The sequence below is a fragment of the Asanoa ferruginea genome (genome assembly GCF_003387075.1).
Taxonomy (GTDB): domain Bacteria; phylum Actinomycetota; class Actinomycetes; order Mycobacteriales; family Micromonosporaceae; genus Asanoa; species Asanoa ferruginea.
The window spans coordinates 1,744,551-1,801,732 of sequence record NZ_QUMQ01000001.1 but is presented as its reverse complement, the minus strand read 5'-3'; the positions used below and the strand labels follow the sequence as shown (position 1 = coordinate 1,801,732).

The following is a 57,182-nucleotide window of genomic DNA, read 5'->3' as shown; positions in this document are numbered from 1 at the left end:
CCGGTCGCTGTTCCTCTACGGGCTCTGCAACGGCTGGATCGGCCCGCGCACCACGGTCGTCGAGGCGTCGTCCGGGTCGACCGCGGTCTCCGAGGCATATTTCGCCCGGATGCTGGGGCTCCCGTTCATCGCGGTGATGCCGGCGTCGACCTCGGCCGAGAAGATCGCGCTGATCGAGTTCCAGGGCGGCAAGTGCCATCTCGTCGACGATCCGTCCGCCGTCGTCGACACGGCCCGGGCCCTCGCCGGCGACCTCGGTGGGCACTTCATGGACCAGTTCACCTACGCCGAGCGGGCCACCGACTGGCGCGGCAACAACAACATCGCCGAGTCGATCTTCAGTCAGATGTCCCGGGAACGGCATCCCGTGCCCGCCTGGGTGGTCATCGGCGCGGGCACCGGCGGCACCAGCGCGACGATCGGCCGCTACGTCCGTTATCAGCGGCATCCCACCAAGATCTGTGTGGTCGACCCGGAGAACTCGGCGTTCTACCCGGCCTACCGCACCGGCGACTGGGCGCACACCACCGGCCGCGGCTCGCGGATCGAGGGGATCGGCCGGCCGCTCGTCGAGGCGTCGTTCCAGCCGCACGTCGTCGACCGGATGGTCGCGGTGCCAGACGCCGCGTCGCTCGCCGCGATGCGCGCGGCCTCCGCGGTGCTCGGCCGCCGCGTCGGAGGCTCCACGGGTACGAACGTGTGGGGCGCTTTCGCCCTGATCGCGGAGATGCGGGCGGCCGGCGTACGCGGATCGGTGGTGACCCTGCTCTGCGACGGCGGCGAACGCTATGCCGACACCTACTACGCCGACGACTGGGTGCGCGCCGCCGGCCTCGACCTGACGCCGCACCGGGCGGTGCTCGACCGCTTCCTGGCCACCGGCGACTGGCGCGGCTGAGAGCTAGCCCCGTTTCGCCAGACCCGGGTAGTCGATCACGAAGCCCTGGTCGTCGACCTTGATCTCGGCGCGGAAGGTGTCGCTCTCGTAGCGGATCTTGTTGCCGCCCAGCGGCGTGTAGGTGTGCTCGGCCGCGATGATCTCCAGGCTGGGCAGCAGCACCCAGGCGGTCATCACGGTGGTTGGCCGGTCGGGCGTGGCGTTGAGCAGCCCGAGCCGGCGGATGACCAGTGTGTTGGTCAGCGGCGAGCCGCCGAGGTCGACGTCGAGGGCCTGTTCGAGCCGCGCGGCGTCTTCGATCCCGGGGAAGCCGACCCGGCGCTGACCGGCCGCGACCAGCGCGGCGTCGAGGTCACCCTGCTCGCCGGTGGTGGCGCGCCACCGCCCGGCGGCGCGCTGCATCCGGACCGTTCGCATCCAACCGGCACCCTCCGCGCTCACGTCGAGCCGCGCGGTCTGCCAGTTGTCGTCGACGATCAGCTCGTAGCGCGCCAGGTAGGGGATCGGATCCACCGCCTGCTGGGTGCCGCGCGCCACGAGCCCTCGCCGGTCGTCGAAGACCACAGTCTCCGCACCGGGCACATCGGTGCGGGTCCACAACAGAACCTTCGGCAACGTCGCCATGCGATCAACGTTACCGGTGATCCGTTAGTTAGTGCGTCCGGCGCGGTCCGCTGCGCGGGCCGCGGAAGCCCTGCCGGTGCCCGCCGCCGTTGGCGGGGCGGTGCGGGCGGCGCGGCTCCTCGGGGGCGATGACCACCGGAACGCCGCTGGGCTCGCGCGCGCCGGTCAGCTCGGCCAGGGCGGCGTCGCCGACCCGGACCCGGGTCTCGGCCGGCTCGACGCCGGCCTTGCCCAGCATCGCGAGCGTGCTGCGGCGCTGCTTGGGCAGCACCAACGTGGCCACCGAGCCGGACTCACCGGCCCGGGCGGTGCGCCCGGCACGGTGCAGGTAGTCCTTGGCGTCGCGCGGCGGGTCGATGTGCACGACCAGCGAGACGTTGTCGACGTGGATGCCGCGGGCGGCCACGTCGGTCGCCACCAGCACCTTCACGCGGCCTTCCTTGAACTCGGCCAGGGTGCGGGTGCGGGCGCGCTGGGTCTTGCCGCCGTGCAGGCCGCCGGCCCTGACGCCGACCGCCGCGAGCTGCTCGACCAGCCGGTCGACGCCCATCTGGGTGCGCGCGAACATCATCGTGCGACCTTCGCGGGCGGCGATCGAGGCCGCGACGCCGAACTTGTCGTGCGGCGGGATCAGCAGCAGGTGGTGGTCCATGGTCGTGACGCTGGCGACGGCCGCCTCGGTGGCGTGCGTGACCGGGTCGTTCATGAAGCGCTTGACCAGCGCGTCGACGTCGCCGTCGAGGGTCGCCGAGAACAGCAGCCGCTGGCTGCCCTCCGGGGTCTTCGCCAGGAGCTCGGTGACCTCGGGCAGGAAGCCCAGGTCGGCCATCTGGTCGGCCTCGTCGAGGACGGTGATCTCGATTTCGTCGAGCACGCAGACGCGGCGCTCGATCAGGTCCTTGAGCCGGCCCGGTGTCGCGACGATGACCTCGACGCCCCGGTCGAGCGCCTCGATCTGCCGGTCGTAGGGCACGCCGCCGACGGCGGTCTTCAGGTAGACACCGACGGCCTTGCCAAGCGGCAGCAGCGCGTCGTTGACCTGCATCGCCAGCTCGCGGGTCGGCACCAGGATCAGTGCGCGCGGGTGCCGCGGGCGGGCCTTGCCACCCTTCGCGATGCGGGCCAGCAGCGGCAGGCCGAACGCGAGGGTCTTGCCGGAGCCGGTCTGGCCACGGCCGAGCACGTCACGGCCGGCGAGCGCGTCCGGGACGGTGGCTTTCTGGATCTCGAACGGGGTGACGATGCCCTCGCGGGCCAGCGTGCGAACGAGCTGGTGGGGCAGGCCCAGGGCGTCGAAGCCCTCGGCGGGTGCGGCGTCGGCCGTGTCGGCGGGCGCCTCAAAGATGGACGGAAACGTGCTGGGGTCAGCAAACGCGGTCAAGTGGGGCCTCTCAGTAAACCCAAGTCCTCAGAAGTCTCAACGCTGTCGCGTCGACACTCCTTCCGGGCATGGCGGGCCATCTCGCGCGTCGACATTCGGGGTGCACACGCTTCGCAAGATCGCCCATGGGGCGCGGAAAAGCGCCGGTCGATGAACTTAGCGAGTGTACGGTGCGTGGCCGCCCGATGCCGCATCGAGGCGTTCCTCCGTGTGCGGCATCACGCGCACGTGTCAGTCGAGCAGCCCGGTGAGTGAGTTGCTGACGAAGAGCACGACGAGCACCCCGATGCCGACCAGCACGCCCAGGCCGATGGCCAGGACCAGCCCGACCTTGGCATAGCTCCGCCGCACCTGGGCCGCCTCGGCGTGCCCCTGGGCCAGGATGTGGCCGGTCAGCGAGCCGGAGTTCTCCAGCGTGGCCTGCGGAAAGGCCGTGGTCATCGGCGCGGGGTCCTCCTGGTTGCCGTAGAGGCGCCCGGAGCGTTTCCCCTGCGCCCACCGGTGATAGTCGGTCGCCGCCCCTGAGGAGCCCGGCGCGGTCGGATTGACCGACTCAGGCCAACTCGGCAGCGCGGGCGCCGGCGCCGGCGCAGGCTGGTGCCCGACCCCGACCGGCGGCCCGGCGGGCGGCCCGATCGCGGGCGGCGGCGGGAACGGCGGCGCGGGTGCCGGGCCGGGCGGCGGGCCCGGCGGTGGGATCGGTGGGCCGGGTGGTGTCGGCGGTTGCGGCTCGGGAATCGGCGGCATCGGCGAGGGCGGCGGCTGCGGCACCGGCGAGGGCGGCACCGGCGGCGGTCCCGGTGGCACCGGACCATGCCCTGGTCCAGGCCCCGGCCCAGGCCCAGGCCCAGGTGGGGTCGGGCTGGGGAACGGTGACGGCGCCGGCTCCGGGCCCGGGAACGGCGGCTGCGGGCGCAGCGGCGGCTCCGGTCGCGGCTCCACCGGCGGCGTGGGCCGCCGCGGCGGTCCCGGCCGCCCAGGCTCGCCCGGCTCAGGTTGCGGCTCGCCGGGCTTCGGCTCGTCCGGCCGAGGCTCGTCGGGCCTGGGCTCGCCCGGCCTCGGCTCGCCCGGCCTCGGCTCGTCGGGCCTGGGCTCGCCCGGCCTGGGCTCGCTCGGCCTCGGCTGGTCGGGCCTGGGCTCGCCCGGCCTCGGCTCGCCCGGCCTCGGCTCGCCCGGCCTGGGCTCGCCCGGCCGCGGCTCGCCCGGCCTCGGCCGGTCCGGCTCGGGCTCGTCGGGTGGCCGCGGTGGCTCCGGCTCGGGTCGCTCCGGCGCCGGCGGCTCGGCCGGCTCGGTCGTGGTGCGCCCGTAGACCCGGGCGCTGCCACTGCTCGCGGCCGGGACCCCGACCGCCAGCTCAGCGGCCGAGGGGCGACGCGCCCCGGGCACGGTCGCCCGGGCCTTGGCGATCGCGGGCGGCTCGCTGCCCCCGGTGAGCGCCGCGATCGAGGCCGGCGTCGCCGCCGACCAGGTCGCGCGCTGGGCGGGAATCGCCGCCGCGGCCGGCTCCTCCGGCTCGGGCGCGGAAGAGGCGGGTGCAGGCGACGCAGGCGCAGGGGGCGACGGCGGCTCGGGCCGCACGTACGCCGGCGGCTCCTCGACCGGCTCCTTGTGGAACGGCACGGAAAAGCCCGACCAGGCCGATTCGTCGGCGACCGGAACCTTGGGCACCCGCCGGTCCAACGGCGGCACGGGCCCCTTGGCCGGCACGGGCGTGATCGGTGGTGGTGCCGGGGTGGGCGGGGCCACCGCGGGCTCGCCAGCGGCCCGGTAGGTGCCCGGAACGCCCGGCGCGGCGACGTGCTCGCCCCCGGGCGGTGCGGTGCTGTTGCGCACCGACGCCCGGCCGACCACCGAGGTGGGTGTGCCGCCGGGCGGCGGGGTCGGGATGTGCGAGATCTCCGACGCCGGGGTGGGCCGGGTCCAGGCGGGCGAGGCCGGCCAGAGCGCACCCTCAGCCGCCGGGGGCGGCGGCGCCTCGTAGGCCGCGGGCAGCTCGTCGTCGGCCGGCTCGGGCAGCGGCGTGCCGACCGGCGGAGGTAGCGGCAACGGCGGCAGCTCGTCGGGTCGTGCGTCGTCGGACTGCCGCGGCTTCTCGTCCATCGCTGCCCTCCCTGCCCGACCCGGGGTCGTGCATGCCCGCCCGGCGCGGCGTGCCAATGTCACATCGTGGCACAACCGCACACCCCGGTATGTCGGTAAGCCGCCCTCAGCCCCCTGACGTGCCGGTCGGCGTGGCGACGGAGTTCGTCGCGGCCGGGTTGGTCGGCGGCACGGCCTCGTGGGTCGAGGTCGCCGGCGGGTCGTCGTCGGCCGGTGGATCGGTCGGCTCTTCCGGGTCGTTGGTCGGCGGGTCGTTGGTGGGCGGCGGCTCCGTCGGCGGCTCGGTGGTCGGCGGCGGGTCCGTCGGCTCCTGCGTCGGCGGCTTGGTCGGTGGCTTCGTCGGCGGCTTGGTCGGCGGCCGCGTCGTCTCGACCGGCGGCGTCGGCGGCTTGGTCGTTGGCGGCTTCGTCGTCGGCGGGGTGGTCGGCCCCGTCGGCACGGCCGGGAAGACCCGGGTCGCCGCGTAGAACCGCGACCACCACACCGTCGACACCTTCACCACATCGCCGGTGGTCGGCGCGTGCACCATCTTGCCGTTGCCGAGGTACATCCCGACGTGGTGCACGGTCTGCCAGCTCGACCCCGAGGCGAAGAAGAGCAGGTCGCCGGGGAGCAGCGCCGACTGCGGCACGCTCTGCATCCGGGTCGCGTAGTACTGGTCGCGGGCGACCCGGGGCAACTGGTAGTAGCCGGCCGACCGGTAGGACGCCCACATCAGGCCCGAGCAGTCGAACGAGTTGGGACCCTCGGCCGCCCACACGTAGGGGTCGCCGAGCTGGGCCAGCGCGTAGCGGACCGCCTTCATCGCCTTGTCGTTGGCCTTCATCCCGGCGACGCTCTCGCCGGAGATGTAGCGGCCGCCGAGCTTCTGCTCCTCGGCCTCCTGGTCACGCTCGTAGGCCTCGACCGCGTCGATGTTGTCGGCCCGCAGCGCGCGCAGCGCGTCTTCCTTGGTCTTGCGGGTCTTCTCCAGCGTGCCGACCTGGTCGGCGAGCTGCTGGTGCTTGGTCTGCATCGCGGCGTAGTAGGCGGTGGCGTTCTGCTCGGCGACCCGGGCCTGCTCGACCGCGTCACCGGCGACCTCCGGGTGCGGCACGGCCGAGCGGCCGGTCAGCAACCGGTTGAGGGTGTCGAAATCCTGCATGTCGCGGTCGTAGACGCCGGGCGGCAGTGCCGCCGCGGCCTTGAGCGCGTCGCCGGCCGCGCTGTCGGCGCTGCGCTGCGCCGCGGCCAACTCGTCGCGCATCTGCCGCAGGTTGGTGTCGGCCAGGTCGAGGTCGGTGGCGGCCTGGTCACGCTGCTGCTGGAGCTCGAGCACCTGCTCGCCGAGCAGCGAGACCTCGGTGGCGCTGGCGTTGATCCGGGCCGCCAGCGGACCGCTCGCCGCGGGCGACGGCACCTGCGGCAGGCTGGTCACCGGCTGCTGGCCGGGGAGTTGCACGACGCCGGCCGGCACCGGTCGGGCGCCCGAGTCGGGCACGGTGTTGGGCAACGGGGGGTCGGCGACCCGAAGGTCGGCGAACGCGGGGCTGCCGAAGCCGGCGGCCGCGGCCGCGGTCGCCGTCAGCAGCGCGGCCCACGCCACCGGTCTGAGCACCCGCAACTGGTTGCTCTGCGGGTTGCCGTGGCGGTTGGGCTGCGGGCGGGTCATGATCCTCCCCGGTTGTCGCGTTGTGACGACCGATCACCGTGCGGGGACGTTACGCATCGGCTGGGTGCCGAGCGACCCTCTGGTGTAACTCGTCACACTCGTTACTACCGCAAAACTGTGGCGACTGTCGATGGCAGCAGCGGTAACGAGACGCTGAGAGCCGGTGAACGGTTGTGGCCCAGCGGTGATCATTCGTCGGCTACACGTACGCTCGCCTGCATGGACGAGGCACGTAAGCACGAGCTTGAGGAAAAGGTCTACGCCGGGATCCGACTTTCCAGGCAGGACGGTGTGGATCTCTACGAGTCCGACGATCTGGCCTGGCTCGGTCGGCTGGCGCACCACAAGCGCACGGAGCTCAACGGCGACCGGGTGATGTTCAACATCAACCGGCACCTCAACCTGACCAACGTCTGTTCGGCAAGCTGCGCCTACTGCTCGTTCCAGCGCAAGCCGGGCGAGAAAGACGCCTACACGATGCGCATCGACGAGGCCGTCCGCAAGGCCAAGGAGATGGAGAACGAGCAGCTCACCGAGCTGCACATCGTCAACGGCCTGCACCCGACGCTGCCCTGGCGCTACTACCCCAAGGTGCTGCGCGAGCTGAAGGCGGCGCTGCCCAACGTCAACCTCAAGTGCTTCACGGCGACCGAGGTGCAGTGGTTCGAGAAGATCAGCGGGCTGACCGCCGACGCGATCCTCGACGAGCTGATGGACGCCGGCCTCGAGTCGCTCACCGGCGGCGGCGCGGAGATCTTCGACTGGGAGGTCCGCCAGCACATCGTCGACCACGAGTGCCACTGGGAAGACTGGTCGCGGATCCACAAGCTGGCACACAGCAAGGGCATGAAGACCCCCGCCACCATGTTGTACGGACACATCGAGGAGCCGCGGCACCGCGTCGACCACGTCATGCGGCTGCGTGAGCTCCAGGACGAGACCGGCGGTTTCGCAGTCTTCATCCCGTTGCGCTACCAGCACGACTTCGTCGACGCCAAAGACGGCAAGATCCGCAACAAGCTGCAAGCGCGCACCACGATGGCCGCGCCGGCCGAGTCGCTCAAGACGTTCGCGGTGTCCCGGCTGATGTTCGACAACGTGCCGCACGTGAAGTGCTTCTGGGTGATGCACGGCCTGTCGGTCGCGCAACTCTCGCTCAACTTCGGCGTCGACGACCTCGACGGCTCGGTCGTCGAATACAAGATCACGCACGACGCCGACTCCTACGGCACGCCCAACACCATGCACCGCGAAGACCTGCTCAACCTGATCTGGGACGCCGGCTTCCAGCCGGTCGAGCGGGACACCCGCTACAACGTCGTCCGCGAATACGACGGCCCGCCGTCGCTCGCCGACCGCCGCGCCCACCCGCAGGACGTGATGTCGTGACCCCCGCCGTCAAATACACGCTGGCCCGGCTCGGGCTCTTCGTCGTCGTCTTCGCGGCGCTGATCCCGGTGCCGATGGACATCTTCTTGAAGCTGATCGTGGCGCTGGTCTTCTCGGCCGGTGTCTCGTTCTTCTTCCTGCGGGCCTGGCGCGACCAGATGGCGCAGCAGTTGGCCGACAAGGTCGACAAGCGTCGCACCGAGAAGGCCAAGCTGCGCACCGCGTTGGCCGGCGACGAAGAGCCGACCCAGAGCTGAAGTTAGTAAGGGCCCCTTTTGCCGCGAAAAGCGGTAATAAGGGGCCCTTCCTTTCACCAGCTAGAAGCGGAGTCGGGCGATCCGACCCTGCTCGCCGGAGGCGTAACAGACCGCGAGGCCGGCACATTCGACGGCGTCGAAGCTGCCGGAGTCGAAGAGCGACCAATGCCGGCCGCCGTCGTAGCTGACGTCGCTGCCGGTCGGGCCGACCGCGAGCACCGGGCCGAGGCGGGTCATCCAGGCCGCGCCGGAGCGGTATTCGCCGGGCTCGCGAGAGGCCGGCCGCCAGGTGCGGCCGCCGTCGCCGGTGATCGCGGCGCCCGACGGAGCCGCGTCGGGGACCGCGTAGTCGCCGCCGACCGCCACGCCGTGGTCACGGTCGCGGAACGCCAGCGAGTAGATCCCCGCCGACGGGCCGCTCGGGATCGGGCTGTCGGTGGCCTTCCAGGTGCGGCCGAGATCGTCGCTGCGGAACACCCGTGCGGTCGCGCCGCCGCCGGTGGCGAAGTAGGCACGGCCGCCGGCCGAGACCAGGCAGGTGCCGCTGGCCGCGAACGCGAATTCGCCGGGCAGCGCGGCCGGCATGCCGGCCGGTGAGACGACCGACCAGGAGCGGCCGGCGTCGTTGGTGGCCAGGATGCGGAACTTGCCGTCGACCGGGTCGGACAGGGCCAGCCCGTGCCGCTCGTCGAGGAACGTCAGGCAGTCGTAGAACGCGGCCGGGTCGGTGTTGCGGAAGGCCTCCGTCCACGTGCGACCCCCGTCGGCGGTGCGGTAGACACGCGAGTCTTCACCGGTGCCGATCGACAGCGCCACCGCGCGGCGGGCGTCGAACGCCTCGATGTCGCGAAACTCGAGGGTCGCCGTGTCGGGCGGCCCGACCGACTCCCACGTGCGGCCGCCGTTGACGGTGCGCAGCACGGTGCCCTGGCTGCCGCTGGCCCAGACCGTGCCGGCGCTGACCACCGACAGGCCGCGGAGCCGGGCGGTGCTGCCGGTCGGCGAGAGGTCCCAGGACGGCGACGGGGTTGCCGTGAAGCCGGCCGAGACGGCGAGCACGCCCAGTGAGACGGCGGCCATCGACGCTTTTCGCATCCACATGTCGATCGAACTTACTCTCGATCAGCGCCCGTGGATATATACCGTTACCTCCACGCCCGGTCGGCCAGGCCGCTGAGCCGGGCCAGCGCTTTGCCCCGCGATCCGAGCGCGCAGAGGCTGCCGAGGAGCAGGTTCTTGTCGCGGTCAGCGGGTTGCAGGTCGCCCAGGATCCGCTTGGAGCCGTCGGCGCCGGAGCCCCGGGTCCAGCCGTTGTTGTCGAAGAAGTGGATCCGCTCGATGGCCTCTTTGAGGGCCGCACTGCGGGTGTCGGCGGTGACCTCGCCGGTCGTCAGGTTGACGGCCCGGGTCTGCATCGCCCACCCGAGCAGCGGGGTCGCCTCCGACTCGATCGCGGCGAAGACGCCGTGCCGAAGCGAGGTGTGTACGTCGTCGTAGTCGGGCAGGAAGGCGAGCACGGCGTGTTCGCGTCCGGGGTTGGGACCGGTGGTGAACTGGCCCCGGAGCGCGAACACGATGCTGTCACCCAGGCCGCCGCGCAGGACGGGCTGGAGGGCGTGGGTGCCGGCCTGTTGGATCACCCACGCGGCCGCCATTTCGGCGGCGTCGTGCAGAGGGGTGTGGTCGTCGATAGGCACCCATGCGGTGCGGTGCGGAAAAACGCTCACAGACTCAGACGGTAACCACGAAACCGGTCGAACTTCATGAATAACCACTAACCATCTTGGACAATTTCGGCTGACCGGATGGACTACCTCGGTGCGACCCGGACGGGAACCACGAGGGGGCCGTCCTCGCCGTCGATGACCTTGACCCGGGCCTTGTAGAAGCGCGACAGGATCTCCTCGGTCAGCACCTCGCGCGCGGTGCCGGCGGCGACCACCGCACCGTCGGCGAGCAACACCAGGCGGTCGGCGTAACCGCCGGCGATCGACAGGTCGTGCATCGTGGCCAGCACGGTCAGCCCCTGGTCGCGGCGCAGCGTGTCGACCAACTCCAGCACCTCCTGCTGGTGGCCGATGTCGAGGGCGCTGGTCGGCTCGTCGAGCAGCAGCAGCGACGGCTCCTGCGCGAGCGCCCGGGCCAGGAACACCCGCTGCCGCTCGCCGCCGGAGAGGGTGTCGAGTTCGCGGTCGCCGAAACCGGCGAGGTCGAGGCGGTCGAGCAGCGCGGTCACGGCGGCGAGGTCGGCGGCCGACTCGCGGCCGAGCAACGAGACGAAGGGGGTACGCCCGAGCAGCACGTAGTCGAACACCGACATTCCGGGCGGGACCACCGGCGTCTGCGCGACGGTGGCCACCATGCGGGCCCGGGTGCGGCGGCGCAGCCGCTCGAGCGGGGTACCCATGAGGGAGACCGCGCCGCCCGTGGGTAGCAGGCCGCCGATCGCGCGCAGCAGCGTCGACTTGCCGGCGCCGTTGGGCCCGATCACCGCCACCCACGAACCGGCCTCGACGGTGAGGTCGACGCCGCGCAGGATGGCCGCCTTACCGAGCGTGACGTGCAGGTCCCGCACCTCGATCGCCGGTGTCATGTGATCACCCGTTTCGCGGTGCGCAGCACCAGCACGAAGAACGGGCCGCCGACGAACGCGGTGACCACACCGATCGGGATCTCGGCCGGCGCCGCGAATGTGCGGCCGGCCAGGTCGGCCAGGGCCAGGAAAGCGGCGCCGAATAGCATCGACAGCGGCAGGATGGCCCGGTAGCTGGTGCCGGTGAGCATCCGCACGATGTGCGGCACGACGATGCCGACGAAACCGATCAGGCCCGACACCGAGACCGCGGCCGCGGTGCCCAGCGAGGCGGCGGCGATCAGGATGTAGCGCGACCGTTGCGGGTGCAGGCCCAGGCCGCTCGCCTCGTCGTCGCCGACCGACAGCACGTCGAGTTCGCGCCGCAGGGCGAGCACCACGACGGTGGTGACGATGGCGTAGGGCAGCAGCAACCGCACCTCGTGCCAGCCGTTGGTGGCCAGCCGCCCGAGCAACCACGAGTAGATCGCCCGGATGTCGTCGGCGTTGCGCTGCATCAGATAGGTCTGCCCGGCGGCCAGGAACGCCGACACCGCGACGCCGGCCAGGATCAGCGACGCGGGCGTCCGGTCGCGCCCGGCCACCCCGAGCAGATAGGTCAGCGCGACCGCGATGAGCGCACCACCAAACGCCGCCAGGGGTACGCTCGGCGGCAGCGCGCCAATGTCCATATCGGAGCCGCGCAGCGCCACGACCGCGGTGACCGCGAGCCCGGCACCGGCCGCCGCGCCCAGCAGGTAGGGATCGGCCAGCGGGTTGCGGAACGCGCCCTGATAGCAACCGCCGGCCAGGGCCAGCATCGCGCCGGCGAGCAGCCCGAGCACCACCCGCGGCAGCCTTAGCTGCAACAGGATCGCGGCGTCGCGCTCCGACAGACCACTGTGGATGTTGACGCCCGGGATCAGGTCGACCAGCTCGGCGGCGACCCCGCCGGGCGGCAGCGAGACCGGGCCGAACGCGAGCCCGGCGATGGCCGCGACCACCACGGCGACGACGCCGCAGAGCAGCCACGGCCACCGTACGCCAGGAAGTCTCCGGGTTTTCAGGCCGGCACCTTCGACACCGCGTCGACGATCTGGCGGAGCAGGTCGACGGTGCGCGGACCCCAGCGGGAGGCGATGTCGTCGTTGAGCCCGACGATTTGCCCCGACTTAACGGCCGTGATGCCCGACCAGCCGGGCCGCGCCTTGACGCTGTCGGCGTTCTGCTGGCAGCACACCGTGTCGGCCAGGAAGATCAGGTCGGGGTCGGCCTTGACCAGTGACTCGGCCGAGAGCTGCGGGTAGCCGCCCTTGCTGCCGTCGGCGTCGGCCGGGTCGGCGATGTTCTCGAGGCCGAGCTGCGCGAACAGCGAGCCGACGAAGGTCTTCGAGGTCAGCGAGTAGAGCTCGGGGCCGAGCTCGTAGTAGTAGGTCAGCTTCGTGCTGCGCTGCGGCACGTCCTTGACCAACTTGTCCACGTCGGTCCGCATCTGCTTCGCGAGATCCTCGGCGGCCGGCCGGTTGCCGGTGAGCGCCCCGATGTCGGTGATCTGCCGATACGTGTCGTCGAGCGTCTTGCCGGCCGGCGCGACGTACACCGGAATCTTGAGTTGGCGCAGTTGCGCGACGACGTTGTTCATGTCGTTGGACAGCACCACCAGGTCGGGCGACTTCCCGGCGATCGCCTCGGCGTTGGGCTGGAACGCCGACAGGTCGCTCTTCGGCGCGTTGGCCGGGAAGTTCGACTGGTCGTCGACCGCGACCACCTGCGGGCCGGCGCCGATCGCGAAGAGCACCTCGGTCGCGGTCGGCGACAGCGCGACGATCTTCGTGGGCTTGGTGGCGACGGTGAGATCACCGACGGTGACCGGGAAGTCGGGGGTGGCGCTGACGTTGGTGTCCGGCGGGGTGCCGCCGTTCTCGGTGCTGCCACCGTCGCCGCAGCCGGCGAGGAGCAGGGCCGCGCCAAGGGCGGCGGCGACGATTCGGGCCTGATATCGCATGGGGTGCCTCCTGTCGGTCGAGGTCTGGTGCTTCGCCGACAGGGGTTGCGCCCGCCCGCGAGGCGCCCTTCCTCGAGAGCGCTGGTTCGCGACCTGGGCAGGCGACCTGGCTCGTCCCCGTCTCGTCGCGGGGCATCGCAGTTGCGGGACAGCGCCGGAGTCACACCGGCTTCGCTGCGGTCGGTCGCGAGCACGGTAACCCACTGGTCACCATGGTCGGGAGGGCGATCGATCGGCCGTTAGCTACGACACCGGCGCCCCGCGGTTGCCCACGGGACGCCGGTGCCCTGCGAAAACGTCAGCTCTGGGTGATCAGGACGTCGTCGACGCCCGCCTCGACCAGGCTGGCGGTCGACGCGTCGGCCGCCTCGATCAGGATCCGCACCGACTGGCCGGCATACGCCGACAGGTTGGCGCTGGCCGTCGCCCACGCGCCGTTGCGGTTGGTGGCCGCACCGGCCTGGCTGAACACGGCCGTCGTGCCGCCGTTGTGCACGACGCTGACCCGGAAGAAGTCAGCCGACGACGCGTTGGTGCCGTGCGCGAGATACCACGACAGGCTCAGCGTCAGCGTTCCGCTGGCGGGGAGGGTGATCGGCCCCGAGCGGATGCTGGTCGTGCCGCCGTCGACGTCGAAGTCGCCCGCTGCGGTGCCGGCCGACGCGCCGGTGACCAGGTCGTTGGTGCCGCTGACGGTGGTGCCGAGTTGCTTGGTGCCGCTCGACGTGGTCGCGGCCGGGTCGCCGCGGACCCACTGGCCGCTGGTGGCGGTGTCGGTGGCCGACGGGTTGGTGGTCCAGCCGTTGGCCGCCTCGAAGGTGTCGGAGTAGACCGTCGTGCCGCCGCCTCCGCCACCGCAGTACTGCGCCTGCTTGTTGATCGCCCGGTAGGGGCAGTCCGCGTACTCGGAGAGCAGCAGGACCGCTTCCCGGTTGCGGCTGGTCTGCGCCGGGATCACCTCGTCGGGCGGGTAGAAGCCGCCGCCGCTGGCCGAACCGGGATACATCTCGAAGGTGTAGGCCCAGATCTTGTGGGTCGCCCACAGCCAGTCGAGGCTGTCACCGTCGGTGATGTAGAGGTCCGACGACTGCTCCGGCGTGTAGCCGTTGGTCGCCGCCATCTGCTGACCGATGGTGGCGAACGTGTTGTAGTCGTCGGTGGTCATGCCGGTCGCCGTGTTGGCGGTGGTGTAGCCGTAGGGCCAGAGCACGAGCTGTGAGTAGGTGTGGAAGTCGATGTTGGCCTTGATCTGCTGCTGGCCACCGACCACCCGGCTGTTGACGAAGTCGCGCAGGGCCCGGGTCTCCGGCGCGCTGAACGCCGACGGGCCGCGGTAGGTCTCCGAGCTGGTGGTCCCGGACGAGCCGCCGCAGCAACCGAAGTTGTAGCCCCAGTTGCGGTTGAGGTCGGTGCCCACATTGGACGAACCGGCGTTCGGCTGCCGGTTCTTCCGCCAGCTCCGGTAGGACCCGGTGGCGATGTCGTACTCGCTGCCGTCGGGGTTGACCGTCGGGACGACCCAGATCTCCCGGCTGTTGACCAGGTTGGTGATCCGGGAGTCGGTGCCGTAGTTGTCGGTGAAGAGGTTGAGCACGTAGATCGCCATCTCGACGGTCAGGTGCTCGCGGGCGTGCTGCTGCGCGTTGAACAGGATCTCCGGCTCGGCCTCGTCGGTGTTGACGTTGTCGGAGATCTTCACGGCCATCAGGTCGCGGCCTTCGTACGAGCTACCGATCGACAGCTTGCGCGCGATCGTCGGGTGGTCGGCGACGACCTGGTTGACCACGGCGGTCAGTTCCGCGTAGTCGTGGTAGGCCGAGTCGGCGGGCGGGAACGCCTGCGCCGTCGGCCCGCCGCTGACCGCGGGCGGCGCCGCCGCCTTCTCCAGGGTGAAGCCGAGCCGTTGGATGGCGCTGGCTTCGGCTCCAGTGGCGGTGACGTTGAGGACGCCGTGCTCGACGTAGTCGATCGAGGCACCGGTGCCGGCGACCGCGTTGCGGTCGGCGAGGGTCTTCGGGCCGAGCACGCGGTATTCGGCCGAGGCCGGTGCCGCTGCGTCGCCACCGGGCGGCGGTTTGGCCGCGACCGGGTTGGCCGAGGCGACGAGCAGGCCGACGACCGCGGTGCCGACCAGAGCGGCCAGGGTGCGTCGTCGACCCAGACGGATGGCCATGCATGACCTCCAGGGGGTTGGTGGAGGAACGTTGGACGAACCTCACCACCCGACCCATGGTCATATCAATATGGGTCTTTGTGCTGGCCCATGCCAACGGGATCATCCCGCCGGCAATGAACTTCAGCGAAACGAACTCTGGTGAAACTTCCTTTCGGCAGCGATAGTGACAGCCATGAACGCATCAGCGCGGGCGGCCGTCGCGGTTTTCGGCGCGGTTGCCTTGATTGCCGGGTTCTCGGCACCGGCCGGAGCCGCCACCTCGACGCCCGTCCATGACGAGCAGATCACCTACCAGGGCTGGTCGACCTATCGCGACTGGCGCACCGGCACGCACCAGGGCACCCTGGCGCTGCCGGGCATTCCGGGCGTTCCCGGCCTACAGGGCGGCGTGACCATCCTGCGTCCACAGGGGACCACCGACTACACCGATCCGCACACCGGGGTGACCCGGAGCTGGAACTACGCGACGTGGACCTCGCCGAAACGCGACGTCGGCTTCGACGCGAGCGAGCTGGTCGCGTCATGGAACGCCGAGACACCGCGCGGCACCTGGATCCAGATCGAGATGCAGGGCACCTATAACACCGGAAACCTGACGCCTTGGTACGTGATGGGCCGCTGGGCCTCCGGTGACGAGGACATCCGCCGCACGTCGGTCAACCGGCAGGGCGACCCGTACTCGACGATCTGGACCGACACGTTCTCCATCGACGACGTAGCCAACGGCGTGATGCTGAGCGGCTACCAGCTCCGGCTGACCCTCTACCGGGCGCCGGGCCAGCTCGCGTCGCCGCGGGTCTGGGCGCTCGGCGCGATGTCGTCCTACGTGCCCGACCGGTTCACCGTGCCGGCCAGCGCCGGGCACATCGCCTGGGGCAAGGAACTGAAGGTACCGGCCTATTCCCAGAACATCCACGAGGGCCATTACCCGGAGTACGACGGTGGCGGCGAGGCCTGGTGCTCGCCCACCTCGACCGAAATGGTCGTCGAATACTGGGGCAAGAAGCCGTCGGCGGCCGACACGGCGTGGGTCGACCCGACCTACCCCGACCCGTCGGTCAACCACGCCGCCCGGATGACCTACGACTACGCCTACGACGGCGCCGGCAACTGGCCGTTCAACACGGCCTACGCGGCGTCCTACCCTGGCCTCGAAGCGAAGGTCACCCGGCTGCACTCGCTCGACGAGGCGGAGCGCTTCATCGCCGCCGGCATCCCGGTGGTCACCTCGCAGTCGTTCCTGGCCAGCGAACTCGACGGCGCCAACTACGGCACCTCGGGCCACCTGTTCGTCATCGTCGGCTTCACCAAAGACGGCGACGTCATCATCAACGACCCGGCCTCGTCCTCCAACGACGTGGTCCGCAACGTCTACAAGCGCAGCCAGTTCGAGCAGGTCTGGCTGCGCACGAAGCGCATCAACGCGACCGGCGGCGTCTCCGGCGGCAGCGGCGGCATCGCCTATTTGATCAAGCCGTGGTGGAAGCCCTGGCCGAAGGTGGCCGGCTCGACCAACTGGTAGTTCTCGCACGTCAAGGGGAGGGTCGCCGGCCGGCGGCCCTCCCTCAGCTCGTCAGGGGTGCCGGGAGCGGGAGCGTGTGCAGCACGGCCAGGCGGCTGACGGCCCGGGTCAGCACCACGTAGAGGCGGTGCAGGCCGCGCGGTTCGGCGGCGACGATCGCGGCCGGTTCGACGACCACCACGTGGTCGTACTCCAGACCCTTGACGACCGAAGCCGGCACGACCGTGACCCGCTCCGCGGACTCGACGTCGTCAGCGGTCGCGCTCTGGATGCCGGCGGCGGCCAGGGCTGCGCGGATGCTTTCGACGGCCGTGTCGGCGGCGATCACGCCGACCGAGCCGTCGTGCGCCAGCGCGGCCCGCACCTGCGCCACCGTCGCGGCGTCGAGGTCGGTGACCTCGTCGATGGTCAGCCAGCCGTCGTTACGCAGCGAGCGGGCCGGCGGCACGTCGACCGCCAGCGCCGGGAGCAGCCGGTTGGCGAACGCGACCACTGCGGCCGGCACCCGGAAGCCGATCGTCAGCGGCACCACCGCGGCGTCGGGCTTGCCCAGGTGGCGCAGGGTCTCCCGCCAGTCGACGGCGGCCCACGGCGCGGTGCCCTGCGCGAGGTCGCCGAGCAGCGTGATCGAGCCGTGTTCGCTGCGCCGGGCGATCGCGCGGGCCTGCATCGCCGACAGGTCCTGGGCCTCGTCGACGACCACGTGGCCGAAGCTGGCCGCGCGCTCGATCAGGCCGGCGGCCTCGTCGAGCAGCACCAGGTCGGCGGCCGTCCACTTGGCCGACTTGAGCGACCTCGGCTGGGTCGACCAGCGGATCAGCTCGCGCTCGTCGTCGGTCAGCACGCCGGCCGGCGGCTCGGTGAGGATCTCGGCGACCAGCGCCTCCGGGGTCAGCGCCGGCCAGACGCTGTCGAGGAACTCGGTGACCGGCTTGGCCTTGCCCATCCGGCGCAGCCAGGCGTCGCCCGGCGAGTCACCCCGGCGCGCCTCGGACTGGCGTTGCAGCAGGCTGACCACCCGGGCCCGGACCCGTTCGCGGGCGGTGGCGTAGGGGAGGTGCTCCTGGCGTACGTCGTCGATGATCCGGCGCAGCACCTCGACGCCGATCCGCCACCGGTAGGAGCCGTCGGGCACGGTCATCGGCTCCTCGGGGGCACCGATGTGCGCGTTGAGGGCGGCGGCGAGCACGGTCGCCATCCGGGCGTCGTGCTTGATCACCGCGACGGCCGGGTCTTCCTGGGCCCGGACCGGGGCGCGGGCGATCAGGTCGTCGACCGTCGCCTGCTCGACCTCGATCTCGCCCAGGGCCGGCAGCACCGCGGAGATGTAGGACAGGAACGCCCGGTTGGGCCCGACCACCAGCACGCCGGACCGGCGCAGCCGCTCGCGGTGCAGGTAGAGCAGGAAGGCGGCACGGTGCAGGCCGACGGCGGTCTTGCCGGTGCCGGGCGCGCCCTGCACGCAGATCGAGGTCTCGAGGTCGGCCCGGACGAGCTCGTCCTGCTCGGGCTGGATGGTGGCGACGATGTCGCGCATCGGCCCGACGCGCGGCCGCTCGATCTCGGCGGTCAGGATCCGGCTGGCGGTCCCGAGCTCCTCACCGCGGTCGAGATGCTCGTCTTCGAAGCTGGTCAGCAGCCCGCCGTTGAACCCGAACCGGCGGCGGACGGCGATGCCCTGGGGGTCGCGGGCGCTGGCCCGGTAGAAGGCCCGGGACACCGGCGCCCGCCAGTCGAGCACCATCGGCTCGCCCACGTCATCGGTCACGTGCCGGCGCCCGACGTGATAGCGGTGCCCGGCGTGGTCTTCGGCCTCTGCTGACCGGCCGAAGTCGAGCCGCCCGAAGAACAGCGGGGTGTCGGGGTCGTCGGCGAGCTCGGCGACGCGGCGAGCGAGCGTACGCCCGAGGGTCTCGGCGGTGTAGGAGTCACCGGCGACGTTGCCGCCGGCGCTGAACAGGGACTCGGCCCGCTCCCGCATCCGGCCCAGGGCGGCGCGCGAGGCGGTCAGGTGGGTGCGCTCGGCGCCGAGGTCGGTTTCCAGATCGGTGGCGGGCTCGGTGGCATCGGTGTTGACGACATGATCGGCGGGCAGGGTCATCCGAGGAAACCTTCCGGAGTGTGGCTCGGGAGACCTGGGCCGCCCGGAACTCCGAGGGGCGAAAACCCCACCCGGTGCCGGCAGTGCCCGGTAACCACGCATCAGCGCGGCGGCGCTCCAGGTTACGCCCGGTTCGTCCACACCTCCACTGAATATCGGCCGGTGCCAGCGCCCGACCCCCTGGTGGGACGATGAGGGAATGGCGGAGGTCGGGCAGGAGCCGCGGCGGATCACGGATCCGAAGATGATGCGGGCGTTGGCGCATCCGGCGCGGCTGGCGATTCTCGAGCATCTCAATACGACCGGGGAGGCGACGACCGCGACCGAGTTCGCGGAGATTGTCGGGTTGTCGCCGAGTGCGACCAGTTATCACCTGCGCGAGTTGGCCAAGGCCGGCATGATCCAGGAGGCGCCGAGCCGCGGTGACGGGCGCGAGCGGGTCTGGCAGAGTCCGGCCGCCTCGTGGGGCCTCGACATGGAGGCCGACGCCGACCCGGAGACCCGGGCCGCCGAAGAGGCGTTGCTGGCCACCTACCTCGATCGCGACCAGGCGCGGCTGCGCGCCTACCTGGCCCGGGCGCGGGAAGAGCCCCCCGAATGGAACGACGCCGCCGGGCTGACCACGTCGACGATCTACGTCACGCCCGATGAGCTGAAGGCCTTCTTCGAAGCGGTACGCGCCCAGATCGAGCCGCTGATGCAGAGAAACCGCAAGGACGCTCCGCCCGAAGGAGCGCGCACGGTTCGCGTCCACTTTGCCGCTTTCCCCGACGACTGACGGGACCTGGGCTTGCGCGCCCAGATGTGAAGGATTATTTTCGAAGCATGTCCTTCGCATCTGGCGCCCCTTCGCGCTGGAGTGACGTCTACGTCACCTCCGGAGCGCGCGCACTCTCCATGGCCGGCGACGCCCTCGCGGCCACCACGCTCGCGCTCGCCCTGCAAGACCGGGGTGCCGGCGGGCTCGCCGTCTCCGGGCTCTGGATCGCCGCGACCCTCCCGCTGGTCGTGCTCGTGCCGCTCACCGGGCGGCTGGTCGACCGCTACGACAGCCGGGTGCTGCTGGTCGCCACCGGCCTCGCCCAGGCCGCCGTCTGCCTCGCCCTGGCCTTCGTCACCGCGCCGATCGCGCTGATCGGGCTGGTCGCGGTGCTGGCCACCGGGCTCGCGATCACCAACCCGACCTTCTCCGCACTGGTGCCGTCGATGGTCAGCCGCGACGACCTGCCCAAGGCCAGCGCGCTCGGGCAGACCGCGTCGATGATCGGCTCGCTGCTCGGCCCAGCCGCCGCCGGCTTCCTGGTCGCCGGGTTCGGCACCCGCCCGCCGCTGCTCATCGACGCGGCCACCTACCTCGCCGTCGCCGTGGCCGGACTGCTCCTGCGCACCCGGCGGGGCGGCGCTCCGGCGCCGACAACAAACCGGGAAGCGGCCGGACCGTGGCGGCTGCGCACCGACGGGCTGCTGCTCACGACGTTCCTCGCCTTCGGCGCGGTGGTCGCCGGCGTCGGCGGCGTCAACGTCATCGAGGTCTTCTTCGTCCGCGACACGCTGGGTGCCTCCACATCGGCCTTCGGCCTGGTCACCGCGGCCTGGACGGGTGGCATGGCCGCCGGGGCCTGGGTGTTCGTCCGGGTCGTCCGCCGCTACGACGACGACTCGGGGCTGGTCCGCGCCATGCTGACCCTGCTCGGCGCGACCTGCGTGCCGGTCCTGCTCAGTGCCGCGGCCACGGAGGCCTGGCAGGTGGCGGTGCTCTGGCTGGTCGGCGGGCTGCTCAACGGCGGCCTCGGGGTGTTCAGCACGATCCTGGTCGCCCGCCGGGTTCGCGAGGCTGACCGCGGCCGGGCGTTCTCGGTGCTCAACGCCGCCGCCAACGGTGGGGCGATGTGCGGCTACGTGCTGGCCGGCGCCCTGCTCGGCCCCTTCTCGCCGCGCACCCTCATCTTCACCTTCGGCCTGGCCGGCGTGCTGGTCGTGCTCGCCGCGGCGGCTCCGGTCGCGCGTGCCATCCGGCAGGAACGGGTCACATCCGCGGCGGTCGCCTGAGCGCCGTCCCACTTCGCGGGATACGGTGAAGCCACCATGAGTGAGATCCGCAGACCCCGTGTCGGTCACATCCAGTTCCTGAACTGTCTTCCGATCTACTGGGGCCTGATGCGCTCGGGTGCCCTGCTCGACGTCGACCTGCACAAGGACACGCCCGACAAGCTCAACGCGGCCCTGGTCGCCGGCGACCTCGACATCGGGCCGATCTCGCTGGTCGAATACCTGCGCCACGCCGACGACCTGGTGCTGCTGCCCGACCTCGCGGTCGGCAGCGACGGGCCGGTGTTGTCGGTCAACATGGTCTCGACCAAGCCGCTGGCTGACCTGGCCGGCGCCCGCGTCGCACTCGGCTCGACCTCACGCACCGGCGTGCTGCTCGCGCAGATGCTGCTGTCCCAGCGCTACGGCGTGACGCCCGAATACTTCCGGTGCCCGCCCGAGCTGACCCAGATGCTGCTGGAGGCCGACGCCGCCGTGCTGATCGGCGACGCGGCGCTGCGCGCGCTCTACGAGGCGCCCGGGCGCGGGCTCACCGTCACCGACCTCGGCCAGGCGTGGCGCGAGTGGACCGGGCTGCCGATGGTCTTCGCGGTCTGGGCGGCCCGGCGCGACTTCGCCGCCGCCAACCCGGGGCAGGTCAAGGAGGTGCACGAGGCGTTCCTCCGGTCGCGCGAGCTGTGCCTGTCGGAACTCGACGAGGTCGCGACCGCCGCCGCCCGCTGGGAGCCGTTCGACGCCAAGACGCTGGCGTCCTATTTCCGGGTGCTCGACTTCTCGCTCGGTGACCGGCAGATCGCCGGGCTCCGCGAGTTCGCCCGCCGCGCCGCGATAGCCGGCGAGGCACCGAGCCTCCCCCCGACCGGCCCCGTCTTCTACAACAGCTAGCCGCCCGCCGCGGTGCGGAGTTGCTGGCCGACCAGCTCGCAGATCTTGGCGCCGTACTCGTAGCCTTTGTCGATTTCGTATCTGGTCATCACGCCGACTACCCAGCCGTCGCCGATGGCCATGCAGCTCACGTGGTATTCCTGCTCTTCGTCGCGGTCGACCCAACCGTTCTTGATGGCGATCTTGGGTTGTTCCTCTTCCGGGAACGCCTTGCGGATGCCGAAGTCGCCCATGCCGGTGACCGCTCGCATCTGCTCGAGCAGGAAGCCGGTCCAGGCCGGGCCGGCCGCGCGCCCGTCGGCGATGCATGCGCCGAGCCGGGTGATGTCCGCCGAGGAGAGCAGGGTGCGGCTCCAGCCGCCGTCGTCGGAGACCCGGCTGTCCTCGAGCCCGCAGGTGGAGATCAACCGCCTGATCGACTCGTCTCGGCCGTTTTCGATGTAGAGCGTCTCCGCCGCCTCGTTGTCGCTGTCCCGGATCATCGACTCGATCAGTTCGAGCGCGTCTTCGGTCGGGGTCAGGCCCTGCTCGGCGGTGCGGCGCAGGAAGTCGGCGGCGATCCACGGCTTGATCAGCGACGCGGTCGTGCTCAGGGTGCTGCGGTCAGCGGAACCGGACATTTTTCCGGTACGGGTCTCCAGCAGCGCCCAGGAATACCAGCCGCTCTGATTGATCCTGATTTCAGTCGCCTTCACCGGGAGCTCGGATTTCGGCTTGGGCGGAAGCAGGCCCGACGATTCGAGCGCGCCGCCGACGACCGGGGCGCTGCGCCAGCGCGCGGCCACCCGGGCGGCGATCGACGAACCGGGCAACAGGCCCAGGCCGGCGACGCACAGGACGGCGAGGACGCCGACGATGACGATCGTTGTCGTGGCGCGGCTGCTCCGGCGCCGCTTATGGCTCGTGCTCAAGGTCAGCCCTAAGTGCCGCCGGACGGGGGAACCTGCTCCGTCAGGCTATCGAGCCGGCCCGGCGCGTACCCCGGACTTTCGTGAACCGAGTTCCTAACTGGACGCCGCGGCGCGGAGCTGCTCGCCTACCTGCTCGCAGATGTTGGCGCCGTACTCGTACCCCTTGTTGATCTCGTATTTGGCCATCACGCCGATCACCCAGCCGTCGCCGATGGCCATGCAGCTCACGTGGTATTCCTGCTCGGCCTGCCGGTCGACCCAGCCGTTCTTGATGGCGATCTTCTTCTGCTCGGCCGCCGGGAACGCCTTGCGCATGCCGAAGTCGCCCGTGCCGCGCACGGCGCGCATCTGGTCGAGCAGGTAGTTGGTCCATTTCGGGCCGGCCGCGGTGCCGTTGGCGATGCAGGCGCCGAGCCGGGTGATGTCGGCGGGGGAGAGCAGCGTGCGGCTCCAGCCGCCGTCGGCCGCGACCTTGCTGTCCTTCAGCTTGCACATCGAGATCAGCCGCTTGATCGCCGGAGCACCGCCGTCGGCCTCGTAGAGCGACTGCGCGGCCTCGTTGTTGCTGTCCCGGATCATCGTCTCGACCTGGGCCATCCGCGCCGCGCTGGGTTCCTTGCCCTGCTCGGCCGAGCGGCGCAGGTAGTCGGCGCCGATCCACGACTTGATCAGCGAGGCGGTGGTGCTCAGGTCGCTGCGGTCGGCCGGACCGGACATTTTTCCGGTACGGGTGTCCAGCAGCGCCCACGAGTACCAGCCGGTGTGGTCGATCTGCACGTCGGTGGCCGCGACCGGGAGCGGCTTGAGCGCCGGCTTCGGCTTGGCCGCCGGCGGGGTGGTCGGCGTTGAGCCGTCGCCGTCGGCGTCGGGATCTCCGGTGGCGCCGGTCAGACCGGGCTGGCTCTCCCAGCGCGCCGCGGCCTTGGCGGCCAGCGGCGAACCGGGCCACAGCCGCAGGCCCGCGACGCCCAGGGCGGCGATAACGACGATGAATGCGATCAGCGTGGTGGCGCGCCGGGCTCGGCGCCGCCTGGGTGGGTTAGTCAAAGCTCAGCCTTGGGTGCTGCCGGAGGAGGGGACGCGCAGCGCTGCGCCGACCTTGGGGGTGACCAACTGCGTCGCCGTGTCCTGGCACACCTTGGCGCCGACGGACAGTGGCTGCGAAGAGGGGTAACGGGTCTGCACGGCGAGGATCCACGACTTGCTGATCGCCATGCAACTGATGTGCCAGTCGCCGTCGTAGACAAGCTGGGTCCAGCCGTTCTTGATGCTGATGGGGCCCTGCTTGGCGGTGATCTCCTTGGGCAGGCCGTCGATGATCCCCCAGCGGCCGCCGCCGTAGGTGGTGTGCTGGTCCCCGACGGAGCCGCGCACCTTGCTCATCTCGCTCAGCACCAGCGGCGTGTATTTCTTGCCGGCCGCCTTGCCGGACTGGATGCAGTTGCCGAGCCGGGTCACGTCTTGCGCGGACATCTCGGTGAAGCTCCACCAGCCGACATACCCGGGGACCTTGCCGAGGTGCGTGTTCTTCAGCCCGCAAACGCTGATCATGCGTTTGGTCTGCGCGGTCCCGCCGCCCATTTTGTTGATCATGCCGGCGTCGTCGTCGTTGCTGTCGCGGATCGCCCGCTGGATCGATGCCTGCACGGTCTTGCTGAGGGGCTGGCCCTCCTCGTCGATCTGGCGCAGATAGTCGGAGACGATCCAGGTCTTGATCATTGACTCGGTCGAGCTGGTCTGGGTCGCGCTGTTCTTCGAGCCGGAGATCTTGCCGGTCTTGAGATCCATCAGGGCCCACGAGTAAAAGCCGTCGACCTTGACGGAGACCGGAGCCGCGGCGAGCGTCGGCTGGGGTGGTTCGACCACCTTTGGGGGGATCGTCGGTGCGGTGCCGGCCGCTGCGGCGGTGGCTTCACTGCTGGCGCCGCCACTGCTGTCGCTGAGCTTGGCGTATGCGGCAGGCACCAGGAGCACGCCGCCGAGAAGCAGAGCGGCGAGGGCGAGCACCATAACCACGCGAGGACGCATGAGGGGTGATCTCCGGTTGTTTTCAGGCCGGGGGTGGCTCTCGGTAATGGATCGCAGGGGTGGCGATCTACCGCTTCGAAGTCTACGGCGCTCGGTAACGCGATAGCACGGGTGGAATTTCCGGAAGCAGCCCGAGATCGTCCGGTTTTCGCCCCATTCCCCGTTCCAGTTAAGGAAATCTTAGGTCTGCGCGTGACGCAGTTCATTGTCCATAGTGGATGTCTTTATGAGCGGACGGCATAGATCCGATTACTCAGCGTTAAGCCGCGCCACGGGTTTGTTACAGATGCTGGCTTGTGTGTCGAGAAGCTGTAACACTGTGGGGGTGTACGGGAATGACTTCGCCGGCCCGGATGCCGGGTCCGACGGTGGTCTCCTCGGACAGGTCGAGGCCGCCGAAGCGGCGCTGCGCGCCGCCGCGCTCCATGGTCGGGTCGAAGGCGACCCGGCAGCCCTCCAGGACTACTTCGACGCGGTGATCGCGGCCGACCAGAAGATCGAGCCACGCGACTGGATGCCCGACGCCTACCGGCGCGGGCTGGTCCGGCAGATCGCGCAGCACGCCCACTCCGAGATCATCGGAATGCAGCCGGAAGGAAGCTGGATCACCCGCGCGCCCTCGCTCAAACGCAAGGCGATCCTGCTCGCCAAGGTGCAAGACGAGGCGGGGCACGGCCTTTATCTCTACGCGGCCGCCGAGACCCTCGGCGTGACCCGCGAAGAGCTGGTCGGGCTGCTCCTCGACGGCCGGCAGAAATACAGCTCGATCTTCAACTACCCGACGCTGACCTGGGCCGACATCGGCGCGATCGGCTGGCTCGTCGACGGCGCGGCGATCGTCAACCAGGTGCCGCTCTGCCGCTGCTCCTACGGCCCCTACGCTCGCGCGATGATCAGGATCTGCAAGGAGGAGTCCTTCCACCAGCGGCAGGGCTACGAGATCCTGCACACGCTGTCGCACGGCACCGCGGCCCAACACGAGATGGCCCAGGACGCGATCGACCGCTGGTGGTACCCGTCGCTGGCCATGTTCGGCCCGCCGGACACCGACTCCACCCACTCCGAGCAGTCGATGGCCTGGAAGATCAAGCGGTTCTCCAACGACGAGTTGCGGCAGCGCTTCGTCGACATGTGCGTCCAGCAGGCCGGCGTGCTCGGCCTGCGGATCCCCGACCCCGACCTGCGCTGGAACGACGAGCGCCAGGCACACGACTTCAGCGCGCCTGACTTCGACGAGCTGATGCGAGTGATCAAGGGTGACGGCCCCTGCAACACCGAACGGATGGCCTACCGCCGCCGGGCCCACACCGAAGGCGCCTGGGTACGCGAGGCGGCCGCGGCCTATGCCGCCAAGCGACGGGAAGCGGTGGTGGCCGTATGAGCGGAGAGCCGTTGTTCGAGGTGTTCGTGCGCCCCAGGCGGGGTTTGTCGCACACCCACGTGGGCAGCCTGCACGCGCCAGACGCCGAGTTGGCCCTGCGCAACGCCCGCGACCTCTACACCCGGCGGGAAGAAGGCGTCTCGATCTGGGTGGTCCCGGCCACCGCGATCACCGCGTCGAGCCCCGACGAGAAGGACGCCTTCTTCGACCCGGCCGCCGACAAGGTCTACCGCCACCCCACCTTCTACGACGTCCCCGACGGAGCGAAGCACCTGTGACCACGGTCGACTACGTCCTTCGACTCGGCGATGACGCTCTCGTCACCGCCCAGCGGTTCGGTGCCTGGTATGCCGCCGGACCGGAGATGGAGGAAGACGTCGCGCTCGCCAACATCGCGCTCGACCAACTCGGCGCGGCGCGACTGCTGCTCACCTACGCGGGCGAGCTCGAGGGCGCGGGCCGCGACGAAGACGCGCTGGCCTACCAGCGCGACGCCGCCGCGTTCCGCAACTGCCGGCTGGTCGAGCAGCCCGAGCCCGACTTCGGCGTGGTGATCGCCAAGCTGCTGCTGCTCTCGGCGTTCCAGCTCCCGCTCTACGACGCCCTCGCGGGCGCCGGCGACGAACGGCTCGCCGCCATCGCCGGCAAGGCGCGCAAAGAGTCCGCCTACCACCTCGACCACAGCACTCTGTGGACACTGCGGCTGGGCGACGGCACCGGCGAGTCACACCAACGCATGCAGGCGGCGATCGACGGCCTCTGGCCCTACACCGGCGGCCTGTTCGTGGGCGAGGGCGGCCCGGTCGCGTTCGCCGACCTGCGCACGCACTGGTCGTCCACTGTGGAAGAGGTGCTGACGCGGGCCACACTGACCGTGCCGGAGACGGTCGCCGAGCCGACCGGCGAGCGCAAGCACCTGGTCGAGCTGCTCGCCGAGATGCAGGAGCTGCACCGGGCCCATCCAGGAGCCCGCTGGTGACCGCGCGCGAGGCGGTGGCCACGGTCGTCGACCCGGAGCTGCGCGTCGTCACCATCGCCGAGCTGGGCATCCTGCGCGACGTCGAGACCGACGACCGCGGGCACGTCACAGTGACCATCACGCCGACCTACACCGGCTGCCCGGCGATGGACGTGATCCGGGAGGACATCGGCGCCGCACTGCGGGCCGCCGGGCACGCCGACCACAATGTACAGACGGTGTTCGCACCAGCTTGGTCCACGGACTGGATCTCGCCCGAAGGGAGGGCTAAGCTGGCCGCAGCCGGCATCGCCCCACCCGGCCCGAGCAAGTCCGTCACTCTCACCATCGCGGTGCGGTGCACGCACTGCGGCTCGCCCGAAACCGAGCAGCTCAGCCGTTTCGGCTCCACGGCGTGCAAGGCGCTGTGGCGCTGTCGCACGTGCGGCGAGCCGTTCGACGCGATCAAGGCCTACTGACGTGAGCGTCACGATCAGCCGGCCGACGCGCCGGCGCCCGGTGTTCCATCCGCTTGCTGTCACAGCGATCGACCGGCTCACCGACGACGCCGTCGCGATTACCTTCGCCGTGCCCGTCGAGCTGCGCGAGCAGTTCGCCTTCCGGGCCGGCCAGCACCTCACCGTGCGCAAGGTCGACGACGACGCCCGCCGGTCCTACTCCATCTGCTCGACGCCCTCGTCCCTCGAACGCGACGGGCTGCTCCGGATCGGCGTCAAGGAGATCCCCGGCGGCGCTTTCTCCAGCTACGCCGCCAGTGCCCTGCGCCGCGGCGACGCGATCGACGTGATGCCACCGCTGGGCAAGTTCACCTCACCGTTCGAGCCGGGCCGGCAGCGGCACTACGGCGCGATCGCCGCCGGCTCCGGGATCACCCCGGTGCTGTCGCTCGTCGCAACCGCTTTGGCGGTCGAAGAACAGAGCCAATTCACGCTGGTGTACGGCAACCGCTTCGCCCGCAGCGTGATGTTCGCCGACGAGCTCGGCGACCTCAAGGACCGCTACGCCGCCCGGCTGCACGTCGTGCACGTGCTCTCTCAGGAGCCCGGGGAGTCGGAGCTGCTCTCCGGCCGGATCGACGCCGACCGGCTGGCCCGCCTGCTCGACTCGCTCGTGCCGGCCGACCAGGTCGACGAGTGGTTCCTGTGCGGCCCCTACGGCCTGGTCACCGACGCCCGCAACGTGCTCGCCGGCCGCGGCGTGTCGGCCGTGCACACCGAGCTGTTCCACGTCGACGACGTGCCCGACCCGCCGCGCCGCCCCAGCACGGCCGACGACGCCGCACCGGTCGAGGTCTCGGTGCTGCTCGACGGCCGCGTCTCCACCCTCCGGATGCGCCGCGACGAACGGGTCCTCGACGCCGCGCTGCGGGTCCGGTCCGAGCTGCCCTTTGCCTGCAAGGGCGGGGTCTGCTCGACCTGCCGCGCCCGGATCGTCGAGGGCGAGGTCACGATGGCCCGCAACTACGCGCTCGAGCCCGACGAGGTCGCCCGCGGCTACGTGCTGACCTGCCAGTCGAGCCCAGTCACCGACAAGCTGGTCGTCGACTACGACGGCTGATCGTCTTCGCCCAGCTCGCGGTAGACCGGGCGGAGCAGGTCGACCAGCGGGATGTGCCGCACCCGCACCGGCGGTGGATCGAGCACCCGCAACAGCAGTTCCGGCGGCGCGGCCGGCCCACCCGGCAGCTCCTTGAGCCGGGCCAGCGACGTGCCCGAGCTGTAGAAGTCGGCCAACCGCAGCGGCGCGTCCGGCACGTGCAGCGGATCGACCGGCTCGTCGTCGACGGCCGCGCCGCGCAACGCGCCGAGCAGTTCGTCGCGGCTGCGCCCGCGCCAGGCCAGCACCAGGAACGGGTCGTCGTCGAAGGCCTCGGCGAGCAGGTAGAGCACCGCGGAGAGGTGCTTGCACGGAAAGCCCCAGTCGGGGCAGGAGCAGCGCATGTCGAACTCGGCCGGGAACAGCGGCAGGCCGAGCTCGTCGAACACGGCGACGATCTGGGTCGGCATCTCACCGGCGAGCAGCTTGGCCCGGAACACCGCCTGGCCGGCGAGCGATCGTTCGACCCGCGCCCAGGCTTCCTCGTCGTACCGCGGAATGTTGATCTCGATCTGGTAGGGCTCGGTGCGCGAGCCCTGCACCCGCGCGTGCACCTGGCCCGGTTCGAGGTCGAGGTTGAGCACCTGGCCGGCCCGCGCGTAACGGCGGCCCCGGTCGAGCCGCCCCTTGTCGCAGATCCCTTCGAGGATGTCGATGAACCGGCGCGACCACCACTCCTCACCGATCCGGCCGCGCTTCGAGCGGGCCTTGATGCCACCCTCGACCTTGATCGTCTTGCCGCCCTCGAACCAGCCGTCGGGACCGATCGGCATCAGCCCACCGCCTTCGGGTCGAGCGCGAACAGGTCACGCAACTCGTCGGTGGACAGCTCGGTCAGCCACTCCTCGCCGGTGCCGACCACGCTCTGCGCCAAAGCCTTCTTCCGCTCGATCATCTCGTCGACCCGCTCCTCGATGGTGCCGGTGCAGATGAACTTGCGGACCTGCACGTTGCGCGCCTGCCCGATCCGGTAGGCGCGGTCGGTGGCCTGGTCCTCGACGGCCGGGTTCCACCACCGGTCGACGTGGATGACATGGTTGGCGGCCGTCAGGTTGAGCCCGGTGCCCGCCGCCTTGAGCGACAGCAGGAAAATCATCGGCTCGGGATCGGTCTGGAACCGGTTGACCAACTCGTCCCGGCGCTGCTTCGACAGTCCACCGTGGAGCCACAGGACGGGCCGGTCGAGGTGGGCGGCGAGGTAGGGCTGGAGGAGCGAGCCGAACTCGGCGTACTGCGTGAAGACCAGGCCCTTGTCGCCTTCTTCGATGATCTCCTCGGCGAGCTCCTGCAGCCGGGCCAGCTTCCCGGACCGCCCACTGAGCCGGGAGCCGTCGCGCAACAGCTGCGCCGGATGGTTACAGACCTGCTTGAGCCGGGTCATCGCGGCGAGCACATTCCCCCGCCGCGCGATGCCCTGGCTGGCGCCGATCTTGTTGAGCATGTCGTCGACGACCGCCTGGTAGAGCGCCGCCTGCTCCGGCGTCAGCGGGCACCAGACCTTCATCTCCAACTTCTCCGGCAGGTCGGAGATGATGGTTTTATCGGTCTTCAGTCGCCGCAACACAAAGGGCCCGGTAGCCCGCTTCAAGGCTGCGGCGGCCTCTTCGTCCTGCCGCACCTCGATCGGTTCCTGATAGCGCCGCCGGAAGGTCTTCGCCGGCCCGAGCAGGCCAGGGTTGGCAAAGTCCATGATGGACCAGAGCTCGGCGAGATGGTTCTCGACCGGCGTGCCGGTCAGGGCGAGCCGGGTGCGCGCGGGGATCGCCCGCACGGCTTGCGACTGCCGCGCGGCGGAGTTCTTGATGGCCTGGGCTTCGTCACACACGACCCGTCCCCACTCGACAGCGCGCAGGGCGTCGAGATCCCGCAGCGCGGTGCCGTAGGTGGTGATGACCAGATCGGCGCCGCCAAGCCGGGCGGCGTCCCGGGTCGCCCCGTGGTGCACGTAGACGTCAAGCGAGGGCGCGAACTTCTCGGCTTCCTTGCGCCAGTTACTGACCAACGACATAGGGCAAATCAGCAGCGTCGCCCCGACGTCTGTGGCCTGCTCCCGCTCGGCGAGCAACAACGACAACGTCTGGGCGGTCTTACCGAGTCCCATGTCGTCCGCGAGGACGCCGCCGATGCCGAGGCGGGTCAGGAAGTCGAGCCAGGACAGGCCGCGTTCCTGGTAGGGGCGCAGCGTGCCCTGGAACGCCGCCGGGGTCGGGGTCGGGCGTAGGCGGTGGTCGGCGTCGCCGGAGAGGAGGTCGCCCAGCCAGCCGTCGGCGTCGACCGTGACCAGCGGGAGTTCCTCTTCGCCGCCCGCGGCGACCTGGCCGAGCACCTCGGCGATCGTCATCTCGCCGGAGCGGTGTTGCTCGACCGCCTGGATCGCGGCCGTGAGTTGGCGGTCGTCCAGCTCGACCCAGCGGCCCTTGACCCGCAGCAGCGGCACCTTCAGGCGGGCCAGCGCGTGCAGGTCGTCGGCGCTGATCTCCTCGTCGCCGACCATCAGGTCGACCTTGAAGTCGACGAGTTGGTCGCGGCCGACGCCCTGCGCCGCGAGGCCCTTCCCACTGGCCGCGGGCTTTGCCCGGGTTGTCAGCTTCAGCCCGAGACTCTTGCGGCCCGCCCAGGCCGGCAGTTGCACCCCGTAGCCGGCGGCTTGCAGCAGCGGTGCGGCCTGGCGCAGGAATGTGAATGCCGCGGCGGTGTCCAGGACGCTCTCGGTCGGTCGGGCCTCCCGCAGCGCCTCGTCGAGTGGCGGGAACAGGCGGACCGCGCGGCCGAGTCCGGCCAGCAGCGTTTCGTCCGGGCGCGCGGGCAGGCCGGGCACCCGCTGGCCGGCCCAGATCACCTCGGCGGGTACGTACAACGATGGGTCGTCGACCGACTGGAGTGCGAACTCCAGGTCCCAGCGGTCGGTGGTGGGCAGCGGCTCGACCAGCCGGAAACAGACCCGGACCGGCTCGTTGGCCTGGTGCGCGGCGTCGTGCCAGGCGGAAAGCGCGGTGCGCAGCGCGGCCAGTTCCGGGCGTTGCGTCGCCGTGGCCGTCACGGTCGGGTCCGGCGCGGTCAGCGCGCGCATCCAGCGGTCGGCGACCGGCGCCTTCGGGCCCGGGCGGTGGCCGAGCAGCAGCCGGTCGGGCAGGGACTGCCGGGCGGCGGCGTCAACGAACGCGTCGAGCAGTTCGCGGAGCACCGCGCCGGGTGGCGGCGCACCGGCCGCCCGGAGCGCGGGTGGCATGGCCGCGGCCAGCATCCGGAACGCGGTCGCGTCGCGGCCGGTCAGCACCGGGCGCCAGCGGGCGGCGTTGGTGCCGGCCTCGGTCACGAGTTGGGGTAGCAGCCGGCCGCGGTGCAGCAGGCCGCGCGCGTAGTCGGCCACTACGGCCAGGTAACGCAGATCACCGCCGGCGTCGTCGTCGAGCGCGCCGAGCAGGTCGAACGCGTCGACGGGGTCGACGAGCCGGGCCTGGACCGGCCAGTCGGCCAGGGTCGCGCCATCCGGCGTCTCACCTGAGGCGGGCAACGGGCGACCGTCGGCTGTGGGCAGCGTGAGGGTGAGCGTGACCAGCTCGCCCGGGCCGTCGGGCGGTGCGGTCTCGCCCCACAGGGCCAGCCGTCCGTAGGCCCATACGCCGTGAACCACCTGCACTACGACAAACCCTTCTGCGCGACGCTCGACACTACCCGGGCCGGCGCCGGATCGGCTCGGGCTAGGCTCGGTGCGTGGACAACCGGCGGGAGATCGACGACGTTCTGCAGCGTGGCGCCGACGGCGGTCGGATCACCGCCGAGGAAGCGCTGCTGCTCTACACCGAGGCGCCGTTCCATGCGCTCGGTGAGGCGGCCGACGCGGTGCGCCGGCGGCGTTACCCGGACGGGATCGTCACCTACCTGATCGACCGCAACATCAACTACACCAACGTCTGCGTGACGGCGTGCAAGTTCTGCGCGTTCTTCCGGGCGCCCAAGCACGCCGAGGGCTGGACCCACCCGACCGAGGAGATCCTGCGCCGCTGCGGCGAGGCCGTCGAGCTCGGCGCGACCCAGGTGATGCTCCAGGGCGGCCACCACCCCGACTACGGCGTCGACTACTACGAGGAGCTGTTCGGCGCGGTCAAGGCCGCCTACCCGCAGCTCGTCATTCACTCGATCGGGCCGTCCGAGATCCTGCACATGGCGAAGGTCTCCGGCGTCTCGCTCGACGAGGCGATCTCCCGGATCAAGGCGGCCGGCCTCGACTCGATCGCCGGCGCCGGCGCGGAGATGCTGCCCGACCGGCCGCGGAAGGCGATCGCGCCGCTCAAGGAGTCGGGCGCACGCTGGCTCGAGGTCATGGAGATCGCGCACGGGCAGGGCCTGGAGAGCACCGCGACGATGATGATGGGCACCGGCGAGACCAACGCCGAGCGGATCGAGCACTTGCGGATGATCCGCGACGTGCAGGACCGCACCGGCGGCTTCCGGGCCTTCATCCCGTGGACCTACCAACCCGAGAACAACCACCTCAAGGGGCGTACCCAGGCCACGACGCTGGAGTATCTCCGGCTGATCGCGGTCGCCCGGCTGTTCTTCGAGACGGTCCCGCACCTGCAGGCGTCGTGGCTGACCACCGGTAAGGACGTCGGCCAGCTCGCCCTGCACATGGGTGTCGACGACCTCGGCTCGATCATGCTGGAGGAAAACGTCATCTCGTCGGCCGGTGCGCGGCATCGGTCCAACTTGCACGAGCTGATCTGGATGATCCGGTCCGCCGGCCGGATTCCGGCGCAGCGCGACACGCTCTACAACCACCTGCGGGTGCACCACACGCCGGCCGACGACCCGACCGACGACCGGGTGGTCTCCCACTTCTCGTCGATCGCGTTGCCCGGCGGCGGGGTCGGCGCGCCGCTGCCGCTCGTCGAATCGCGCTGAAAATCGTTTCAGCGGGCCCTTCGGCAACATTTCGGCAACGGTCAGCACACGATTGATACCGGCTGCTAGCGGCTGGTTTTCGAAGGTCGATAGCGTCCCTGACGTCGCCGCAGCACGCGGCACCGGGCATGCCCACGAGACGCCGACCGCTAGGCGGTCGTACATATAGAGCCGAGGCGGGATGGGAAACCATCCCGCCTCGGCGTTTTTCGATCCGATCACGCTCTGGCGCTGCCGCCCGCGGGAAGTTAACGTGCGCTGTTCCCACCTGTCACACAGGTCACACCCGTCTCGTCAACCCCTATGAGGGAGCAGATGAACACGCGCTTGCGCGCCGCGGCTCTCAGCGCCGGTGCCGCTTCCGTTCTCGCGCTCGGCCTGGTCGCCGTCGCCGGGCCGGCATACGCGGCCGGCCCCGATGTCGCCGTCACCCCGATCAGCCTCCACATCGCCAAGGGCGTGAAGGAGGCCAAGGCCAAGCCTTTCCAGGTCGAGTTGCGCAACTTCGGCAGCGGCGGCGCGACCGACGTCTCGGTCAAGGTCGAGCTGTCCAACCTGACGGGAAAGATCGGCTTTGTCCGGCCGGACGGCTGCACCAAGGCCGGCAAGGCCGCTTATGCCTGCCCGATCGGTGACATCGCCGCCGGCCAGGACGTGGTGATCGGCATCCCGCTGTTCAACGCCAACGGCAAGAAGGGCGACGGCGGCTACTTCACCATCACCGCGATCGTCCCGGGCGACAGCAACGACGAGAACAACAGCGCCGACGTCGACGTGACGGTCGAGCCGAAGAGCTACGACCTGACGGTCTGGGCGCAAGACGTCTACGCCGATGTGGTCGCCGACGGCGACGAGGTCGGCGAGGAGACGAAGACCCCGGTGCCGCCGGGCGGCACGGCGCCACTCGACTCGGCGATCTTCAACCACGGCAGCAAGCGCGTGGTCGGCATCGCCTACGCGGTCAAGCTGCCCGAGGGCACGTCGGTCGCGTCCATGCCCGACGGTTGCGTGGCTCGCGAAGACGCCAACGGCATCGTCTGTGAAGACGACGAGGTGGTGCTGAAGCCGGGCGAGGTGCTGCTGCCGGAGATCACCGTCAAGGTCGCCGCCGACGCGCCGGCCGGTGTGCTCGCCGACGGCGTCATCGACGCGACCGCGATCGAGCCGGGTGGGACCGACCCGGAGGAGCCGGGCGACGAGGGCCGGATGGCCACCGAGGGGCAGCGTAAGCAGCTCGTCGATGCCGACCCGATCGACAACCAGGCGCGGTTCGACGTGTTCGTCGGCGCGGCACCGTCGGGCGAGCCGACCACGCCGGCCCCGGGTGAGCCCGCCGCGCCGGGCGAGGGTGGTGGCCTGCCGCTCACCGGCTCGCCGACCGGCCTGATCGCCGGTGTCGGTGCCGCCGTGCTCGTCGCGGGCGTGGTGCTGTTGCTGGCTCTGCGCCGGCGCCGCCGCTTCGTCGCGGAGTAAGAGAGCAACCAAGCGATACTCGGCCCGCTCCCGACCCGGGAGCGGGCCGAACCATAGAGTGGCCCGGTGACGCGCGCCAACCTGGACAAGCAGCCGCACGAAGTCGCCGAGATGTTCGACGGGGTCGCGGAGCGATACGACCTGACCAACACCGTCCTCTCCTTCGGACAGGACAAGGGCTGGCGGCGGGCCACCCGCGCCGCACTCCGCCTCCAGACCGGGCAGAAGGTGCTCGACGTGGGCGCCGGCACCGGTGTCTCCACCGAGGAACTCGCCCGCTCCGGCGCCTACGCGGTCGGTGCCGACCTCTCGATCGGGATGCTCCGGGCCGGCCGGCACAGCCGCCCGTTCGTGCCGCTGCTCGCCGGTGACGCGCTGCAACTGCCGTTCGCCGACGCGACGTTCGACGCGGTGACCATCTCGTTCGCGCTGCGCAACGTCGTCGACACCCGCGCCGCCCTGCGTGAGCTGGCCCGGGTCACGCGGCCCGGCGGCCGGCTGGTGGTCTGTGAGTTCAGCCACCCGACCAACTTCACCTTCCGCACCATCTACCTCTCCTACCTGATGCAGTCACTCCCCGCAGTCGCTCGGCGGGTGTCCAGCAACCCGGACGCCTACGTCTACCTCGCCGAGTCGATCCAGATGTGGCCTAACCAGCGCGATCTTGCGACACGGATTCAGGAGGCCGGATGGACCCAGGTGGGCTGGCGGAATCTCTCCGCGGGGATCGTCGCGCTGCACCGGGCCGTACGCGAATCATGATTTTTCGGATTTGTCGGGTTGGCGAAACGGACATCGATCAACAACTCGCTATCGAGCCCTGGGTTAGGTATACCTAACCGGCCGCCCGCAGTATCCACGGTTCTAGACTCCACCCGATGAGCTTGTGAAGCATTTCACGAGCACCGCGAGGAGCGAAAAAGCCGGGTTCAGAGGGGGAGTCGCAGTGGCCGCCAGCAGCGACAACGACGCCGACGTCATCGTCGTCGGCGCCGGTCCGGGTGGCTCGACGACCGCCTACCACCTGGCGCGACACGGCATCCGCGTGCTGGTGCTGGAGAAGTCGCAGTTCCCGCGCGAGAAGGTCTGCGGCGACGGGCTGACCCCGCGCGCGGTCAAACAGCTCATCAAGATGGGTGTCACGGCCGACGGCTCCTTCGAGGAGCAGGGCTGGCTGCGCAACAAGGGCCTGCGGGTGATCGGCGGCGGCGTCCGGCTCGAGCTCGACTGGCCCGACCTCGCCAGCTTCCCCAACTACGGCCTGGTGCGCACCCGCTTCGACTTCGACGACCTGCTCGCGAAGCAGGCCGTGAAGGCCGGCGCCGACCTGCGCACCGGGGTCACCGTCACCGGCCCGGTCCTCGACGACACCGGCCGCGCGATCGGCGTCGTCGCCGACACCGAGGGCGGCGAGCCGCGCGAGTTCCGCGCCCCGCTGATCATCTCCGCCGACGGCGTCTCGGGCCGCTTCCCGCTCGCACTCGGGCTGGCCAAGCGCGAAGACCGGCCGATCGGGGTGGCCGTGCGGCGCTACTACCACTCGCCGGCCAAGCACGACGACGACTACCTCGAGTCGTGGCTGGAGCTGCGCAGCAAAGAGGGCGGCGACCGGCTGCTGCCCGGCTACGGCTGGATCTTCGGCATGGGCGACGGCCGGGTCAACGTGGGCCTGGGCGTGCTCAACTCGTCGTCCGCGTTCGGCAAGACCAACTACCGCCGGATGCTCACCGAATGGCTCGGCGCGACGCCCGACGACTGGGGCATGAACGACGAGGCCAACGCCGACGGCCCGATCCTCGGCGCGGCGCTGCCGATGGGCTTCAACCGGGTGCCCCATTACACCCGCGGCGTGCTGCTGGTCGGCGACTCCGGCGGCATGGTCAACCCCTTCAACGGCGAGGGCATCGCCTACGCGATGGAGTCCGGCGAGCTCGCCGCGGAGGTCGTCGCGCAGGCGCTCGGCCGCACCGGCCTCGACCGCGAGCGCGCGCTGGCCGCCTACCCCGCCGAGCTGAAAGCCCGCTACGGCGGCTATTACCGGCTCGGCAACATATTCGTCAAGATGATTGGCAACCCGCACATCATGCGGATCGCCACCAAGCACGGGATGCCGCACCCGACGCTGATGCGGTTCGTTCTCAAACTGCTGGCAAACCTGACGGATCCGCGCGGTGGCGACGCGATGGACCGCGTCATCAACGCGATGACCAGGGTCGTGCCAGCCGTGTAAGCAAACGACCCCGGCGGGCGAACGCTCGCACGCGGGTGAATACTCAGACGCTGATTCCCGACAGAGGGCAGGAAAGGACGAGCAGGAGAAGACCATGACGCTCTCGCCGTACGCACCAATCCTGGGGCTGTTCGCCCTGGCTGCCTTCTTCGCGCTGTTCTCCGTCGCGTCGGCCAGGATCGCCGGCCCGCGCCGGTATAACCGGGCCAAGCTCGACGCATACGAGTGCGGCATCGAACCGAGTCCGCAGCCGGTCGGCGGCGGGCGGTTCCCGATCAAGTTCTACCTGACGGCGATGCTCTTCATCGTCTTCGACATCGAAATCATCTTCCTCTACCCGTGGGCCGTGAGCTTCGACGCGCTCGGGCTCTTCGGGTTCGTGGAGATGGTCATGTTCATCGGCACCGTGTTCATCGCCTACGCCTATGTCTGGCGTCGCGGCGGGCTGGACTGGGACTGAAGGGAGGCACGCCAGCATGGGTATCGAAGAGAAACTCCCCGCGGGCGTCCTGCTCACCTCCGTGGAGAAGCTGGTCAACTGGTCCCGCAAGTCGTCGGTCTGGGGCGCCACGTTCGGCCTGGCCTGCTGCGCGATCGAGATGATGGCGGCCGGCGGCCCGCACTACGACCTGGGTCGCTGGGGCATGGAGGTGTTCCGCGCTTCGCCCCGCCAAGCCGACCTGATGATCGTGGCCGGCCGGGTGTCGCAGAAGATGGCACCCGTGCTGCGGCAGATCTACGACCAGATGGCCGAGCCCCGCTGGGTGCTCTCCATGGGCGTCTGCGCGAGCAGCGGCGGCATGTTCAACAACTACGCGATCGTCCAAGGCGTCGACCACGTCGTGCCGGTCGACATGTATCTGCCCGGCTGCCCGCCGCGGCCCGAGATGCTGATCGACGCGATCCTGAAGCTGCGCGAGAAGATCAATCACGAGCCGCTCGGCCCCAACGGGCGCAAGATGCTCGAGCAGCGCAAGGAGCGCGGTGACGTGCCGGTCGTGCCCTACGGCTCGATGCCTTCCTCTTACCGCAACGACAAGGCCCGGCGGGCCGAGTGGACCCAGGCGGTCCGCGAGGGCCGCGAGGAGCAGTTGCGGATCGAAAACTGGATGAAGGAAGAACGGCACCTCCAGGGAGGTGGACGGTGGTGACCACGACGCCCGACAAGGATCCGGTGACCCAGCCGAAGGACCAGGTGCCGCCGAGCGCCAAGCCCGGTGGGGGTGTGCCCGTGCAGGCCACTCCGGTGGGTGCGACGACCGGTGCGCCGGCCGAGCTGCCTCCGTCCTCTGTGGCTGGTCGCGGCATGTTCGGCATCTCCGGCTCCGGTGACACCTCCGGCTTCGGCGGCCTGGTCCGCCGGCGGGTCGGTGGCGGCGGCAGCGAGCGGCCCTACGGCAGCTACTTCGACGAGGTCTACGACTCGCTCGAAGAAGCCTTCCCGGGTCTCGACGACGCCATCGAGAAGGTGGTCGTCGACCGCAACGAGCTGACGCTGCACGTCAAGCCCAAGCGGATCGCCGAGGTCTGCCGCACCATGCGCGACGACGAGTCGCTGCGCTTCGAGCTGTGCTCGTCGGTGTCCGCTGTGGACTATCTCGGTGCCGACGAGCGCCGGCTGCACGTGACCTACCACCTCGCGTCGATGACCTACCGGCGCCGGGTGCGGCTCGAGGTCGCGGTCGGCGTCGAGCACCCGCACGTGCCGTCGGTCACCCACGTCTACCCGACCGCCGACTGGCAGGAGCGGGAAACCTACGACATGTTCGGCGTCATCTTCGACGGCCACCCCGCTCTGACCCGGATCCTCATGCCGGACGACTGGGAAGGCCACCCGCAGCGCAAGGACTACCCGCTCGGCGGGGTCCCGGTCGAATACAAGGGCGCCGAGATCCCCGCGCCGGACCGGCGGAGGAGCTACCAGTGACCACCAACCCGACTTACGCCACCGAGCGCGAGACGTCCGAGGGCAAGGTCTTCACCGTTACCGGCGGCGACTGGGACACCGTTGTCAGCGGCACCGACCCGGTCAGCGACGAACGCATCATCGTCAACATGGGTCCGCAGCACCCGTCGACACACGGCGTGCTGCGGCTGATCCTCGAACTCGAGGGTGAGACGGTCCGCGACCTGCGATCGGTCGTCGGCTACCTGCACACCGGCATCGAGAAGAGCATCGAATACCGCAACTGGGTGCAGGGCACGACGTTCGTGACCCGGATGGACTACCTCTCGCCGATCTTCAACGAGACCGCCTACAGCCTCGCGGTGGAGAAGCTGCTCGGGATCGAAGACCAGATCACCGAGCGGGCCACCACCATCCGGGTGCTGATGATGGAGCTCAACCGGATCTCGTCGCACCTGGTCTGGCTGGCCACCACCGGCATGGAGCTGGGCGCCATCTCGATCATGTTGTACGGCTTCCGCGAGCGCGAATACATCCTCGAGATCTTCGAGATGGTCTCCGGCCTGCGGATGAACATGGCCTACGTGCGACCGGGCGGCGTGGCGCAAGACGTGCCGGACAGCGCGGTCAAGAAGATCCGCGAGTTCCTCACCATGATGCCCAAGCGGCTCAAGGAGTATGAGGACCTGCTCTCCGGCCAGCCGATCTGGACCGAGCGCACCCAGGGCGTCGCGGTGCTCGACGTGACCGCCTGCGTCGCGCTCGGTGTCACCGGCCCGGTGCTGCGGTCGGCCGGCCTGCCGTGGGACCTGCGCAAGACGATGCCCTACTGCGGCTACGACACCTACGAGTTCGACGTGCCGACCTCGAACGACGCCGACGTGTGGGGTCGCTACCAGGTCCGGCTCGCCGAGATCCGCGAGTCGCTCAAGCTGATCGAGCAGTGCCTCGACCGGCTCCGGCCCGGCCCGATCATGGTGCACGACAAGAAGATCGCCTGGCCGGCGCAGCTCGCGATCGGCACCGACGGCCTCGGCAACTCGCTGGAGCACGTCGCCAAGATCATGGGTCAGTCGATGGAGTCGCTGATCCACCACTTCAAGCTCGTCACCGAAGGCTTCCGGGTGCCGCCCGGCCAGGTCTACGTGGCGATCGAGGGCCCGCGCGGGGAGTTGGGCGCCCACGCGGTGTCCGACGGCGGCACCCGGCCCTACCGGGTGCACTTCCGCGAGCCCAGCTTCGTGAACCTGCAAGCGCTTCCAGCGATGGCGGAGGGCGGCCTGATCGCCGACGTCATCGCCGGCGGCGCCTCGCTGGACCCGGTGATGGGTGGGTGTGACCGATGACGACGCCAACGACGGTCTTCGACGAGGAGATCCGGCAGCGGGCCCGGGAGATCCTGGCCCGTTACCCGGCCGACCGCGCCCGGTCCGCCCTGCTCCCGCTGCTGCACCTGGTGCAGTCGGTCGAGGGGCACGTCTCCCCGGCCGGCGTGGAGTTCTGCGCCGAGGTCCTGGGCATCAACAAGGCCCAGGTGGGCGCCGTCGCGTCGTTCTACACGATGTACAAGCGTCGCCCGACCGGTGACTTCCTGGTCAGCGTCTGCACCAACACGATGTGCAACGTGCTCGGCGGCCAGCAGGTCTACGACACGGTCAGCGAGCACCTCGGCGTCGGCCACGACGAGACCACTGCCGACGGCACGATCACGCTCGAGCACGCCGAGTGCCTGGCGGCCTGCGACTACGGCCCGGTCGTGACCGTCAACTACGACTTCTTCGACAACGTGACACCGGAGAGCACCGTCGAGCTGGTCGAGGAGCTGCGCCGGGGCAACCGCCCGCAGCCCAGCCGCGGCGCCCGGCTCTGCACGCTCAAGGAGATGTCGCTGCAGCTCGCCGGCTTCCCGGACACCCGGGCCGAGGCGGTCGCCGACGGCGTCGCGGGCGACCCGACGCTGCGCGGCCTCCAGCTCGCGCAGCAGCACGGCATCGCGGTGGCCGGCTTCGACCCGGACACCCCGATCAAGAAGAAAGACGACGCGGGCGCGGCGAAGCCGGCGGCGCAGGCAGGTTCGGCGGCCAACAAGCCGGCCAGCGACGCCAAGCCGGCCGGCGACGCGTCGAAGCCGCAGGAGAGCAACCTCCGCGGCGCCAAGGAGGCGAACAAGTGACCACCACTCCTCGGCGGGAAGTTCTCGAGAAGCTCACCCCGGTCCTGACCAAGCGCTGGCTCTCGCCGGAGGCCTGGACGCTGAAGACCTACGAGCAGCTCGACGGCTACGCGGCGCTCAAGAAGGCGCTCAAGGCCCACCCCGACGACCTGATCCAGCTCATCAAGGACTCGGGCCTGCGCGGGCGCGGCGGCGCCGGCTTCCCGACCGGCCTCAAGTGGGGCTTCATCCCGCAGGGCGACGGCAAGCCGCACTACCTCGTCGTCAACGCCGACGAGGGCGAGCCGGGCACCTGCAAAGACCTGCCGCTGATGACCCACGACCCGCACTCGCTGATCGAGGGCGTGATCATCGCCAGCTACGCGATCCGCGCCGAGCGGGCCTACATCTACATCCGTGGCGAGGCCGTGCACGCCGCGCGCCGGCTGCGCAACGCGGTGGTCGAGGCCTACGACAAGGGCTACATCGGCCGCGACATCCTCGGCTCGGGCTACAACCTCGACGTCGTCGTGCACAGCGGCGCCGGCGCCTACATCTGCGGCGAAGAGACCGCGCTGCTCGACTCGCTCGAGGGGTTCCGCGGCCAGCCGCGGCTGCGCCCGCCGTTCCCGGCGACGCACGGCCTCTACGCCTCGCCGACGGTGGTCAACAACGTCGGCACCATCTCCAGCGTGCCCTACATCGTGCTGGGCGGGGCCGACTGGTGGCGGTCGATGGGCACCGAGAAGTCGTCGGGCCCGATGATCTACTCGCTGTCCGGCCGGATCAACAACCCGGGCCAGTTCGAGTGCTCGATGGGCATCACGCTGCGCGAGCTGATCGAGCTGGCCGGCGGCATGCAGCCCGGCCACCAGCTCCGCTTCTGGACCCCGGGCGGCTCGTCGACCCCGCTGCTGACGGCCGACCACCTGGACGTGCCGCTCGACTTCGAGGGCGTGGCGGGTGCCGGCAGCATCCTGGGCACCACGGCGACGCAGATCTTCTCCGACCAGGACTGCCCGGTCTACGCGACCTACCGGTGGCTCGAGTTCTATCACCACGAGTCGTGCGGCAAGTGCACACCGTGCCGCGAGGGCAACTACTGGATGGTCCGGGTCTACCAGCGGATCCTGTCCGGCCAGGGCACCCACGAAGATCTCGACACGCTGCTCGACACCTGTGACAACATCCTGGGCCGGTCCTTCTGCGGCCTGGGCGACGGCGCGACGAGCCCGGTGACGTCCTCGTTGCAGTACTTCAAGCAGGACTACCTCGACTACATCGAGGGCCGGACGGCTCCGCGGCTGTCCGACAAGGCTCTCGTGGGGGCGCACTGATGACCGACGTAGCGAAGAAGGCCGACGAGGTCACCCTGACCATCGACGGCGTCGAGGTGACCGCGCCGAAGGGCACGCTGCTGATCCGGGTTGCCGAGCAACTCGGCATCGCGATCCCGCGGTTCTGCGACCACCCACTGCTGGCGCCCGCGGGCGCCTGCCGGCAGTGCCTGGTCGAGGTCGAGGGGCAGCGCAAGCCGGTCGCCTCGTGCACCCAGGCGGTCGCCGACGGCATGGTGGTCAAGACCCAGCTCAGCTCCCCGGTCGCCAAGAAGGCGCAAGAGGGCATCATGGAGCTGCTCCTGATCAACCACCCGCTCGACTGCCCGATGTGCGACAAGGGCGGCGAGTGCCCGCTCCAGAACCAGGCGATGTCGACCGGCCGCGCCGAGACCCGGTTCCACGAGCACAAGCGCGAATACCCGAAGCCGATCAACATCTCCTCGCAGGTGCTGCTCGACCGCGAGCGGTGCGTGCTCTGCCAGCGCTGCACCCGGTTCTCGGAGGAGATCGCCGGCGACAAGTTCATCGACCTGATGAACAGAAGCAGCAACGAAGAGATCAACGTCTACCGCGACGAGGTGTACGACGGTGACGCCGGCGACGATTCCGCCGGTGACGTGCCGTTCAACTCCTACTTCAGCGGCAACACGGTGCAGATCTGCCCGGTCGGCGCACTGACCGGCGCGCAATACCGGTTCCGCTCCCGCCCGTTCGATCTCGTGTCGAGCCCGTCGGTCTGCGAGCACTGCTCCGCTGGTTGCGCGCAGCGCACCGACCACCGCCGCGGCAAGGTGCTGCGCCGGCTGGCCGGCGACGACCCGGCCGTCAACGAAGAGTGGAACTGCGACAAGGGCCGCTGGGGCTTCCGCTACGCGACCGCCACCGACCGGCTGACCACCCCGCTCGTCCGCGACGCCGACACCGGTGAGCTGCGCGAGGCGTCCTGGAGCGAGGCGCTCAGCGTCGCCGCCGAGGGGCTGCGCGCGGCCCGCGACGGTGCGCACGGGGTCGGCGTGCTGACCGGCGGCCGGCTTACCGTCGAAGACGCCTACGCCTACGCCAAGTTCGCCCGCGTCGCCCTTGGCACCAACGACATCGACTTCCGGGCCCGGCCGCAGTCGGCCGAGGAGACCGAGTTCCTGGCCTCCTCCGTGGTCGGCACCACCGAGGTCACCTACGCCGACGTCGACAAGGCGCCGGCCGTGGTCATCGTCGGTCTGGAGCCGGAAGAAGAGGCGCCGATCCTCTTCCTCCGCCTGCGCAAGCAGTTCACCAAGCGCAAGCTGCCGATCTACGCCCTCTCGCCCTACGTGACCCGCGGGCTGGAGAAGCTCGGCGCCAAGGTCGCGCGGATCATCCCGGGCGAGGAGGCCCGCGTGCTCGCCGAGCACGACGTGGTCGCCGAGGCGCTCAAGGCGCCGGGTGCGCTGCTGCTCGTCGGTGAGCGGCTCGCCTCGGTGCCCGGTGGCCTGTCGGCCGCCGCGGCGCTGGCGGCGCGCACCGGCGCGAAGCTGGCCTGGGTGCCGCGGCGCGCGGGTGACCGCGGTGCCGTCGACGCCGGCTGCCTGCCCAACCTGCTCCCGGGCGGCCGCCTCACCACCGACGCGGCGGCGCGGGCCGAGCTGGCCGGCGCCTGGGACCTGGCGGCCGGGGTCATCCCGAGCCAGCCCGGCCGCGACACCGACGCGATGATCGTGGCGGCCGCCGGCGGCCGGCTCGGCGCCCTCGTGGTCGCCGGCGTCGACCCCGCCGACCTGACCGACCCGCGGCTGGCCGAGCAGGCCCTCGACACGGTGCCGTTCCTGGTCAGCCTCGAGGTCCGGCGCAGCGCGGTCAGCCGCCGCGCCAACGTGGTCTTCCCGGTCGCTCCGGTCGCCGAGAAGGCGGGCAGCTTCCTCGACTGGGAGGGCCGGCTGCGCACCTTCGAGACGGTGCTGCACACCGACGCGATGAACGACGGCCGGGTGCTCGACGCGCTCGCCGCCGCCCTCGACGTCACGCTCGGCACCGGCGACGTCAACATCGTCCGCCGCGAGCTGGGCAGCCTGCCGGTGACCCGGGCCGACCGCCCGCAGGCGCCGGCGCACGAGCCGGCCGACGTGGTCGAGCCGGCCGAGGGCGAGGCGGTGCTGGCGACCTGGCACCAGCTCATCGACCTGGGCAGCCTGCTCGACGGCGACGAGGAGCTGGCCGGCACGGCCCGCCCGCCGGTGGTCCGGCTCGACAAGGCGACCGCCGAGACCATCGGCGTCGCCGACGGTGACGCGGTCACGGTCGGCACGGGCCGCGGCGCGGTCACCCTGCCGGCGATGATCACTGAGATGCCGGCCGGCGTCGTCTGGCTGCCGACCAACTCGCCCGGCGCGACCACCCGGCGGACGCTGGGTGTCACCTCGGGCGCGATCGTCTCGATCTCGGCTGGAGGGGCTCGATGACGCCTGCGGTCTACCTCGCGCAGGACCCGACGCTGTCCGACTTCGGGCACGATCCCTGGTGGATCGCGCTCATCAAGATCGTTGTCGCGTTCGTCTTCGCGGTGCTCGCGACACTGCTCGGCGTGTGGTTCGAGCGGCGCGTCGTCGGCTTCATGCAGGTGCGGCCCGGCCCCAACCAGGTCGGCCCACTCGGCCTGCTCCAGACGCTGGCCGACGGCCTGAAGATGGCCTTCAAGGAAGACATCCTCCCGAAGGCCGCCGACAAGGTCGTCTACTTCTTCGCGCCGACCATCTCGGTCATCTGCGCGGTGACCGCGCTGGCCGTCATCCCGTTCGGCCCGATGGTGAGCATGTTCGGCCACCAGACGCCGCTTCAGGTCACCGACGTGCCGGTGGCGGTGCTGGTGATCCTGGCCGCGTCGTCGATGGGCATCTACGGCATCGTGCTCGGCGGCTGGGCCTCCGGCTCGACCTACCCGCTGCTCGGTGGCCTGCGGTCGAGTGCCCAGATGATCTCGTACGAGGTCGCCATGGGTCTGTCGATCGTCGCGGTCTTCATGACCGCCGGCACCATGTCGACCAGTGGCATCGTGGCCGCGCAGGCCGGCAGCGACCGCAGCGTCTCGCTCGGCGGCTTCGACCTGTTCGCGCCGGGCTGGTACGCCATCCTGCTGCTGCCCAGCTTCATCATCTACGCGATCTCCGCCGTCGGTGAGACCAACCGCGCGCCGTTCGACCTGCCCGAGGCGGAGTCCGAACTGGTCGCCGGCTTCATGACCGAATACAGCTCGCTCAAGTTCGCGCTGTTCATGCTCGCCGAATACGTCAACATGGTGACCGTCTCCGCGGTCGCCACGACGCTGTTCCTCGGTGGGTGGCGAGCGCCCTGGCCGATCAGCATCTGGTCCGGTGCCAACGAGGGTTGGTTCGGCCTGATCTGGTTCTTCGCCAAGGTGATCCTGCTGGTCTTCGTCTTCGTCTGGCTCCGCGGCACGCTGCCCCGGCTGCGCTACGACCAATTCATGCGGCTCGGCTGGCGGGTGCTGCTGCCGATCAACCTGGTCTGGATCCTCGCCCTGGCCGGCATCCGGGTGCTCCAGAAGGAAGACAGCCAGGCGGTGCGCTGGAGCATCATCGGCGGCGCCCTGGTCGTCATCCTGCTGATCGCGCTGCTCTGGCCCGACCGCAAGCGGCGGCCCGACGTCACCTTGCAGGAGCAGGTCGACCAGCGGCCGCAGGGCAGCTTCCCGCTCCCGCCGATGGACCTGGTCGTGCCGCCGAGCCCGCGGGCCCGGCGTGGGGTGGCCGAACGACAGCCGGCCAATGTGGGCGGTGGTCCGGCAGCCGTCATCGACGCTACCCCGACCGAAGAGAAGGAAGGCTGAGATGGGCGCCATCACGGGCACGTTCAAGGGCTTCGGCGTCACGTTCTCGCACATGTTCCGCAAGATCGTGACGACGGACTACCCGTTCGAGCCGGCACCGGCGGCACCGCGCTACCACGGCCGCCACATCCTCAACCGGCACCCGGACGGGCTGGAGAAGTGCATCGGGTGCGAGCTGTGCGCCTGGGCCTGCCCCGCCGACGCGATCTACGTCGAGGGTGGCGACAACACCGACGAGCAGCGTTTCTCGCCCGGTGAGCGCTACGCCAGCATCTACCAGATCAACTACGCCCGGTGCATCTTCTGCGGGCTGTGCATCGAGGCGTGCCCGACGCGGTCGCTGACGATGAGCAACGAATACGAGCTCGCCCGCGACTCCCGCCAGGACCTGATCTTCACCAAGGAGCAGCTCCTGGCACCGCTGCTCCAGGGCATGGAGCAGCCGCCGCACCCGATGCGGCTGGGCGAGACCGAGAAGGACTACTACGTCGGCGCGCTCACCAACCCCGGCACCTCGGCCGGCGCGGAGAAGGCGCCGTGGTCCGAGACCGGCACGAAGGACGCGACGGGAGAAGCATCATGACGACTGTCGCGCTCGCGGCGACCGTCACCACCGGCGAGGCGGTCACCTTCTGGGTCCTCGCCCCGCTCGCGCTGCTCGGCGCGATCGGCATGGTGGCGGCGCGCAACGCCGTCCACTCGGCGCTCTTCCTGGTGCTGACCATGCTCTGCCTGGGCGTCTTCTACGTCGTGCAGGCGGGCCCGTTCATCGGCCTGGCGCAGATCATCGTCTACACCGGCGCGATCATGATGCTGTTCCTGTTCGTGCTGATGCTGGTCGGCCGCGACGCGTCCGACTCGCTGATCGAGACACTGCGCGGGCAGCGGGTGGCCGCCATCCTGGTCGGCCTCGGCTTCGCCGGGCTCGTCGGCACGCTGCTGGCCCGCGCGGTCGGCGACACCGACGCGGTCGGCCTGGTCGAGGCCAACCGCAACGGCAACGTGCAGGGCATCGCGGCGCTGCTGTTCACGAACTACGTGTTCGCGTTCGAAGTGACCTCCGCACTGCTGATCACGGCGGCGGTCGGCGCGATGGTGCTGGCGCACATCCACAAGCCGAAGAGCGAGCGGCCGGGCCAGCCCGAGATCATGAAGCAGCGGTTCCGGCCCGGCAACTACCCGGCGCCCGCACCGGGCCCGGGCGTCTACGCCACCTCAGACTCGGTCGCCACGCCGGCGCGCCTGCCAGACGGCTCGCTCAGCGTGCGCAGCATTCCCGAGATCCTCCCGACGCGTGAGCTCAGCCCGCGCGAGACCGCGCCGAAGGGCACCGAGAAATGAACCCGAGCTACTACCTGGTGCTGGCCGGCATCCTGTTCACGATCGGTGCGGTCGGGGTGCTGATCCGCCGCAACGCGATCGTGCTGTTCATGTGCATCGAGCTGATGCTCAACTCGGCCAACCTGGCACTGGTCACGTTCAGCCGGATCAACGGCAATCTCAACGGGCAGATCATCGCGTTCTTCGTCATGGTCGTCGCTGCCGCAGAGGTCGTGGTCGGTCTGGCGATCATCATGACGATCTTCCGCACGCGACGGTCGGCGAGCGTCGACGACGCGAACCTGCTGAAGTACTAGAGGGGCCGCATTCGTGGAACAGACGATCGAGTACGCCCACGCGACGGGCGTACTGGGCAGCGTATGGCTGCTCATCGCCATCCCGCTGGTGAGCGCGGCGGTCATCCTGCTGCTCGGGCGCCGAGGCGCGAAGTTCTCGCACTGGCTCGGCACCGCGGCAATCGGTGCCTCGTTCGTGCTGACGCTGATCTACTTCTTCTCGCTGCGCGACCAGCCCAACCGGGCGGTGGAGCGCAACCTGTGGGAGTTCATCAACGTCGGCAACCTCAAGGTTGACATCGGTCTGCTGTTCGACCCGCTGGCCGCGGTCTTCTGCCTGCTGATCACGGGTGTGGGTTTCCTGATCCACCTCTACGCGGTCGGCTACATGGCGCACGACGAGCGCCGGCACACCTTCTTCGGCTACTTCAACCTGTTCGCCGCCGCGATGCTGTTGCTGGTCCTCGGCAACAACTACGTGATGCTCTACCTCGGCTGGGAAGGCGTCGGCCTGGCGTCCTACCTGCTGATCTCGTTCTGGTACACCCGGCCGGCGGCAGCGACCGCGGGCAAGAAGGCGTTCCTGATGAACCGCGTCGGCGACGCCGGCCTGGTCATCGCGATCTTCACGATGTTCGCCTACCTCGGCTCGACCAACTACGCCGACGTGTTCAACGGCGTCGGCGGGCTGTCGTCGACGGTGGTCCTGCTGCTCGGCCTGCTGCTCCTGCTCGGCGCGACCGGCAAGTCCGGCCAGTTCCCGCTCCAGGCGTGGTTGCCCGACGCGATGGAGGGCCCGACCCCGGTCTCCGCCCTGATCCACGCGGCGACGATGGTCACCGCGGGCGTCTACCTGATCGCCCGCTCCAACGCGATCTTCTCGGCCAACGAGGTGCTACAGACCGTCGTGGTCAGCGTCGGTGCGCTGACGTTGCTGATCGGCTGCATCATCGGCGCGGCCAAAGACGACATCAAGCGCGTGCTGGCCTGGTCGACGGTCTCCCAGATCGGCTACATGTTCCTCGGCGTGGGCCTGGGCGGCGGCGCGTACGCGCTGGCGATCATCCACCTGCTCGCGCACGGCTTCTTCAAGGCCAACATGTTCCTCGGCGCCGGTTCCGTCATGCACGGCATGAAGGACCAGGTCAACATCCGCCGGTTCGGTGGCCTGTGGAAGCTGATGCCGTGGACGTTCGCCACGTTCACCGCGGGCTGGCTCGCGATCGTCGGCTTCCCCGGGTTCTCCGGCTTCTTCACCAAGGAGCCGATCATCGTCGCCGCCTTCGAGCGCGACGGCTGGACCGCCTGGCTCTACGGCTGGGCCGCGCTGCTCGGCGCGGGGCTGACCGCGTTCTACATGACCCGGCTCTGGGTGCTCACCTTCCTCGGCCCGAAGCGCTGGACCGACGACATCGAGCACCCACACGAGTCGCCACCGATCATGGTCGGGCCGCTGGTGCTGCTCGCGATCGGCTCCGCCGTCGCCGGTGGTCTGATGGCCACCCCGGTCGCGAAGTGGCTCGAGCCGCCGCTGCCGGCTGAGGCGCACGATCTCGAACCGGTCATGTCGCACGGGGTGATCACCGCGCTCTCGCTGGTGCTCACGTTCGCCGGCATCGGCCTGGGATACCTGCTCTTCCGGCGCGGCACCGCGCTGGCCGAGCAGCCGGCCGGCGTGGTCGTCACGGCCGCCCGCCGCAACCTCTACGCCGACGCCTTCAACGAGATCGTCTTCGAGAAGCCCGGCATCTTCCTGACCCGCGCGCTCGTCTTCCTCGACAACCGGGGCATCGACGGCGCGGTCAACGGCCTCGCGGCCGCGGTCGGCGGCGGCTCCGGCCGGTTGCGCCGGTTGCAGACCGGCTTCGTCCGGTCGTATGCGATGTCCATGTTGACCGGCGCACTGCTCGTGGTCGCCGCGTTCGTCGCCGTGCAGATGGGATGGCTGAGCTAGCGATGCAGGACTTCCCGTACCTCTCGGTGCTGACGGGGTTGCCGCTTCTCGGCGCGATCGTCGTCTGGTGCCTGCCGCGCAGCCGGCCCGAGGTCGCCAAGATCGTCGCCCTGGCGTCGTCGCTGGTGGTGTTCGCGCTGTCGGTGGTCATGTGGATCGCCTTCAACGCGGGCGGCGACCGGCTCCAGCTCCGCGAGTCCTACCAGTGGATCCCGACCTGGGACGCCCGGTTCACCTTCGCGGTCGACGGCATCGCGCTGGTCATGCTGATGCTGATCACGGTGCTCGTGCCGCTGGTGATCCTGGCCTCGTGGCACGACGCCGACAAGAGCCGGCGCAGCATCCCGACCTACTTCGCGCTGCTGCTGGTGCTCGAGTGCACGATGATCGGCGTCTTCGCGGCCGCCGACGTCTTCCTGTTCTACGTGTTCTTCGAGGTCATGCTCGTCCCGATGTACTTCCTCATCGGCAGCTTCGGCGGACACCAGCGGCAGTACGCGGCCGTGAAGTTCTTCCTCTACTCGCTGGTCGGCGGCCTGTTCATGCTGGCCGCCGTGATCGGCCTGTGGGTGGTCGGCGGGCACACCTTCGACTGGGTGGCCCTGACCAGCAGCGACTTCGCCACCAACACCGGGCGCTGGCTGTTCCTCGGCTTCTTCATCGCCTTCGCGATCAAGGCGCCGTTCTTCCCGTTCCACACCTGGCTGCCCGACGCCGGTGGTGCCGCTCCGGCCGGCGCCGCGGCGCTGCTGGTCGGCGTGCTCGACAAGGTCGGCACCTTCGGCATCCTGCGCTATTGCCTCCCGCTGTTCCCGGAGGCGTCGCGCTGGTTCGCGCCGTGGGCGATCGCGCTGGCGGTGATCGGCATCATCTACGCCGCGCTGCTGGCCATCGGGCAAAACGACCTCAAGCGGCTGGTGTCCTACACGTCGATCGCGCACTTCGGCTTCATCGGCGTGGGCATCTTCGCGTTCACCACCCAGGCCGGCACCGGCGCCGTGCTCTACATGCTCAACCACGGCCTGGCCACCGGCCTGCTCTTCCTGGTCGTCGGCATGCTGGTCGCCCGCCGCAACTCGTCGAACATCCGCGACTTCGGCGGCGCCGGCAAGCTGGTGCCGGTGCTGGCCGGCGTGCTGTTCTTCGCCGGTCTGGCCTCGCTGGCCCTGCCCGGGACCGCGCCGTTCGTCTCCGAGTTCCTGGTGCTGATCGGCACGTTCACCGTCAACAAGCCGGTGGCGGTGATCGCGACCGTCGGCATCATCCTCGCGGCCGCCTACGTGCTGTGGATGGTCCAGCGGACCACGCAGGGCACCCTCAACCCGGCCCTGACCGAAGTGCCGGCGATGCGGCGTGACCTGAGCGTGCGGGAGAAGGTCGTGGTCGCACCACTGATCCTGCTGCTCCTGTTCCTCGGCTTCTACCCGAAGCCGGTTACTGACGTGATCAACCCCGCCGTCCAGGCCACGATGCAAGACGTGGGCAAGTCGGATCCGGCGCCCATCTCCGGCACCACCTCGGAGGCAGCAGTCAAATGACGATCAACTTCCCGCACATCGCGTACGCCGCGATCGCGCCGATGCTCATCGTGTTCGGTGCGGCGGCGCTCGGTGTGCTCGTCGAGGCCTTCGTGCCGAAGCGCTGGCGCTACCTGACCCAGCTCGTGGTCGCGCTGGCCGGTCTGGTCGCGGCCCTGGTGGTCCTGATCACCCAGGCCGACACCCGGCTGGTGACCGCCGGCCAGGCGATCGCGGTCGACGGCCCCGCGCTGTTCCTACAGGGCTCGATCGTCGTGCTCGCCGTCATGGCGGTGCTGCTGATCGGCGAGCGGGCGCTGGAGAAGGGCGGCCCGTTCGTCGCCCAGGCGGCGATCACGGTCGGCTCCGACGACGACCGCCGGCAGGCCGCACACGCCGACGGCGCGACCGAGGTCTACCCGCTGGCCATGTTCGCGGTCGGCGGCATGATGCTCTTCGTCTCGGCCAACGACCTGCTGACCATGTTCATCGCGCTCGAGGTGCTGTCGCTGCCCCTCTACCTGATGTGCGCGCTGGCCCGCCGGCGGCGGCTGGTCAGCCAGGAAGCCGCGCTCAAATACTTCATGCTCGGCGCGTACGCCTCGGCGTTCTTCCTGTTCGGTGTCGCGCTGGTCTACGGCTTCACCGCGTCGGTGCAGGCGGCGCCGGGCCGGCAGGCCGGTGGCGTCGACTTCGCCACCATCCACTCGGCCGCGACCGCGTCGCCCGCCAACCGCGCGCTGCTCTTCGGCGGCCTGGCGATGATCTCGATCGGCCTGCTCTTCAAGGCCGCCGCGGCCCCGTTCCACGTCTGGACCCCCGACGTCTACCAGGGCGCGCCGACCCCGGTCACCGCCTTCATGGCGGCCTGCACCAAGGTCGCCGCGTTCGGTGCCCTGCTGCGGATCCTCTACGTCGCGTTCGACGGCGCCAAGTGGGACTTCACCCCGGTCATCGGCGCGGTCGCGATCCTGACCATGCTGGTCGGCGCGGTGCTCTCGGTGACACAGACCGACCTCAAGCGGCTGCTCGCCTACTCGTCGATCGCCAACGCCGGCTACCTGCTGGTCGGTGTCCTGGCCGGCGGTCGCGCCGGCATCTCCAGCTCGATGTTCTACCTGGTCGCCTACGGCTTCACGGTGATCGCCGCGTTCGCGGTGGTGACGCTGGTGCGCGACGCCGACGGGGAGGCGACCCACCTGTCCCGCTGGGCGGGCCTGGGCCGCCGGTCGCCGGTGTTCGCGGGTGTCTTCACCTTCATCCTGCTTGCGTTCGCCGGCATCCCGCTCACCAGCGGCTTCATCAGCAAGTTCGCGGTGTTCGGTGCGGCCCTCGAAGGCGGGCAGACCTGGCTGGTCATCGCCGGCGTGATCACCAGCATGATCCTCGCGTTCCCCTACCTGCGCGTGGTGGTCATGATGTGGCTCTCCGAGCCGGGCGAGTCGACCCCGACGATCGCCGTCCCGGGCGCCCTCACCGCCGCCTCCCTGGTGATCGGCGTGGCCGCCACGCTGGTGCTCGGTGTGGCACCTGCGCCGCTGCTCAACCTGTCTGACACGGCTGGGCAGTTCATCCGATAGCTGAGGTTTGCCGGATGGGGGTCGCTACGGCGGCCCCCATCCGGCATTTCCGGTGGTTGTTCGGCCTATCCCCGCGCTGAGTCGATTTCGTGGTGTGGCATCGTGGGTTACGTGGGGATGGGGGCTGAGGACCTGACCTCGATCGGGGTCGACTTCGTCGATCCAGAGGTCGAGGCGTCCGCGCGTGCGGTGCTGGCGGCCGTCGAAGACGAGTTGCGCACCTGTGTGACCAGCGCCGACCCGATGATCACCGAGGCCGCGCGACACCTCGTCGAGGCCGGTGGCAAGCGGTTCCGGCCATTGCTGGTCGCCTTGGGCGCGCAGTTCGGCGACCCGACGGCCCGGATGGTGGTCCCGGCCGCGGTGGTGATGGAGCTGACCCACCTGGCGACGCTCTACCACGACGACGTGATGGACGAGGCGCCCGTGCGGCGCGGCGTGCGCAGCGCCAACTCGCGGTGGACCAACTCGGTGGCGATCCTGGTCGGCGACTACCTGTTCGCCCGGGCCGCGGATCTGGCCGCCGACCTCGGCACCGACGCGGTCCGGTTGCAGGCGCGCACGTTCGCCCGGCTGGTGCACGGCCAGATCGCCGAGACGGTAGGCCCGCGCGACGGCGTCGAGCCGGTCGCCCACTACCTCGACGTGCTCGCCGAGAAGACCGGCTCGCTGATCGCCACCTCCGCCCGGTTCGGCGGCATGTTCGGCGGTGCGACGCCGGAGCAGACCGAGGCGCTGTCCCGCTACGGCGAGAAGATGGGCATCGCGTTCCAGCTCTCCGACGACCTGCTCGACATCGCGTCCGAGTCGGAGCAGAGCGGCAAGACGCCCGGCACCGACCTGCGCGAAGGGGTGCCGACGCTGCCGGTGCTCTACGCGCTGGCCTCCGACGACACCGACGCCGCCGCGACCCGGCTGCGCGAGATCCTCGCCGCCGGCCCGGTCACCGACGACGACCTGCACGCCGAGGCGCTGGTGCTGCTGCGCGAGTCCGCGGCGATGAAGCGGGCCCGCGAGACTGTCCGCAGCTACGCCGAGGAGGCGCGGGAGCGGCTGGCGCCGTTGCCGGCCAACCCGACCCGGGCCGCCCTCGAGTCGCTCTGCGACTTCATCGCCGACCGCACCGGCTAGCCGCCCGCTTTGTCGGTCGCGGCTTGGTCAAGTCGCCGACACTTCGGGGCGGATGAACTCCGCGTATCGGGCACATTCACGCTCCGTGTCGAGAAATTTGGCGTTCTCGATACCAACAGGCATTTCGCGGACGGGAGCTTTTTCATATGGTGTAAGCCCCGGCCCGCGGAGGTGGGTGTGCGCGACCCTCTGGCAGAACCATCGGACCTGATTCGCAGCGTCTCCCGCGCCCTACGGGTGTTGGAAGCAGTGGGTCGGGCGCCGAAGGGCCTCACCGTGAAGCAGGTCGCCCGCCGCTGCGAGCTGACCGTCGCGACGACCTATCACCTGGTGCGCACGCTGGCCTACGAGGGCTACGTCATCCGCCGGGAAGACGGCACCTACATCGTCGGGCTCGAGGTCGCCGACCGCTACCGGGAGTTGGTCGCCGCGTTCCGCGGGCCACCCGCCGTCGGTGACGCGCTGCGCAGAGCCGCGGCTGACACCGGCTACAGCCACTACCTGGGCCGGTTCGTCGGCGGCCAGGTCGCGGTGACCGCGTCGGCGGAGGGACCGCGGTCGCCCTACCTGGAAGAGATGGTTCCGGGGTTCGACGAGGGCGCGCACGCCACCGCCCTGGGCAAGGCGCTGCTGGCCACGCTGACCCCCGACCAACGCTTCCGCTACCTGCGCGAATACGGCATGCGGCCGTTCACCCAGCAGACCCTGACCACCACCGAGGCGTTCGAGAGCGACCTGGCCGCCGGCGAGCGCCGGGGCATGCATCTCGAGATGGGGCAATACCGCCCTGGTGTCGCCTGCGCCGCCGTGATCGTCTCGCCCGACCGTGACATGGAACGCAGGGTCGTCCTGGCCTGTGCGCTGCCCGCGGCGGAGATGATGACATCAGCTCGTGTTGTGCGGGCGAAGCTGCTCGCGGTCGCCCGGACCGTCTCTGACGCACTGGGCGCACCCGACAACGGAAACGGCTGAACCACTCGCGCCAGCCGTGCGTGCGTTGGGGTGACAGAGATCAGGGGAGGCCCGAAAGCTTGGCCGACGACGACGCCGAACTGCTGCGCGCGCTGAACGAAGAGCACGGAGACGCTCTCTTCGCGCACGCCCTGCGGTTGGTGAGCGGCGACCGGCAACGGGCCGAAGACCTGGTGCAGGAGACGTTGCTGCGGGCCTGGCGCCATCCGGAGGCGCTCGACCCGGAGCGCGGCTCGGTGCGGGCGTGGCTGTTCACCACCGCACGACACCTCGCCATCGACGCGTGGCGCCGCCGCGCGTCGCGGGTCGGCGAGGTGGTGACCGACGACCTGCCCGAACCGCCACCCGAGATCGACGAAGCCGACCGGGCGGTGGAGGCCTGGACGGTCGCGGAAGCGCTGGCGCGCCTGTCGCCCGCGCACCGTGACGTTCTGGTCGAGTGCTTCTACCAGGGGCGCTCGGTCGCGGAGGCAGCCGCCCGCCTGGGCGTGCCGCCAGGCACGGTGAAGTCGCGCACGCACTACGCGCTGCGCTCGTTGCGCCTCGTGTTGGAGGAGATGGGGGTGACCCAGTGACCAACTGCCCGCACGCGCTCGACGACGGCGCCTACGTCCTGGGTGCCTTGTCGCCCAGCGAACGCGCCGAATACGAACGGCATCTGGCCGGCTGCCCGGAGTGCCGCGAGGCGGTCGCCGAGATCGCGGTGCTGCCCGGTCTGCTGGGCCGGCTGACCGACCCGACCGGGCTGGACCTGTCGGCACCGGCGCCGCCGGAGGACCGGATGCCCGCGCTGCTCACTGCCGTGGGCGCGGAACGAAAGCGGACCCGCAAGATCAGGCGTCGGAGGTACGCGGGCGCCGCGCTGGCCGCCGCCGCCCTCGCCGCGGTCGTGGGTGTCGGTGTCGCCGGCACCGACGCCGGCTGGTTCGGCGGCAGCACCGGCGCCGGCCAGATCGCCGCGCGGGGCACCCAGGTGGGCGTCAAGCTGGTGGCGATGCAGCCCGTCAACGGCGCGGTGCCGGTCAGAGCCGACATCGGCGTCAACGGCACCTCCTGGGGCACCGAGATCAGCATGCGCTGCACCTACGAGTCCGGCGGCACCAAGTCGTCGAAGGCGTGGACGTTCCGGTTGGTGGCGCACGGCTCCGACGGTTCGAAGGAACAGGTCGGCTCGTGGTCGGCGCAGGCCGGCGAGACGGTCGAGTTCAACGGGGCGACCCGGTTCACCGGCCGCGAGCTCGCGCGGTTGGAGCTGACCCGGTATGACGGGACCGCGCTGCTCGCGTACGACGTGCCCTAGGTCTTGGCCAGCTCTTTGGTGTTGAGTCGTGGGCGGTTGGCCCTGGCGGTGCGCAGCCCATCGGCGGTGAAAACGATCAGGGCGACCCAGACCAGTGCGAAACCGGCGAGGCGGGCCGGCGGCATCGCTTCGTGGTAGACGAAGACGCCGAGGGCGAGCTGCAGGATCGGCGTCAGGTATTGCAGGATGCCGAGGGCAGACAGCGGGATCCGGTTGGCCGCGCCGGCGAAGAACAGCAGCGGCACCGCGGTGACCGCGCCGGCCAGCACCAGCAGGATCGTGGTGTGCGCGTGGTCGGCGAACGTGCTGTGCGGCGTGCTGGTCAGCCAGATCAGGTAGGCGAGGCAGGGCAGTGCCAGCACGCCCGACTCGACGAGAAGCCCTTCCGCGGCGGCCAGGTTGAGTCGCTTCTTGACCAGGCCGTAGCCGCCGAAGCTGACGGCCAGCGTGAGCGCGATGTAGGGCAGCCGGCCGTAGTCGAGCGTGAGCACGAGCACGGCGGCCGCGCCGATGCCGACCGCGAGCCACTGCATCGGCCGGAGCCGCTCCCGCAAGACGGTGACCCCGAGCACGACGGTGACCAGCGGGTTGATGAAGTAGCCGAGCGCGGTCTCCACGACCCGGTCGCTGTTGACGCCGTAGATGTACATCCACCAGTTGACCGCCAGCAGCGTCGCCGCGAACGCGATCATCGCGACCGTGCGCGGTTTGCGCAGCAGGGCGAGCACCTGCCGCCCGCGCCGGAGGACCGCGAGGAGCAGCGCGACCAGCACGACCGACC

General features: G+C 70.3%; 51 protein-coding genes and 1 riboswitch (2 of these 52 cut by a window edge). Of the genes, 34 read left to right on the top strand and 17 right to left on the bottom strand.

Annotated features, from left to right (window positions below):
- On the top strand, nucleotides 1–898 hold the 3' portion of the coding sequence (gene cds1, locus DFJ67_RS08750; protein WP_116067416.1) for an L-cysteine desulfhydrase Cds1. Its footprint begins 194 nt before the window's first position; the window shows 898 of its 1,092 coding nt (coding positions 195–1,092); its start codon lies off the left edge, out of view; the stop codon is at nucleotides 896–898.
- A gap of 3 nt (nucleotides 899–901) precedes the next feature.
- Here the strand turns inward: cds1 and DFJ67_RS08745 are convergent, their stop codons facing one another.
- The 4 genes from DFJ67_RS08745 to DFJ67_RS08720 form a co-directional block, all read right to left on the bottom strand.
- Nucleotides 902–1,522 (bottom strand): putative glycolipid-binding domain-containing protein, encoded by a 621-nt coding sequence (locus DFJ67_RS08745; RefSeq protein ID WP_203784004.1) that lies wholly within the window; start codon nucleotides 1,520–1,522, stop codon nucleotides 902–904.
- 28 nt (nucleotides 1,523–1,550) lie between these two features.
- Nucleotides 1,551–2,903, bottom strand: a complete 1,353-nt coding sequence (locus DFJ67_RS08740) for a DEAD/DEAH box helicase (RefSeq protein WP_203784005.1) — start codon at nucleotides 2,901–2,903, stop codon at nucleotides 1,551–1,553.
- 231 nt (nucleotides 2,904–3,134) lie between these two features.
- On the bottom strand, nucleotides 3,135–5,003 hold the full coding sequence (locus DFJ67_RS42235) for a hypothetical protein (protein ID WP_147315453.1): 1,869 nt from the start codon (nucleotides 5,001–5,003) through the stop codon (nucleotides 3,135–3,137).
- 106 nt (nucleotides 5,004–5,109) lie between these two features.
- Nucleotides 5,110–6,654, bottom strand: a complete 1,545-nt coding sequence (locus tag DFJ67_RS08720) for a C40 family peptidase (protein ID WP_116067412.1) — start codon at nucleotides 6,652–6,654, stop codon at nucleotides 5,110–5,112.
- A gap of 219 nt (nucleotides 6,655–6,873) precedes the next feature.
- On the opposite strand from DFJ67_RS08720, the gene mqnE reads away from it, so the two are divergent.
- Both mqnE and DFJ67_RS08710 read left to right on the top strand, forming a co-directional pair.
- Nucleotides 6,874–8,043, top strand: coding sequence for an aminofutalosine synthase MqnE (mqnE, locus tag DFJ67_RS08715; protein ID WP_116067411.1), 1,170 nt, complete (start codon nucleotides 6,874–6,876; stop codon nucleotides 8,041–8,043).
- Nucleotides 8,040–8,300 carry a DUF4229 domain-containing protein gene (locus tag DFJ67_RS08710; protein WP_116067410.1) on the top strand — a complete coding sequence of 87 codons (261 nt, stop codon included), beginning with the start codon at nucleotides 8,040–8,042 and terminating at the stop codon, nucleotides 8,298–8,300. Before mqnE ends, DFJ67_RS08710 begins: the two co-directional genes overlap by 4 nt.
- A gap of 60 nt (nucleotides 8,301–8,360) precedes the next feature.
- On the opposite strand, the gene DFJ67_RS08705 is transcribed toward DFJ67_RS08710, so the two are convergent.
- The 6 genes from DFJ67_RS08705 to DFJ67_RS08680 form a co-directional block, all read right to left on the bottom strand.
- Nucleotides 8,361–9,401, bottom strand: a complete 1,041-nt coding sequence (locus DFJ67_RS08705; RefSeq protein WP_239097441.1) for a WD40/YVTN/BNR-like repeat-containing protein — start codon at nucleotides 9,399–9,401, stop codon at nucleotides 8,361–8,363.
- A gap of 44 nt (nucleotides 9,402–9,445) precedes the next feature.
- Nucleotides 9,446–10,027 (bottom strand): hypothetical protein, encoded by a 582-nt coding sequence (locus DFJ67_RS08700; protein ID WP_147315452.1) that lies wholly within the window; start codon nucleotides 10,025–10,027, stop codon nucleotides 9,446–9,448.
- Nucleotides 10,028–10,110: 83 nt separating this feature from the next.
- Nucleotides 10,111–10,893 carry an ABC transporter ATP-binding protein gene (locus DFJ67_RS08695; RefSeq protein ID WP_116067408.1) on the bottom strand — a complete coding sequence of 261 codons (783 nt, stop codon included), beginning with the start codon at nucleotides 10,891–10,893 and terminating at the stop codon, nucleotides 10,111–10,113.
- Nucleotides 10,890–11,939: a FecCD family ABC transporter permease gene (locus DFJ67_RS08690; protein ID WP_116067407.1), complete on the bottom strand. Its 1,050-nt coding sequence runs from the start codon at nucleotides 11,937–11,939 to the stop codon at nucleotides 10,890–10,892. The genes DFJ67_RS08695 and DFJ67_RS08690 overlap by 4 nt, the downstream gene beginning before the upstream one ends.
- A complete protein-coding gene (locus DFJ67_RS08685) occupies nucleotides 11,936–12,877 on the bottom strand; it encodes an ABC transporter substrate-binding protein (protein ID WP_116067406.1) in 942 nt (313 codons plus the stop codon). Before DFJ67_RS08685 ends, DFJ67_RS08690 begins: the two co-directional genes overlap by 4 nt.
- A gap of 79 nt (nucleotides 12,878–12,956) precedes the next feature.
- Nucleotides 12,957–13,107, bottom strand: a riboswitch (cobalamin riboswitch).
- 68 nt (nucleotides 13,108–13,175) lie between these two features.
- Nucleotides 13,176–15,050: a M14 family metallopeptidase gene (locus DFJ67_RS08680; RefSeq protein WP_116067405.1), complete on the bottom strand. Its 1,875-nt coding sequence runs from the start codon at nucleotides 15,048–15,050 to the stop codon at nucleotides 13,176–13,178.
- A gap of 175 nt (nucleotides 15,051–15,225) precedes the next feature.
- Between DFJ67_RS08680 and DFJ67_RS08675 the strand changes: the two genes are divergently transcribed.
- Nucleotides 15,226–16,575: a C39 family peptidase gene (locus DFJ67_RS08675; RefSeq protein ID WP_116067404.1), complete on the top strand. Its 1,350-nt coding sequence runs from the start codon at nucleotides 15,226–15,228 to the stop codon at nucleotides 16,573–16,575.
- Between the two features lie 43 nt (nucleotides 16,576–16,618).
- Here the strand turns inward: DFJ67_RS08675 and DFJ67_RS08670 are convergent, their stop codons facing one another.
- A complete protein-coding gene (locus tag DFJ67_RS08670) occupies nucleotides 16,619–18,676 on the bottom strand; it encodes a HelD family protein (RefSeq protein WP_116067403.1) in 2,058 nt (685 codons plus the stop codon).
- Nucleotides 18,677–18,875: 199 nt separating this feature from the next.
- Between DFJ67_RS08670 and DFJ67_RS08665 the strand changes: the two genes are divergently transcribed.
- From DFJ67_RS08665 to DFJ67_RS08655, 3 genes are read left to right on the top strand one after another with little or no spacing between them, the layout of a single operon-like run.
- Entirely contained in the window at nucleotides 18,876–19,454 is a 579-nt protein-coding gene (locus DFJ67_RS08665; protein ID WP_116067402.1) for a helix-turn-helix domain-containing protein, read from the top strand.
- Nucleotides 19,455–19,501: 47 nt separating this feature from the next.
- The gene (locus tag DFJ67_RS08660) at nucleotides 19,502–20,725 is read left to right on the top strand and encodes an MFS transporter (RefSeq protein WP_116067401.1); all 1,224 of its coding nucleotides are present in this window, start codon (nucleotides 19,502–19,504) and stop codon (nucleotides 20,723–20,725) included.
- 36 nt (nucleotides 20,726–20,761) lie between these two features.
- Entirely contained in the window at nucleotides 20,762–21,610 is an 849-nt protein-coding gene (locus DFJ67_RS08655; RefSeq protein WP_116067400.1) for a menaquinone biosynthetic enzyme MqnA/MqnD family protein, read from the top strand.
- Here the strand turns inward: DFJ67_RS08655 and DFJ67_RS08650 are convergent.
- The 3 genes from DFJ67_RS08650 to DFJ67_RS08640 all read right to left on the bottom strand — a co-directional run bounded on the left by DFJ67_RS08650 (nucleotide 21,607) and on the right by DFJ67_RS08640 (nucleotide 24,549).
- Entirely contained in the window at nucleotides 21,607–22,521 is a 915-nt protein-coding gene (locus DFJ67_RS08650; RefSeq protein ID WP_239097442.1) for a serine hydrolase, read from the bottom strand. The two genes, DFJ67_RS08655 and DFJ67_RS08650, sit on opposite strands and share 4 nt — an antisense overlap.
- A gap of 93 nt (nucleotides 22,522–22,614) precedes the next feature.
- A complete protein-coding gene (locus DFJ67_RS08645; RefSeq protein ID WP_239097443.1) occupies nucleotides 22,615–23,568 on the bottom strand; it encodes a serine hydrolase in 954 nt (317 codons plus the stop codon).
- Between the two features lie 3 nt (nucleotides 23,569–23,571).
- Nucleotides 23,572–24,549 (bottom strand): hypothetical protein, encoded by a 978-nt coding sequence (locus DFJ67_RS08640; protein WP_116067399.1) that lies wholly within the window; start codon nucleotides 24,547–24,549, stop codon nucleotides 23,572–23,574.
- Nucleotides 24,550–24,874: 325 nt separating this feature from the next.
- Here DFJ67_RS08640 and paaA point away from each other — a divergent pair, with 325 nt between their 5' ends.
- From paaA to paaE, 5 genes are read left to right on the top strand one after another with little or no spacing between them, the layout of a single operon-like run.
- Nucleotides 24,875–25,930 carry a 1,2-phenylacetyl-CoA epoxidase subunit PaaA gene (gene paaA / locus DFJ67_RS08635; RefSeq protein WP_116067398.1) on the top strand — a complete coding sequence of 352 codons (1,056 nt, stop codon included), beginning with the start codon at nucleotides 24,875–24,877 and terminating at the stop codon, nucleotides 25,928–25,930.
- Nucleotides 25,927–26,208 carry a 1,2-phenylacetyl-CoA epoxidase subunit PaaB gene (gene paaB, locus DFJ67_RS08630; protein ID WP_116067397.1) on the top strand — a complete coding sequence of 94 codons (282 nt, stop codon included), beginning with the start codon at nucleotides 25,927–25,929 and terminating at the stop codon, nucleotides 26,206–26,208. Before paaA ends, paaB begins: the two co-directional genes overlap by 4 nt.
- The gene (gene paaC, locus DFJ67_RS08625) at nucleotides 26,205–26,909 is read left to right on the top strand and encodes a 1,2-phenylacetyl-CoA epoxidase subunit PaaC (protein ID WP_116067396.1); all 705 of its coding nucleotides are present in this window, start codon (nucleotides 26,205–26,207) and stop codon (nucleotides 26,907–26,909) included. Before paaB ends, paaC begins: the two co-directional genes overlap by 4 nt.
- A complete protein-coding gene (gene paaD, locus DFJ67_RS08620; RefSeq protein ID WP_116075905.1) occupies nucleotides 26,903–27,367 on the top strand; it encodes a 1,2-phenylacetyl-CoA epoxidase subunit PaaD in 465 nt (154 codons plus the stop codon). The genes paaC and paaD overlap by 7 nt, the downstream gene beginning before the upstream one ends.
- A gap of 1 nt (nucleotide 27,368) precedes the next feature.
- On the top strand, nucleotides 27,369–28,466 hold the full coding sequence (gene paaE / locus DFJ67_RS08615) for a 1,2-phenylacetyl-CoA epoxidase subunit PaaE (RefSeq protein WP_116067395.1): 1,098 nt from the start codon (nucleotides 27,369–27,371) through the stop codon (nucleotides 28,464–28,466).
- On the opposite strand, the gene DFJ67_RS08610 is transcribed toward paaE, so the two are convergent.
- Nucleotides 28,454–29,278, bottom strand: a complete 825-nt coding sequence (locus tag DFJ67_RS08610; protein ID WP_116067394.1) for an SWIM zinc finger family protein — start codon at nucleotides 29,276–29,278, stop codon at nucleotides 28,454–28,456. The two genes, paaE and DFJ67_RS08610, sit on opposite strands and share 13 nt — an antisense overlap.
- Nucleotides 29,278–32,145, bottom strand: a complete 2,868-nt coding sequence (locus DFJ67_RS08605) for a DEAD/DEAH box helicase (protein WP_116067393.1) — start codon at nucleotides 32,143–32,145, stop codon at nucleotides 29,278–29,280. Before DFJ67_RS08605 ends, DFJ67_RS08610 begins: the two co-directional genes overlap by 1 nt.
- 74 nt (nucleotides 32,146–32,219) lie before the next feature.
- On the opposite strand from DFJ67_RS08605, the gene mqnC reads away from it, so the two are divergent.
- The 22 genes from mqnC (at nucleotide 32,220) to DFJ67_RS08495 (ending at nucleotide 56,401) form a co-directional block, all read left to right on the top strand.
- Nucleotides 32,220–33,410, top strand: a complete 1,191-nt coding sequence (mqnC, locus tag DFJ67_RS08600; protein WP_116067392.1) for a cyclic dehypoxanthinyl futalosine synthase — start codon at nucleotides 32,220–32,222, stop codon at nucleotides 33,408–33,410.
- 315 nt (nucleotides 33,411–33,725) lie between these two features.
- Complete coding sequence (locus DFJ67_RS08595) at nucleotides 33,726–34,883, top strand: LPXTG cell wall anchor domain-containing protein (RefSeq protein ID WP_170215766.1); 1,158 nt, start codon at nucleotides 33,726–33,728, stop codon at nucleotides 34,881–34,883.
- Nucleotides 34,884–34,949: 66 nt separating this feature from the next.
- Entirely contained in the window at nucleotides 34,950–35,645 is a 696-nt protein-coding gene (locus tag DFJ67_RS08590; protein ID WP_116067390.1) for a demethylmenaquinone methyltransferase, read from the top strand.
- Between the two features lie 184 nt (nucleotides 35,646–35,829).
- Nucleotides 35,830–37,113, top strand: a complete 1,284-nt coding sequence (locus DFJ67_RS08585; protein WP_116067389.1) for a geranylgeranyl reductase family protein — start codon at nucleotides 35,830–35,832, stop codon at nucleotides 37,111–37,113.
- Between the two features lie 94 nt (nucleotides 37,114–37,207).
- Complete coding sequence (locus DFJ67_RS08580; RefSeq protein WP_116067388.1) at nucleotides 37,208–37,573, top strand: NADH-quinone oxidoreductase subunit A; 366 nt, start codon at nucleotides 37,208–37,210, stop codon at nucleotides 37,571–37,573.
- A gap of 16 nt (nucleotides 37,574–37,589) precedes the next feature.
- The gene (locus DFJ67_RS08575; RefSeq protein ID WP_116067387.1) at nucleotides 37,590–38,264 is read left to right on the top strand and encodes a NuoB/complex I 20 kDa subunit family protein; all 675 of its coding nucleotides are present in this window, start codon (nucleotides 37,590–37,592) and stop codon (nucleotides 38,262–38,264) included.
- A gap of 44 nt (nucleotides 38,265–38,308) precedes the next feature.
- A complete protein-coding gene (locus DFJ67_RS08570) occupies nucleotides 38,309–39,040 on the top strand; it encodes an NADH-quinone oxidoreductase subunit C (protein ID WP_116075902.1) in 732 nt (243 codons plus the stop codon).
- Entirely contained in the window at nucleotides 39,037–40,365 is a 1,329-nt protein-coding gene (locus DFJ67_RS08565; protein ID WP_116067386.1) for an NADH-quinone oxidoreductase subunit D, read from the top strand. Before DFJ67_RS08570 ends, DFJ67_RS08565 begins: the two co-directional genes overlap by 4 nt.
- Nucleotides 40,362–41,192, top strand: coding sequence for an NADH-quinone oxidoreductase subunit NuoE (gene nuoE / locus DFJ67_RS08560; protein ID WP_116067385.1), 831 nt, complete (start codon nucleotides 40,362–40,364; stop codon nucleotides 41,190–41,192). The genes DFJ67_RS08565 and nuoE overlap by 4 nt, the downstream gene beginning before the upstream one ends.
- Complete coding sequence (gene nuoF / locus DFJ67_RS08555; RefSeq protein ID WP_116067384.1) at nucleotides 41,189–42,508, top strand: NADH-quinone oxidoreductase subunit NuoF; 1,320 nt, start codon at nucleotides 41,189–41,191, stop codon at nucleotides 42,506–42,508. The genes nuoE and nuoF overlap by 4 nt, the downstream gene beginning before the upstream one ends.
- Nucleotides 42,508–44,946 carry an NADH-quinone oxidoreductase subunit G gene (locus DFJ67_RS08550; protein WP_116067383.1) on the top strand — a complete coding sequence of 813 codons (2,439 nt, stop codon included), beginning with the start codon at nucleotides 42,508–42,510 and terminating at the stop codon, nucleotides 44,944–44,946. The genes nuoF and DFJ67_RS08550 overlap by 1 nt, the downstream gene beginning before the upstream one ends.
- On the top strand, nucleotides 44,943–46,331 hold the full coding sequence (gene nuoH / locus DFJ67_RS08545; protein WP_116067382.1) for an NADH-quinone oxidoreductase subunit NuoH: 1,389 nt from the start codon (nucleotides 44,943–44,945) through the stop codon (nucleotides 46,329–46,331). Before DFJ67_RS08550 ends, nuoH begins: the two co-directional genes overlap by 4 nt.
- 1 nt (nucleotide 46,332) lies before the next feature.
- Nucleotides 46,333–46,914, top strand: a complete 582-nt coding sequence (nuoI, locus tag DFJ67_RS08540; protein WP_116067381.1) for an NADH-quinone oxidoreductase subunit NuoI — start codon at nucleotides 46,333–46,335, stop codon at nucleotides 46,912–46,914.
- Nucleotides 46,911–47,672 (top strand): NADH-quinone oxidoreductase subunit J, encoded by a 762-nt coding sequence (locus DFJ67_RS08535; protein WP_116067380.1) that lies wholly within the window; start codon nucleotides 46,911–46,913, stop codon nucleotides 47,670–47,672. Before nuoI ends, DFJ67_RS08535 begins: the two co-directional genes overlap by 4 nt.
- Nucleotides 47,669–47,968, top strand: coding sequence for an NADH-quinone oxidoreductase subunit NuoK (gene nuoK, locus DFJ67_RS08530; protein WP_116067379.1), 300 nt, complete (start codon nucleotides 47,669–47,671; stop codon nucleotides 47,966–47,968). The genes DFJ67_RS08535 and nuoK overlap by 4 nt, the downstream gene beginning before the upstream one ends.
- Before the next feature lie 13 nt (nucleotides 47,969–47,981).
- Nucleotides 47,982–49,901 carry an NADH-quinone oxidoreductase subunit L gene (gene nuoL / locus DFJ67_RS08525; RefSeq protein WP_116067378.1) on the top strand — a complete coding sequence of 640 codons (1,920 nt, stop codon included), beginning with the start codon at nucleotides 47,982–47,984 and terminating at the stop codon, nucleotides 49,899–49,901.
- A 2-nt stretch (nucleotides 49,902–49,903) separates the two neighbouring features.
- Nucleotides 49,904–51,439: an NADH-quinone oxidoreductase subunit M gene (locus DFJ67_RS08520; protein WP_116067377.1), complete on the top strand. Its 1,536-nt coding sequence runs from the start codon at nucleotides 49,904–49,906 to the stop codon at nucleotides 51,437–51,439.
- Nucleotides 51,436–52,998, top strand: a complete 1,563-nt coding sequence (gene nuoN, locus DFJ67_RS08515; RefSeq protein ID WP_116067376.1) for an NADH-quinone oxidoreductase subunit NuoN — start codon at nucleotides 51,436–51,438, stop codon at nucleotides 52,996–52,998. Before DFJ67_RS08520 ends, nuoN begins: the two co-directional genes overlap by 4 nt.
- A 117-nt stretch (nucleotides 52,999–53,115) precedes the next feature.
- Complete coding sequence (locus DFJ67_RS08510; protein ID WP_116067375.1) at nucleotides 53,116–54,129, top strand: polyprenyl synthetase family protein; 1,014 nt, start codon at nucleotides 53,116–53,118, stop codon at nucleotides 54,127–54,129.
- 177 nt (nucleotides 54,130–54,306) lie between these two features.
- On the top strand, nucleotides 54,307–55,101 hold the full coding sequence (locus DFJ67_RS08505; RefSeq protein ID WP_116075899.1) for an IclR family transcriptional regulator: 795 nt from the start codon (nucleotides 54,307–54,309) through the stop codon (nucleotides 55,099–55,101).
- An 80-nt stretch (nucleotides 55,102–55,181) separates the two neighbouring features.
- A complete protein-coding gene (locus DFJ67_RS08500) occupies nucleotides 55,182–55,676 on the top strand; it encodes a sigma-70 family RNA polymerase sigma factor (protein ID WP_239097445.1) in 495 nt (164 codons plus the stop codon).
- Entirely contained in the window at nucleotides 55,673–56,401 is a 729-nt protein-coding gene (locus tag DFJ67_RS08495; protein ID WP_116067373.1) for an anti-sigma factor family protein, read from the top strand. Before DFJ67_RS08500 ends, DFJ67_RS08495 begins: the two co-directional genes overlap by 4 nt.
- Here the strand turns inward: DFJ67_RS08495 and rarD are convergent.
- Nucleotides 56,398–57,182: the 3' portion of an EamA family transporter RarD gene (gene rarD / locus DFJ67_RS08490; RefSeq protein WP_116067372.1), read on the bottom strand. Its footprint extends 127 nt past the window's final position; the window shows 785 of its 912 coding nt (coding positions 128–912); its start codon lies off the right edge, out of view; its stop codon occupies nucleotides 56,398–56,400. The two genes, DFJ67_RS08495 and rarD, sit on opposite strands and share 4 nt — an antisense overlap.

What these genes read in the sequence shown, in the direction of transcription:
- nuoN (WP_116067376.1), top strand. Translation starts at nt 51,436, where the DNA reads ATGACGATCAACTTCCCGCACATCGCGTACGCCGCGATCGCGCCGATG.
- mqnE (WP_116067411.1), top strand. Translation starts at nt 6,874, where the DNA reads ATGGACGAGGCACGTAAGCACGAGCTTGAGGAAAAGGTCTACGCCGGG.
- paaB (WP_116067397.1), top strand. Translation starts at nt 25,927, where the DNA reads ATGAGCGGAGAGCCGTTGTTCGAGGTGTTCGTGCGCCCCAGGCGGGGT.
- nuoH (WP_116067382.1), top strand. Translation starts at nt 44,943, where the DNA reads ATGACGCCTGCGGTCTACCTCGCGCAGGACCCGACGCTGTCCGACTTC.
- DFJ67_RS08660 (WP_116067401.1), top strand. Translation starts at nt 19,502, where the DNA reads ATGTCCTTCGCATCTGGCGCCCCTTCGCGCTGGAGTGACGTCTACGTC.
- DFJ67_RS08535 (WP_116067380.1), top strand. Translation starts at nt 46,911, where the DNA reads ATGACGACTGTCGCGCTCGCGGCGACCGTCACCACCGGCGAGGCGGTC.
- DFJ67_RS08695 (WP_116067408.1), bottom strand. Translation starts at nt 10,893, where the DNA reads ATGACACCGGCGATCGAGGTGCGGGACCTGCACGTCACGCTCGGTAAG.
- DFJ67_RS08680 (WP_116067405.1), bottom strand. Translation starts at nt 15,050, where the DNA reads ATGGCCATCCGTCTGGGTCGACGACGCACCCTGGCCGCTCTGGTCGGC.
- nuoK (WP_116067379.1), top strand. Translation starts at nt 47,669, where the DNA reads ATGAACCCGAGCTACTACCTGGTGCTGGCCGGCATCCTGTTCACGATC.
- DFJ67_RS08655 (WP_116067400.1), top strand. Translation starts at nt 20,762, where the DNA reads ATGAGTGAGATCCGCAGACCCCGTGTCGGTCACATCCAGTTCCTGAAC.
- DFJ67_RS08640 (WP_116067399.1), bottom strand. Translation starts at nt 24,549, where the DNA reads ATGCGTCCTCGCGTGGTTATGGTGCTCGCCCTCGCCGCTCTGCTTCTC.
- DFJ67_RS08580 (WP_116067388.1), top strand. Translation starts at nt 37,208, where the DNA reads ATGACGCTCTCGCCGTACGCACCAATCCTGGGGCTGTTCGCCCTGGCT.
- DFJ67_RS08720 (WP_116067412.1), bottom strand. Translation starts at nt 6,654, where the DNA reads ATGACCCGCCCGCAGCCCAACCGCCACGGCAACCCGCAGAGCAACCAG.
- DFJ67_RS08745 (WP_203784004.1), bottom strand. Translation starts at nt 1,522, where the DNA reads ATGGCGACGTTGCCGAAGGTTCTGTTGTGGACCCGCACCGATGTGCCC.
- DFJ67_RS08705 (WP_239097441.1), bottom strand. Translation starts at nt 9,401, where the DNA reads ATGTGGATGCGAAAAGCGTCGATGGCCGCCGTCTCACTGGGCGTGCTC.
- nuoI (WP_116067381.1), top strand. Translation starts at nt 46,333, where the DNA reads ATGGGCGCCATCACGGGCACGTTCAAGGGCTTCGGCGTCACGTTCTCG.
- DFJ67_RS42235 (WP_147315453.1), bottom strand. Translation starts at nt 5,003, where the DNA reads ATGGACGAGAAGCCGCGGCAGTCCGACGACGCACGACCCGACGAGCTG.
- DFJ67_RS08520 (WP_116067377.1), top strand. Translation starts at nt 49,904, where the DNA reads ATGCAGGACTTCCCGTACCTCTCGGTGCTGACGGGGTTGCCGCTTCTC.
- DFJ67_RS08670 (WP_116067403.1), bottom strand. Translation starts at nt 18,676, where the DNA reads ATGACCCTGCCCGCCGATCATGTCGTCAACACCGATGCCACCGAGCCC.
- nuoE (WP_116067385.1), top strand. Translation starts at nt 40,362, where the DNA reads ATGACGACGCCAACGACGGTCTTCGACGAGGAGATCCGGCAGCGGGCC.
- DFJ67_RS08675 (WP_116067404.1), top strand. Translation starts at nt 15,226, where the DNA reads ATGAACGCATCAGCGCGGGCGGCCGTCGCGGTTTTCGGCGCGGTTGCC.
- DFJ67_RS08595 (WP_170215766.1), top strand. Translation starts at nt 33,726, where the DNA reads ATGAACACGCGCTTGCGCGCCGCGGCTCTCAGCGCCGGTGCCGCTTCC.
- DFJ67_RS08510 (WP_116067375.1), top strand. Translation starts at nt 53,116, where the DNA reads ATGGGGGCTGAGGACCTGACCTCGATCGGGGTCGACTTCGTCGATCCA.
- DFJ67_RS08665 (WP_116067402.1), top strand. Translation starts at nt 18,876, where the DNA reads ATGGCGGAGGTCGGGCAGGAGCCGCGGCGGATCACGGATCCGAAGATG.
- DFJ67_RS08610 (WP_116067394.1), bottom strand. Translation starts at nt 29,278, where the DNA reads ATGCCGATCGGTCCCGACGGCTGGTTCGAGGGCGGCAAGACGATCAAG.
- DFJ67_RS08575 (WP_116067387.1), top strand. Translation starts at nt 37,590, where the DNA reads ATGGGTATCGAAGAGAAACTCCCCGCGGGCGTCCTGCTCACCTCCGTG.
- DFJ67_RS08685 (WP_116067406.1), bottom strand. Translation starts at nt 12,877, where the DNA reads ATGCGATATCAGGCCCGAATCGTCGCCGCCGCCCTTGGCGCGGCCCTG.
- DFJ67_RS08550 (WP_116067383.1), top strand. Translation starts at nt 42,508, where the DNA reads ATGACCGACGTAGCGAAGAAGGCCGACGAGGTCACCCTGACCATCGAC.